Annotated in this window: 46 protein-coding genes, 2 tRNA genes and 3 pseudogenes (1 of these 51 running past the window's edge); 46 read left to right on the forward strand and 5 right to left on the reverse strand. The window is 29.1% G+C overall.

Annotation, left to right across the window (positions count from 1 at the left end):
* The first annotated feature begins 1 nt into the window (after position 1).
* Positions 2-77 (forward strand) — tRNA-Phe (locus Q0F58_RS02715).
* A gap of 252 nt (positions 78-329) precedes the next feature.
* Here Q0F58_RS02715 and Q0F58_RS02720 read toward each other — a convergent pair.
* Entirely contained in the window at positions 330-740 is a 411-nt protein-coding gene (locus tag Q0F58_RS02720; protein WP_294372253.1) for a DUF3785 family protein, read from the reverse strand.
* A gap of 325 nt (positions 741-1,065) precedes the next feature.
* Here Q0F58_RS02720 and Q0F58_RS02725 point away from each other — a divergent pair, with 325 nt between their 5' ends.
* Positions 1,066-1,266, forward strand: a complete 201-nt coding sequence (locus tag Q0F58_RS02725) for a hypothetical protein (protein WP_294372254.1) — start codon at positions 1,066-1,068, stop codon at positions 1,264-1,266.
* Positions 1,267-1,327: 61 nt separating this feature from the next.
* On the opposite strand, the gene Q0F58_RS02730 is transcribed toward Q0F58_RS02725, so the two are convergent.
* Entirely contained in the window at positions 1,328-2,005 is a 678-nt protein-coding gene (locus tag Q0F58_RS02730; protein ID WP_294372259.1) for a uracil-DNA glycosylase, read from the reverse strand.
* Positions 2,006-2,284: 279 nt separating this feature from the next.
* Here Q0F58_RS02730 and Q0F58_RS02735 point away from each other — a divergent pair, with 279 nt between their 5' ends.
* Positions 2,285-3,028, forward strand: coding sequence for a peptidylprolyl isomerase (locus tag Q0F58_RS02735; protein ID WP_294372263.1), 744 nt, complete (start codon positions 2,285-2,287; stop codon positions 3,026-3,028).
* A gap of 59 nt (positions 3,029-3,087) precedes the next feature.
* Here Q0F58_RS02735 and Q0F58_RS02740 read toward each other — a convergent pair whose 3' ends face one another.
* Complete coding sequence (locus tag Q0F58_RS02740) at positions 3,088-3,732, reverse strand: HAD family phosphatase (protein WP_294372265.1); 645 nt, start codon at positions 3,730-3,732, stop codon at positions 3,088-3,090.
* A 93-nt stretch (positions 3,733-3,825) separates the two neighbouring features.
* Positions 3,826-3,901: transfer RNA gene (locus tag Q0F58_RS02745), tRNA-Pro, on the reverse strand.
* Between the two features lie 392 nt (positions 3,902-4,293).
* On the opposite strand from Q0F58_RS02745, the gene Q0F58_RS02750 reads away from it, so the two are divergent.
* From Q0F58_RS02750 to rsmI, 3 genes are all read left to right on the forward strand, one after another.
* On the forward strand, positions 4,294-5,571 hold the full coding sequence (locus tag Q0F58_RS02750; RefSeq protein WP_294372267.1) for an NlpC/P60 family protein: 1,278 nt from the start codon (positions 4,294-4,296) through the stop codon (positions 5,569-5,571).
* A 393-nt stretch (positions 5,572-5,964) separates the two neighbouring features.
* Complete coding sequence (locus tag Q0F58_RS02755; RefSeq protein WP_294372270.1) at positions 5,965-6,717, forward strand: tRNA1(Val) (adenine(37)-N6)-methyltransferase; 753 nt, start codon at positions 5,965-5,967, stop codon at positions 6,715-6,717.
* Positions 6,718-6,720: 3 nt separating this feature from the next.
* On the forward strand, positions 6,721-7,566 hold the full coding sequence (gene rsmI / locus Q0F58_RS02760) for a 16S rRNA (cytidine(1402)-2'-O)-methyltransferase (protein WP_294372273.1): 846 nt from the start codon (positions 6,721-6,723) through the stop codon (positions 7,564-7,566).
* Positions 7,567-8,024: 458 nt separating this feature from the next.
* On the opposite strand, the gene Q0F58_RS02765 is transcribed toward rsmI, so the two are convergent.
* The gene (locus tag Q0F58_RS02765) at positions 8,025-8,267 is read right to left on the reverse strand and encodes an AbrB/MazE/SpoVT family DNA-binding domain-containing protein (protein WP_002582537.1); all 243 of its coding nucleotides are present in this window, start codon (positions 8,265-8,267) and stop codon (positions 8,025-8,027) included.
* Between the two features lie 600 nt (positions 8,268-8,867).
* Here Q0F58_RS02765 and Q0F58_RS02770 point away from each other — a divergent pair.
* The 40 genes and pseudogenes from Q0F58_RS02770 to pyk form a co-directional block, all read left to right on the forward strand.
* On the forward strand, positions 8,868-9,458 hold the full coding sequence (locus tag Q0F58_RS02770; RefSeq protein ID WP_294372276.1) for a DUF1836 domain-containing protein: 591 nt from the start codon (positions 8,868-8,870) through the stop codon (positions 9,456-9,458).
* Between the two features lie 230 nt (positions 9,459-9,688).
* The gene (locus Q0F58_RS02775; RefSeq protein WP_294372278.1) at positions 9,689-11,980 is read left to right on the forward strand and encodes an ATP-dependent DNA helicase; all 2,292 of its coding nucleotides are present in this window, start codon (positions 9,689-9,691) and stop codon (positions 11,978-11,980) included.
* 140 nt (positions 11,981-12,120) lie between these two features.
* Complete coding sequence (locus Q0F58_RS02780; RefSeq protein ID WP_294372281.1) at positions 12,121-13,302, forward strand: DegT/DnrJ/EryC1/StrS aminotransferase family protein; 1,182 nt, start codon at positions 12,121-12,123, stop codon at positions 13,300-13,302.
* A 12-nt stretch (positions 13,303-13,314) separates the two neighbouring features.
* On the forward strand, positions 13,315-13,893 hold the full coding sequence (locus Q0F58_RS02785) for an acyltransferase (protein ID WP_294372283.1): 579 nt from the start codon (positions 13,315-13,317) through the stop codon (positions 13,891-13,893).
* Positions 13,894-14,059: 166 nt separating this feature from the next.
* Positions 14,060-15,376: a nucleotide sugar dehydrogenase gene (locus tag Q0F58_RS02790; protein WP_294372285.1), complete on the forward strand. Its 1,317-nt coding sequence runs from the start codon at positions 14,060-14,062 to the stop codon at positions 15,374-15,376.
* Between the two features lie 193 nt (positions 15,377-15,569).
* Positions 15,570-16,751: a D-alanyl-lipoteichoic acid biosynthesis protein DltD gene (gene dltD, locus Q0F58_RS02795; RefSeq protein ID WP_294372287.1), complete on the forward strand. Its 1,182-nt coding sequence runs from the start codon at positions 15,570-15,572 to the stop codon at positions 16,749-16,751.
* 296 nt (positions 16,752-17,047) lie between these two features.
* Positions 17,048-18,265, forward strand: coding sequence for a D-alanyl-lipoteichoic acid biosynthesis protein DltB (dltB, locus tag Q0F58_RS02800; RefSeq protein WP_294372291.1), 1,218 nt, complete (start codon positions 17,048-17,050; stop codon positions 18,263-18,265).
* Between the two features lie 435 nt (positions 18,266-18,700).
* Positions 18,701-19,549, forward strand: a complete 849-nt coding sequence (locus Q0F58_RS02805) for a YihY/virulence factor BrkB family protein (RefSeq protein WP_294372294.1) — start codon at positions 18,701-18,703, stop codon at positions 19,547-19,549.
* A gap of 89 nt (positions 19,550-19,638) precedes the next feature.
* Positions 19,639-19,992 (forward strand): single-stranded DNA-binding protein, encoded by a 354-nt coding sequence (locus tag Q0F58_RS02810; RefSeq protein WP_294372296.1) that lies wholly within the window; start codon positions 19,639-19,641, stop codon positions 19,990-19,992.
* Positions 19,993-20,504: 512 nt separating this feature from the next.
* Complete coding sequence (locus Q0F58_RS02815; protein ID WP_294372301.1) at positions 20,505-20,810, forward strand: DUF6514 family protein; 306 nt, start codon at positions 20,505-20,507, stop codon at positions 20,808-20,810.
* Positions 20,811-20,904: 94 nt separating this feature from the next.
* Complete coding sequence (gene acpS, locus Q0F58_RS02820) at positions 20,905-21,279, forward strand: holo-ACP synthase (protein WP_294372303.1); 375 nt, start codon at positions 20,905-20,907, stop codon at positions 21,277-21,279.
* Positions 21,276-22,790: an NAD(P)H-hydrate dehydratase gene (locus Q0F58_RS02825; RefSeq protein ID WP_294372306.1), complete on the forward strand. Its 1,515-nt coding sequence runs from the start codon at positions 21,276-21,278 to the stop codon at positions 22,788-22,790. Before acpS ends, Q0F58_RS02825 begins: the two co-directional genes overlap by 4 nt.
* A 54-nt stretch (positions 22,791-22,844) precedes the next feature.
* The gene (locus tag Q0F58_RS02830) at positions 22,845-23,471 is read left to right on the forward strand and encodes a germination lipoprotein GerS-related protein (protein ID WP_294372309.1); all 627 of its coding nucleotides are present in this window, start codon (positions 22,845-22,847) and stop codon (positions 23,469-23,471) included.
* 283 nt (positions 23,472-23,754) lie between these two features.
* Positions 23,755-24,000: a hypothetical protein gene (locus Q0F58_RS02835; RefSeq protein ID WP_367118146.1), complete on the forward strand. Its 246-nt coding sequence runs from the start codon at positions 23,755-23,757 to the stop codon at positions 23,998-24,000.
* Between the two features lie 9 nt (positions 24,001-24,009).
* On the forward strand, positions 24,010-24,363 hold the full coding sequence (locus Q0F58_RS02840) for a type II toxin-antitoxin system PemK/MazF family toxin (RefSeq protein WP_146868436.1): 354 nt from the start codon (positions 24,010-24,012) through the stop codon (positions 24,361-24,363).
* A 222-nt stretch (positions 24,364-24,585) separates the two neighbouring features.
* Positions 24,586-25,407: a transketolase gene (locus tag Q0F58_RS02845; RefSeq protein WP_294372322.1), complete on the forward strand. Its 822-nt coding sequence runs from the start codon at positions 24,586-24,588 to the stop codon at positions 25,405-25,407.
* A complete protein-coding gene (locus Q0F58_RS02850; RefSeq protein ID WP_294372324.1) occupies positions 25,407-26,351 on the forward strand; it encodes a transketolase family protein in 945 nt (314 codons plus the stop codon). The genes Q0F58_RS02845 and Q0F58_RS02850 overlap by 1 nt, the downstream gene beginning before the upstream one ends.
* A 176-nt stretch (positions 26,352-26,527) precedes the next feature.
* Positions 26,528-27,382, forward strand: a complete 855-nt coding sequence (locus Q0F58_RS02855; RefSeq protein WP_294372325.1) for a YitT family protein — start codon at positions 26,528-26,530, stop codon at positions 27,380-27,382.
* A gap of 373 nt (positions 27,383-27,755) precedes the next feature.
* A complete protein-coding gene (gene ftsE / locus Q0F58_RS02860; RefSeq protein ID WP_294372329.1) occupies positions 27,756-28,442 on the forward strand; it encodes a cell division ATP-binding protein FtsE in 687 nt (228 codons plus the stop codon).
* Positions 28,432-29,322, forward strand: coding sequence for a permease-like cell division protein FtsX (gene ftsX, locus Q0F58_RS02865; protein WP_294372332.1), 891 nt, complete (start codon positions 28,432-28,434; stop codon positions 29,320-29,322). The genes ftsE and ftsX overlap by 11 nt, the downstream gene beginning before the upstream one ends.
* Positions 29,323-29,515: 193 nt before the next feature.
* Positions 29,516-30,781: a S41 family peptidase gene (locus Q0F58_RS02870; protein ID WP_294372335.1), complete on the forward strand. Its 1,266-nt coding sequence runs from the start codon at positions 29,516-29,518 to the stop codon at positions 30,779-30,781.
* An 18-nt stretch (positions 30,782-30,799) separates the two neighbouring features.
* Complete coding sequence (locus tag Q0F58_RS02875; protein WP_294372338.1) at positions 30,800-32,107, forward strand: signal protein PDZ; 1,308 nt, start codon at positions 30,800-30,802, stop codon at positions 32,105-32,107.
* A gap of 149 nt (positions 32,108-32,256) precedes the next feature.
* Complete coding sequence (gene uvrB / locus Q0F58_RS02880) at positions 32,257-34,227, forward strand: excinuclease ABC subunit UvrB (RefSeq protein ID WP_294372340.1); 1,971 nt, start codon at positions 32,257-32,259, stop codon at positions 34,225-34,227.
* Positions 34,228-34,234: 7 nt separating this feature from the next.
* Positions 34,235-37,057 (forward strand): excinuclease ABC subunit UvrA, encoded by a 2,823-nt coding sequence (gene uvrA / locus Q0F58_RS02885; protein WP_294372342.1) that lies wholly within the window; start codon positions 34,235-34,237, stop codon positions 37,055-37,057.
* Positions 37,058-37,157: 100 nt separating this feature from the next.
* Entirely contained in the window at positions 37,158-37,601 is a 444-nt protein-coding gene (locus Q0F58_RS02890) for an FHA domain-containing protein (protein ID WP_294372343.1), read from the forward strand.
* Positions 37,602-37,698: 97 nt separating this feature from the next.
* Positions 37,699-38,919: an FtsW/RodA/SpoVE family cell cycle protein gene (locus Q0F58_RS02895; RefSeq protein WP_294372345.1), complete on the forward strand. Its 1,221-nt coding sequence runs from the start codon at positions 37,699-37,701 to the stop codon at positions 38,917-38,919.
* Between the two features lie 3 nt (positions 38,920-38,922).
* Complete coding sequence (locus tag Q0F58_RS02900; protein ID WP_294372347.1) at positions 38,923-40,398, forward strand: penicillin-binding protein 2; 1,476 nt, start codon at positions 38,923-38,925, stop codon at positions 40,396-40,398.
* Between the two features lie 472 nt (positions 40,399-40,870).
* A complete protein-coding gene (gene uvrC, locus Q0F58_RS02905; RefSeq protein ID WP_294372349.1) occupies positions 40,871-42,751 on the forward strand; it encodes an excinuclease ABC subunit UvrC in 1,881 nt (626 codons plus the stop codon).
* Between the two features lie 256 nt (positions 42,752-43,007).
* Positions 43,008-43,922 carry a UDP-N-acetylmuramate dehydrogenase gene (gene murB, locus Q0F58_RS02910; protein WP_294372352.1) on the forward strand — a complete coding sequence of 305 codons (915 nt, stop codon included), beginning with the start codon at positions 43,008-43,010 and terminating at the stop codon, positions 43,920-43,922.
* A 384-nt stretch (positions 43,923-44,306) separates the two neighbouring features.
* On the forward strand, positions 44,307-45,191 hold the full coding sequence (gene rapZ / locus Q0F58_RS02915; RefSeq protein WP_294372354.1) for an RNase adapter RapZ: 885 nt from the start codon (positions 44,307-44,309) through the stop codon (positions 45,189-45,191).
* Positions 45,188-46,543, forward strand: a complete 1,356-nt coding sequence (yvcK, locus tag Q0F58_RS02920; protein WP_294372356.1) for a YvcK family protein — start codon at positions 45,188-45,190, stop codon at positions 46,541-46,543. The genes rapZ and yvcK overlap by 4 nt, the downstream gene beginning before the upstream one ends.
* Positions 46,544-46,565: 22 nt before the next feature.
* A complete protein-coding gene (gene whiA, locus Q0F58_RS02925) occupies positions 46,566-47,510 on the forward strand; it encodes a DNA-binding protein WhiA (protein ID WP_294372359.1) in 945 nt (314 codons plus the stop codon).
* A gap of 72 nt (positions 47,511-47,582) precedes the next feature.
* Positions 47,583-47,870, forward strand: coding sequence for a Dabb family protein (locus tag Q0F58_RS02930; RefSeq protein ID WP_294372362.1), 288 nt, complete (start codon positions 47,583-47,585; stop codon positions 47,868-47,870).
* 488 nt (positions 47,871-48,358) lie between these two features.
* Positions 48,359-49,510: pseudogene (dnaE, locus tag Q0F58_RS02935) on the forward strand (DNA polymerase III subunit alpha); the annotation flags it as partial.
* A gap of 282 nt (positions 49,511-49,792) precedes the next feature.
* Positions 49,793-50,884, forward strand: coding sequence for an LAGLIDADG family homing endonuclease (locus Q0F58_RS02940; protein ID WP_294372380.1), 1,092 nt, complete (start codon positions 49,793-49,795; stop codon positions 50,882-50,884).
* 296 nt (positions 50,885-51,180) lie between these two features.
* Positions 51,181-52,272 (forward strand): annotated as a pseudogene (dnaE, locus tag Q0F58_RS02945) (DNA polymerase III subunit alpha); the annotation flags it as partial.
* A gap of 150 nt (positions 52,273-52,422) precedes the next feature.
* Complete coding sequence (locus Q0F58_RS02950) at positions 52,423-53,211, forward strand: hypothetical protein (protein ID WP_294372364.1); 789 nt, start codon at positions 52,423-52,425, stop codon at positions 53,209-53,211.
* Between the two features lie 300 nt (positions 53,212-53,511).
* Positions 53,512-54,771 (forward strand): annotated as a pseudogene (locus tag Q0F58_RS02955) (OB-fold nucleic acid binding domain-containing protein); the annotation flags it as partial.
* A 713-nt stretch (positions 54,772-55,484) separates the two neighbouring features.
* The gene (gene pfkA, locus Q0F58_RS02960; protein ID WP_294372367.1) at positions 55,485-56,441 is read left to right on the forward strand and encodes a 6-phosphofructokinase; all 957 of its coding nucleotides are present in this window, start codon (positions 55,485-55,487) and stop codon (positions 56,439-56,441) included.
* A 100-nt stretch (positions 56,442-56,541) separates the two neighbouring features.
* Positions 56,542-57,671, forward strand: the 5' portion of a protein-coding gene (pyk, locus tag Q0F58_RS02965) for a pyruvate kinase (RefSeq protein WP_294372370.1). It continues 292 nt past the right edge of the window; only the first 1,130 of its 1,422 coding nucleotides appear in the window; its start codon is at positions 56,542-56,544; its stop codon lies beyond the right edge, outside the window.

Below are 57,671 nucleotides of genomic sequence, written 5' to 3' on the forward strand. Positions count from 1 at the left end.
TGGCTCGATAGCTCAGTCGGTAGAGCAGAGGACTGAAAATCCTCGTGTCACTGGTTCGATTCCAGTTCGAGCCACCAAGAACACTAACTTATGTTAGTGTTTTTTTATTACATAAAATATTTTTATGTAATAAAAACAGGTCTTTATGCAGTTAATTTATTTATAAAAAATTGGTGCCACACTAAAAGTAGTGAGGCACCTTTTTCTTTCAATTGCTGACTTATTAATATGCATCCAAATAGCAATTAAAAATGAATGGCGAAATCTTTTTAAGATTCTTTTAATTGTTGTGTAGTCTTATTATTGGAATATATATATACAAAATAAAATTAAACTTCGCATTCGTCAATTTCAATTGAATATGTTCCACAACAAGGACATACAGTTACATTGACTATATAACTTTTATCTACTTTTCCTGCTCTGAAGAGTTTGTTAAAGGATGTATCTTTATAATCTTTGCAAATGGTGTTTATAACATATTTATTATTTAGTGTATAAATGTAAAAATGATATTCAAGATAACGATAGGATTTTCCTATGCTTTCTTGTGCATCACATATGCATTTTCCTCCATAATATTCATTTGTAAAAACAACATCTTCGCTTTCGTTTAATGCATTTAAAATAATATCTAAATTTAATCCATCAATTTTTTCATCATTCTCGAAGAATATACCTTCACAATTGTTTTTACTTAATATGTATTCTTTTTCATTTGAAATAAATTTATACTCCATAAAAAATCTCCTTTACATTTATATTTAAGTTCAGATATTTCATGTTTCATAATTAATAGCTTAAATTAATATATGGAATTAAATCTATTTGTCATATATTTTATGATTATATGATAAAAATAGACTGATATATTGCAATATATATTATATACATTAAAAAAAGTTCTGTATATAAATTATTTGCTTTTACTGTGCTTAGATATGAGTTTATGAAAAATCATAAAAATAGTGAATTTATTGAAACAAGAAATTGTACAAAAGAGTGCTTTTTGAAAAAAATAATCATATATTATATTTAGAAGATAAATTTAGTATGAGGGAAATTATGTTTACATTTATAACTATTGATTTTATAGTCATGGCTATTGGGTGTATTGTAGTTGATAAAATTGAAGAGTTTTTTGAAGATAAAAGTAAAGAAAAACGGTTTGTAGATATAATCAATAAGGATAAGGATGTAGATATAGATACTTTGAATATACTGAAAAATTATGGACTGGTAAATATTGAACAATTAGAAATATAAGGTTTTGCGGAAAAATAAAAGCTGTCTCAATATTATTTTTTTATTTAGACAGCTTTTAGAATTAGATATTTTCAATCTGCCAGTCAATAGGCTTCTGATTAGTTGATATGAGAAATTCATTTGTTCTGGAAAAGGGTCTGCTTCCAAAAAATCCTCTTGAAGCTGAAAGTGGACTTGGATGAACTGATTCTATTGTCATATGTTTGGGATTTGTAATTAAGCTTTTCTTTGCAATTGCATTGTTTCCCCATAAAATAAATACAACGGGAGTTTCTTTTTCGTTTAATACTTTAATCACTTTTGTGGTAAATTCCTCCCATCCCTTATTTTTATGAGAGTTTGCATTTCCGGCACGAACTGTAAGAACTGTATTTAAAAGTAATACTCCTTGGTCAGCCCATTTTTTTAAATAGCCGTTATTAGGTATGTAACAATTTAAATCTGTATGAAGTTCTTTGTATATGTTTACTAGTGAAGGAGGAGTTTTTACTCCTGGGTTAACAGAAAAACTCAATCCGTGAGCCTGCTTTGGACCATGATATGGATCTTGGCCTAAAATGACAACTTTTGTATCTTTGTATGAAGTAAAATGTAAAGCATTGAATATATCATACATATTTGGATAAATTACTGTAGAACGATACTCATTTATTAAGAATTTTCTTAGTTTTTTATAATAGTCTTTTTCAAATTCTGAAGATAGATAGTCTTTCCAATCATTCTTTAATATTTCAGACATAAAATCACCTCGCTTTATTATAGCACTATATAGCAATATTATACATTAAGTGAATAAATGATTATATATGTGTGTTTTAATAATAAAACTAAATAATAATTAAAAAAATCTTAAAAAGATTTCGTCCTTCATTGTCAATTGTCCATTGTACATTGTTAATTTGAATTATATATATATTGTCAATTACAACACATATAATATAAATCTTATTGTTACCAGAGACATATACTGTTAAAATGAATAGGTATAAATAATTTTTATGACAAAAGGAGATAGAAAATGGAAAATAAAGTTTTAGCTATTGCAGCAGGAAATGAAATAACAGAAAACGACTTAAATGCATTAATTTCAAGATATCCAGAACAACAAAGAGCAGCATTTGGTTCAGAAGAAGCAAAAAAAGGATTATTAGAACAATTAATTTCTTTTGAGTTATTTAATAAATTTGGTCAAGAAATGGGATTAGATAAAACTGAAGAATTTAAGAAGACAGTTGAAAGCATAACTAAAGAAGTTTTAACATCTATGGCTATGAATAAAGCATTATCTGATGTTACTGTTACAGATGAAGATGCTCAAAAATATTATGATGAAAATAAGGATGCTTTTGCAGTTCCTCCAACTGTTTCAGCAAGACATATATTAGTTGGAACTGAAGAAGAAGCTAATAAGGTTAAAGAAGAAATAAATAATGGATTATCGTTTGCAGATGCAGCAAAAAAATATTCTCAATGTCCATCAAAAGAACAAGGCGGAAATTTAGGAGAATTCTCAAGAGGAATGATGGTTCCTGAATTTGAAAAAGCATCTTTTGAAAGTGAAATAGGAGTTCTTAGTGAACCAGTTAAGACTCAATTTGGATATCATTTAATAATAGTTGATTCAAAGAAAGAAGGTTCTTCTAAGAGTTTTGAGGAAGTTAAGAATAACATTGTAAATGAATTAATTAAGCAAAATCAACATAAAAAATATGAAGATTTATTGAAACAATTAGAAGGAAAATATGGCGTAGAAAGAAAGTAATTTCTATGAATAATGAGGATAGTGCAACCTTTAAAGGTGCAACATCCTCATTTTAATTTTTACATGAGTTCAAAGTAGGAACTTATGTATTTATCTGAAATTTTGATGATTTCAGGAGCGTCGTTTAGAGAATGTTCATCTTTCATGGCTACAACTTTCATATTTGCAGATTTTGCACTTTTTATTGCTGGAAGTATGTCTTCAAATACTACACAATTTTCAGGTTTGACATTGATTCTTTGGGCAGCAAGAAGATAAATGTCGGGGCAATCTTTTCCGTTAGATACTTCATCTGTGGTTGTTATTGAATCAAAATAAGCATAAATATTATTGTTTTTAAGACAGGCTTCTATAAGAGGTGTTGAATTACTTGTAGCTAAAGCTATTTTTATATTATTTTTTTTCAATTGATCTAAAAATTCTTTTGCACCATCTTTCAATTTTACATTTTTTGAGTAATGTAAATATGATAGATTGTACCAGTCATTTAAAATTGATTCTACTGAATCTTTAATATCAAATCTTTCTTTAAAATAATGTGCAGTTTGAGTAAAACTCATATGACATATTTCTGAATTTAAATTTTCTGGTTCCTCATGTCCTTTTGATTTTAAATAATCTTTGTCGATTTGTCTCCATACCCATATGGAATCCACAAGAGTTCCATCTAAATCAAAGATGGCACCTTCTATATTTTGTAACATAATAACCTCCACTTTAATTTTTATATAGCAAAAAAGGGCTGCCGTATTATTTATTGCATTTAAGTGCAATTTATACGATAGTCCCTAAAAAATTGGTCGGGGTGACAGGGATCGAACCTGCGACCTCATGCTCCCAAAGCACGCGCGCTCCCATCTGCGCCACACCCCGACGACAAGTAACATTATATATTTATATTATAAGTGTGTCAATACTTATAAATAAATATATATACACTTACATTCCAATAAAACTACATAATAATTAAAGAAATCTTGAAAAGATTTTATCCTTAATTGGTTAATTGTCCATTGTTAATTGGAATATATATGCGAATAAAAAATTGAAATAATATATAACATAATGTGTTAAATCAAGCTAAAATGACTATTTGGGAGAATGAACTAGGATAAAGGGGGAAACGGGAAGAATTTTAGATATCCTAAACATAAATTAAAATCTCGAAGAATGAGCTTGTTGTCCATATTTATGGAAAGTGTTATAATAGTGTAAGAAATTATGATATTAAAAGGAGGGAAGGTTCAAGGGGGGACCGAATATTAATGAAGAAAAGAATTCTGGCAGTTATGTTAGCGACTGCTGTTGTTATAGGTACTACTATACCAGCGTATGCAACACCAGATAATGCAAAACTTAATGAAACTAGAAGTAAATATGCTGAAATAGAAGCAAAAATAGCAGATATTGAAGATAAGATATATAATTTAAATGAGCAAATAGAACCATTACAAGTAACAGTAGAAAAAAATAAGAAGGAAATTACTAATATTAACAATGTAATAGATAATACTACTAAGGAAATTGAACAATGCAAAGAAGAAGTTAATAAATTAGATTTAGCTTTAGGTGAAAGAGTTAGTGGAATGTACAAATCTGGTAACTTAGAATTCAATTACTTAAATGTATTGTTGGAATCAGAATCTACAAGCGATTTCTTTACTAGACTTCAAGCTGTTTCACAAATAATTGGAAAAGATAAAGAAGCAATTGAAGAAGTAACAACTAAAAAAGAGGAATTAGATACTAAAATTAAATCATTAGAAGATAAGAAAAACGAAATCGATGCACTTAATAAAGAAGTTCAAGCAAGTTTAAGTGAATTAGATGGAAAGAAGAAAGAACAAGAAAGTCTTGTAAATGAGGCTAAAGAAGAAAAGAGCAAATTTGATAGTGAATATTTATCAGAATTAGAAAGAGAAGTTGTTAAATCACAATATGATGTGATAAACAACTCTAATAGTACGTCTTCAGACCTTCAAAGTGCAATTGACCAATTAAGAAATATTAGAGATAATCAGCTTAAGAGTGAAATTGTGAAGAATGAAGTAAATGATATGATAGAAAAAGCTAAGGTTTCATATAGTAATAAGAAATCAGCTGAAGAAGCAGCGGCAAGAGCAGCAGCTGCAGCTAGTACTCCAAATAGAGGATCTTCTTCAAAGAAAAATAACAGTTCATCAGTTAATGTTCCAGCAGCTTCAGGAAATGCATCTTCAATATTGAATGAAGCATATAAACATTTAGGAAAGGCTTATGTATGGGGAGCAACTGGTGCAGATAATTTTGACTGTTCAGGATTTACTCAATATGTATATAGTCATGCAGCAGGAGTTGATATAAGCAGAACAACATATTCACAGATTAATGTTGGTACTCCAGTAAGCCAAGATCAACTTCAACCAGGAGATTTAGTATTCCCACATGCAGGACATGTTGGAATATATGTTGGAAATGGCCAATACATTCATGCGCCACAAACAGGTGATGTTGTAAAAGTTTCTCCAGTAACTAGATTTTATGCAGCAAGAAGAATACTTTAAGTTTACATAAGATTATAGTTAATGGTAAAAGTTAAATATGAAAATTCAGCCTCTGTGCCATATTGGCAAGAGGCTTTTTAATTATGCAGAAAAGTATAGAATTTTTTAAACTAAAATATATTAATATCAATGACAATGGATTAAGAATTGTGAAGCTGCTAAAATGATATCCATGAAGTAGGGGCGGATTCAGTTAATTTGTTCTTATACAGAAAATTATAGGAAATTATATTTTGGGATAAATTTTGAGACGATTTTTTAAAATAGTGAAGACATACAGTCTGTGAAGTAGCTTTTTTGAGAAAATTTTAGTATTATTTTAGTATTAAAAATTTTATATTGAATAAAACTATAAATTAAAAGGCATAGATTAATAAAAAGGATGATATTGAAATGAGCAATAATAATTTATTACTTGTCAACGAAGATGAAAATTTAGATGACTTACAGCTAAATGGACTGAATTTAATACAGAAAAAGGAAGGGTTTAAATTTGGAATAGATGCAGTAATTTTATCTGATTTTGCTAATGTAAAAACTAAACATAGGGTTATTGATTTATGTACTGGAACAGGAATAATTCCTTTTTTATTATATGGAAAATACAATCCAGTGGAAGTGATTGGTCTTGAAATTCAAGAGGACATGGTTGAGATGGCTCAAAGAAGTGCTAAACTTAATTGCGTTGAAGATAAGGTGTCATTTGTAAATTTAGACTTGAAGGATATTGAAGATTTAAAAAAACTTGGTAGATTTGATGTTCTTACTGTAAATCCTCCTTATAAACTTAATAATTCAGGTATATTAAATCCTCTTGATAAATTAGCTATAGCAAGACATGAAATTATGTGTAATTTAGAAGATGTAATTTATGCAGCAAGAGTATTGCTAAAGGACAATGGAAGGATGTTTATTGTGCATAGGCCGGAAAGGCTTGCAGATATATTTACATTGATGAGGAAGTATAAAATTGAACCTAAAAGGGTGAAAATGATACATCCAAAAGTAAATAAGGCTCCTAATATAGTGCTTGTTGAAGGACAGAGAGATGGAGGAGCTTACTTGAAATGGGATGAGCCACTATATGTGTATGATGACAATGGGAAATATACAGAAGAAATAGATAAAATATATGGGAGGAAATAAGAAATGGACAATGGAAAATTGTATTTGGTACCTACACCAATAGGAAATTTAAAAGATATAACTCTGCGAGCATTAGAGGTTTTGAAAAGCAGTGATATAATTGCAGCAGAAGATACTAGACAGACGCTAAAACTTTTAAATCACTTCGAAATAAAAAAGCAGCTAATCAGCTATCATAAATTTAATGAGCAGTCAAAAGGAAATGAGATAATAGACCTTCTTAAGGAAGGAAAAAATATTGCAATAGTATCGGATGCTGGAACACCAGGAATATCTGATCCAGGGAGTGTAATAGTTGAGAAGTGCATAGCTGAAAATATTGATTTTGAAGTATTGCCAGGAGCGACAGCTATAACAACAGCCCTTGTCTATTCTGGACTTGATACTACTAAATTTTTATTTAGAGGATTTCTGCCAAGGGAAAACAAAGAAAGAAAAGTTATTACAGATGAACTTTTGAATAGTCAAGAAACTTTGATTTTTTATGAAGCTCCACATAGATTATTGGATACATTATCATATTTATTAGATACATTTGGTGATAGAAATATAGCTGTATGTAGAGAACTTACAAAATTATATCAAGAGATTTTTAGAGGAAAATTAAGTGAAGCTGTTAATCATTTTGCAGATAACAAACCAAGAGGTGAATTTGTACTTGTTTTGGAAGGCAAGAAGCTTGAAGATATAAAAGAAGAGAAAAAACAGGAGTGGGTAAATTTATCCATTGAAGAACATATTTTAAAATATATGAATGAAGGAATAAATAAAAAAGAAGCTATAAAACTTGTAGCTAAAGATAGGGAACTTCCTAAAAATGAAGTTTATAAATTTTCAACTAATATATAAAATTACTGATTTTTGAGCAAATCAGATTTTTATATGATTTTTTAAAAGCTTGAAACGTAATATTTTTAATTTAATTAAGATATATGTTTTAATTATAAATATACAGTTGACAATGAAGAAAGAAATCTTACACGATTTTATATTTATCAAAGAAAAATTGAATATAATTTTAATTTTATAACATATATGAAGGTTTTTTGTATAAGTATAAATACTAAAGTTAATTTAATATATAGTATGTCACAGGCGAGAGTAAATACTATATATTGATTAGGGATATATAAAATTATAATTATCAAATATCTACATACAATAAAAGTGGGACTGTCGCATTAAGAAATTCAAATGCTATATATAGTATATTAAATAAGTCGTTTAATACTATATATTGTATAACTTGATTTTTGTGCAACGGCCCCACTTTTAATTTGTTACATGATATTAAATTATATTATGTATTATCTGTTTTTCATTTCTTCAAAACATTTTTGACAGATGTTTTTACCTTTGTAGTTAATAACATCTCTAGCATCGCCACAGAATATACATGCTGGTTCATATTTCTTTAAGATTATTTGTTCACCATCTACATATATTTCTAAAGCATCTTTTTCTGCTATATCTAAAGTTCTTCTTAATTCTATAGGAATTACTATTCTTCCTAATTCGTCTACTCTTCTTACTACACCTGTTGATTTCATAATAAAAAAATTCCTCCTAATTACACAATTCGACATTCTACAATGCTATATTACCAAGTATGTAATATAAAGTCAATAAATATTTCGATTTCTATATAAGAAATTACAAATTTCAACTTTAATAAACATCATAAATAAAATATACTACCATATTTTAGAAAAGTCAATAGTGTTTTTTATAAAAATTTGAGATATTAAAAAACTTGTATAGTGGCTTAAATAGTATATTTAGAGCAAAATCATGAATAGTACTAGGTGATATTTTTATAAAAATTGATAAAAAATTTACAAATACAAGTATAAAAGTAATTAATATATTTTCAAAGAGAAAAAAATAGAAAACTCAAAACAAAATGTCGACATATTACAAAAAATAGATATTTTTTTGAAAAAAATATAAAAATAAAAATAAAAAAGATTGTAATAATAAAAAGGTAAAAATAGAATAATAAGGAAAATAATTGTGATATAATTAAAATGTTATTGGTATACTTTGAAGTTTATGCATCTTAAAGTATGATGTTAAAATTAACTTGTAATAAGTTCATGTATACTATATAATAAATAATAAATATAGTATAAGGAAGTGTAGGCGCAAGTATGAAAAGAAAGTTTGATTCTGAATATATAAAAAAGTTAGTAGAAGAGATGTCAAAAAATAGTTCAATTTCATATGATGATCTACCAAAATATGATCTATTTCTATCCCAGGTTATAGATTACTTAAATGATAAGTTTGATAATGAAAAATTTACTAATAATATAGTTCAAAATTATACTAAGAGTGAAGTTATTACAAAACCGGAAGATGGGAAAAAAAGAGGGTATACTAAGATGCATCTTATACAGTTGGTACTTCTTAGCTATATGAGACCTGTATTAACAACAGAAGAAATAAAAAAAGTTTTTAGTTTAGCATTTAATCAAATAAATGATAGAAGTGATGATATATTATCGTGGGAAGAAGCATATAAAGCCTTTGTAAAAATACAAGAAGAAAGTTTAGATGATTATTTGGTAACTTCAGTAGAAAGTGAAGAAAAACTGGAACAATTGATAAAAGAGTTTAATCTTCAAGAAAAAGATGAAGAAAGAATAAAAATATTTTTATTAGTATTGTCTCTTATATCACAGGCAAGTATTATCAAAAAGCTAGTTCAAAGGTTGGTTAATGACTATCATACTGAATAAAATATTTAATATAAATGATGATTTTAAGAAATTACTATACACTTAATTTAATGAATTTAGAATTAAAATATATTTTAATAATACAACTAAGTATTTCATAAAAAATGTTGTAAGGATTTTATGCTGTAGTTGTTTTTATGTACTTACAGGGTATATAAACCGAAAAATGCATAATATATTTTAGAAGGATTCATTAAGGTAAGTGTTTTTTTATTTAAAGAGGTATTTTCATGGATAAAATTTTTATAAAGGAATCTGTAAGAAATTTAGTTGAATTTGTTCTTTTAAAAGGAGATATAGATAACCGTTTTTCAGGAACTTCAGCAAGGGCTTTAGAAGGAACTAAAGCACATCAGAAACTTCAAAAAGATAATTCTAACAGATATTCTTCATATGAAAAGGAAGTTTTTTTGAGTCATGAATTTGAAATGGAAAACAGTATTATAAAAATTGAAGGAAGAGCTGATGGAATAATAATTGAAAGTGGAAAAACAATAATAGAAGAAATAAAATCTACATACAGGAGTTTTTCTCAGATTGATGATTCTAATGAAGTACATTGGGCACAGGCAAAAGTGTATGCTCTAATTTATTCATTAGATAATGATTTGAATAAAATTTCTATAAGGTTATCTTATGTTCAGCTTGAAACAGATGAAGTAAAAAGTTTTGAACGTGTTTATACTACAGAAGAACTGAGAAAATTTACATCAGAAGTATTAATAAAATATGAAAAGTTTAAACTTTTTATATGGAATTTACAGAAAATAAGAAATAAATCAATAAAGAAAACTATGTTTCCATTTGAAGCATATAGAAATGGACAGAAAAGACTTATAAATGTTGTATATTCTACAATTAAAGAAAAGGGAATATTATTTGCACAGGCACCTACAGGAATCGGAAAAACCATATCAACTATTTTTCCAGCAGTTAAGGCTTTGGGAGAAGGCATGGGTGGAAGAATAATATATCTTACATCAAAGACAATAAACAGAGAAGTTGCAAAAGAAACTTTTGACAAATTGAGAAATAAAGGATTGAAATTTAAAAGTATAGCATTGACAGCTAAAGAAAAATCATGTATCAATGATGAGTTTGATTGCAATCCTGAAAGATGCATATATGCAAAGGGATATTATGACAAAGTAAATGATGTTATCTCAAAAATATTAAATGAACAAGAAGGCATTTCTATGGAAGTGATTCACAAATATGCTTATGAATATGAGATGTGTCCCTTTGAATTATCTTTAGATATAAGTATGTATTGTGATTGTGTAATATGTGATTACAATTATATGTTTGATCCAAGAGTATCATTGACCAGAATGACAGAAAATAGTGATAATATTGTTCTTATAGATGAGACGCATAATCTGGTTGATAGAGCAAAGATGATGTATTCATCGGTTTTAAGTAAAAATCAGATTTTAAGCTGTAAAAAGATAACAAAGGGTAAACTTAGAAAACTTCATTCTATATTGGGAAAGATAAACAGCTATTTTATAGAACTAAGAAATGAGTGTGTTCATAGAGAATTGACTTGGTTTTATGAAAAAGACTCACCCAAAGAACTTTCTAAGTATTTAAACTTATATCTAAAGGAAAGTGAAGCGATATTAGTTAAGGGAAGTAGATTTGAAGGGTATGATGAAATTCTTCAATTATATTTTGATATAAATTCTTTTAATACAATTCTTCAGTTATATGATTCAAATTATGTAACCTGTGTGGAAAAAGATTCACAGGAAGTAAAATTGACCTTATACTGCATAAATCCAGCTGAAAATTTGAAAAAATATTTAGAAAAGAATTATTCAACGATTTTATTTTCAGCAACATTATCTCCAATAAAATATTATATAGATATGCTTGGTGGTACTGAAGAAAGTTATAGATTAAAACTTCCATCACCTTTTAAAAAAGAAAATCTTCAAGTTTTTTTAAGTCCTATAAATATAAGGTATAAATATAGAACTAAGACTGTTTCAAGTGTAATAAATAAGATAATCAGTTTTGTAAATGAAAATATGGGAAATTATATAATTTTTTCTCCATCTTATGCATATATGGATATGCTTTGGAGTGAAATTGAAAAGATATCAGGATTAGAAAAATTTGAATTAATTAAACAAGAAATAAACATGAATGAAGATAATAAAAGTGAATTCCTTCAGAAATTTAAAGAAAATAGTAATCTTCTTGGTTTTTGTGTATTGGGAGGTATGTTTTCAGAAGGGATTGATCTTCCTGGGGAGCAGCTTATAGGAAGTATTATAATAGGTGTGGGATATCCTAAAATAGCAATGGAAAATGAAATAAGCAGAGAATTTTTTGATGAAAATGGATATGATTATGCATATGTTTATCCTGGTATAAATAAAGTTCAACAGGCAGCAGGAAGGGTAATAAGAACAGAAACAGATAAAGGAAGGGTTCTTCTGATTGATGATAGATATATTTCTTCCAAGTATAGTTCTCTTTTGCCTTTGGAATGGTATCCTATTAAAAAATATTAATTTTTACAAAAAGTTTATTTATCTAATTAAGTATGTTAAAATATTCATGTTAGTTTAGGATGCCTTAATAATGAAGAATTTAAAGACATCTGGAGTTTATCGTGAAGACATATAAAAAGTTAACATAAGGAGCGAGGAAAATGAATATTCCATTAATTGATTTAAAAGCTCAATATAAATCTATTTCTGAAGATATAGATAGAGTAACTAAGGAAGTTTTATCTTCTGCAGGTTACATAATGGGTAAAAATATTACAGAATTTGAAAAAGAATTTGCAGAATATATAGGAGTTAAACATGCAATATCAGTTGGAAATGGAACTGATGCTTTGGTTATAGCTCTTAAATCTTTAGGAATAGGACCTGGTGATGAAGTAATAACTGCTACATTTACTTATTTTGCTTCAGCAGAATGTATTTCAGCAGTAGGAGCTACACCAGTTTTTGTGGATGTTGAAAAAGATACATTTAATATGGACCCATCTAAATTAGAAGAAAAGATTACAGACAAAACAAAAGCTATCATACCTGTACATATTTTTGGACAAAGTGCAGATATGGATCCAATAAATGAAATTGCTAAAAAACATAATTTGAAAGTTATAGAAGATGCATGTCAGGCTGTAGGAGCTAAATACAAAGGAAAGATGATAGGAACATTAGGAGATGCTGCATGTTTTTCATTCTTTCCAACAAAAAATCTTTCATGTGCCGGAGATGGAGGCATGATAGTAACAGATGATGATGATATAGCTACTATTGCAAGAGCTTTAAGAACTCATGGAAGTGGAGAGACAGGACAGAAAGCATATAATCTTTTAAATAATATTACAGAAGAAGTGGAAACATCAAAAGATGGAGATGACACAGTTTATAATCCATTGAAGTATTATAATTATTTGATTGGATTTAATTCAAGATTAGATGCTATACAAGGTGCTATATTAAGAGTTAAACTTCCACATTTGGATTCCTGGAATAATGGAAGAAGAAGAGTGGCTAAAATATACAATGAAGCATTTAAAGAATCAAATGTAGTTGCTCCATCAGTAAGAGAGGAAAATGAACCTATTTATCATCAATATGTATTGCAATGTGATGACAGAGAAGCTATGTTGAATAAATTAAAAGAAAAGGGAGTTGCAACTGGAGTTTATTATCCAATTCCTTTACATTTACAAAAGGTATATGCTGACTTAGGATACAAAGAAGGAGATATGCCTGTTGCAGAATATTTATCACATAGAACTTTTGCAATACCAGTATATCCAGAATTAACAGAAGAACAAATAAATTATATAATTGATTCAATAAAGGCATAAGGAGAGTTAATTATGGGAAAAAACTATTTTGTACATGAGTCAAGTTATGTAGATGATAATGTCAAAATTGGAGATGGAACAAAGATATGGCACTTTTCTCATATAATGAGTAATTCAGAAATGGGTGAAAGATGCAATATAGGACAGAATGTAGTTATATCTCCTGGCGTAAAACTTGGAAATGGTGTGAAAATTCAAAACAATGTTTCTGTTTATACAGGCGTTATATGTGAAGATGATGTATTTTTAGGACCATCTTGTGTATTTACTAATGTAATAAATCCTAGAAGTTTTATTGAAAGAAAAACTGAATATAGAGATACTATAATTGGTAAGGGAGCTTCTATTGGAGCAAATGTAACAATTGTATGTGGTCATAATATAGGTAAATATGCATTAATTGGAGCTGGTGCAGTTGTTACTAAAAACATACCTGATTATGCTTTGGTTATGGGGAATCCAGGAAGAGTAAAAGGCTATGTATGTAAGTGTGGAGAAAAACTTAACTTTGATAAAAATAATAAAGCCGTATGTCCAGCTTGTAGCTTAAAATATACTAAAGATAATGATAATGTTAAATGTGAAGAGTAATTAAAGATATATTTAATTAACAAGGTACAATTAATAATTTACAATGAATGATGAAATCTTTATGAAATTTCATTGATTGTTGTATGGTTTTATTATTAGAACATATATATTGAATTCATAATATAAATTATAATTATTTCAATTACATGATTGCAGGAGGTATAACATGTCAGTGTTAAAGCAACAATTATTAGACAAAATAAATAATAAGACTGCTAAAGTTGGGGTAGTTGGACTTGGATATGTAGGATTACCATTAGCAGTAGAAAAAGCTCATGCTGGATATCAAACTATAGGATTTGATGTTCAAGATAAGAAAGTAAATATGGTTAATGAAGGAAAAAACTACATAGGAGACGTAGTTGATGAAACTTTAAAGAAATTAGTTAAAGATGGTTCATTAAAAGCAACTACAGATTTCAGTTTTGTAAAAGATGTAGATACAATATGTATATGTGTTCCTACACCATTAGATTTATATAAGCAGCCAGATTTATCATATGTAGTTTCATCTACAAAGAGTGTAGCACAATATCTACATAAAGGTATGCTTGTAATACTTGAAAGTACAACTTATCCAGGAACTACAGAAGAAGTTCTTAAGCCAATATTAGAAGAAAGCGGATTAAAATGTGGAGAGGATTTCTTCTTAGCTTTCTCACCAGAAAGAGTAGATCCAGGTAACAAGCAATATAACACTAAAAACACACCAAAAGTTGTAGGTGGATGTACACCTGAATGTACAGAAGTTGCAGCAGCATTATATAGAAACATATTAGAAGGGGATATACACACTGTATCATCACCAGCTGTAGCTGAAATGGAAAAAATATTAGAAAATACATTCAGAAATATAAACATAGGTTTAGCTAATGAGATGGCTATACTTTGTAATAGAATGGGAATAGATGTATGGGAAGTTATAGATGCAGCTAAGACTAAGCCATATGGATTTATGCCATTTTATCCAGGTCCAGGTTTAGGAGGTCATTGTATTCCATTAGATCCTTTCTACTTAGAATGGAAAGCTAAAGAATATGACTATCACACAAGATTGATAGAAACTTCAGGAGAAATTAATGATTCAATGCCTGAATTTGTATTAGATAATGTTATGAAAATATTAAATAAGCACAAGAAAGCATTAAATGGGGCAAAGGTTCTATTAATGGGTGTTGCTTATAAAAATGATATAGATGATTATAGAGAATCACCAGCTTTTAAAGTAATTGAATTATTAGAAAAGAATGGTGCTGATCTTAAGATTAATGATCCATATTGTCCAGTTTCTAAGTATAAAGATAAGACTTATCATTCAGTAGATTGGACAGAAGTTATAGATGATTCTGATATTGTAGTTATCACTACTAATCATAGCTGTTATGACTATGAAGAAATAGTTAGAAGAGCTAAGGTTGTTTATGATACAAGAAATGCTACTAAAAATGTAGTTAATAACAGAGATAAGATCTATAAGCTATAATATAATAACAACTATGATAGCAGAAAGATTGTAATATAGACAATTTTTCTGCTGTTTTTGTACATTGTACATTTTAAAGAATATTTTTTTCTGCTGTCATATTTCTGACATATGACAGTAGCATAATATTTCTTGAAAAGGAAATTAAATTATTTACAATAGCCATAAATATTTACGGGGAGAAGAGTTTAATATGAAGAGAAAAACGAGTTTTCTTATTGTAATATCTATAGTTGTTGGAGTAGTAATTGCTATTGACCAATTTTTAAATGCGCAGATAAGTTATTTAAAAACAACCAAGGATCTTTCACAATATGGAAAGGAATATGGTGATTACATTAAGGACAGCAGCATAATTGCAAAAGATATTCTTGATGATGAAAATAATTTGTTTTTGTTTGGATCATCAGAAATGTCAATCAATGTTGAACAGAATAGCATAAATTTATTTCCTGTAAAAGGGGCTGAATATAATGTGAGTTGCTTTGGAAGGGGGTATGTTCAAAATTTACAACAGACAGCTTATATAGGCGGAGGAAATTTGAAAGATGATCAAAAAATAGCATATATAATTTCACTTCAATGGTTTGATAATTCGGATGGTGTAAAAGCTGATAAATTTGCAGCAAATTTTTCAGAAATGCAGTTTTATAATTTTCTAAACAATCCTAATATTAGTGAAAAAAATAAACAGTATTATGCAAAGAGAGTTTATTCGCTTTTAGAACAGACCGATAAATATCAGCCAGAAGCCCTTTATGCATATCTATATTCTGATTCAAATTGTATGAAAAAGTTACTTATGTTTGTTATGAGTCCATACTATAAGATAAGTAACTGGCTTTCAAAAATTAAGGATAAGGCACTTATTTATGAAGAAATGAAGAAATTGCCAGAAAAGAAACAAGATACAGAATTACAAGAAGTTGATTGGAATGAAGAAGAAAGTAAGTTAAATAAAGAAGAGGAAGAACTTGAGTCTACTAATGAATTTCATTTAAAAGATGAATATTACAATAAAAACATAAAAGATCACTTAGATTATCTTAATGGGTATTTGAAAGATTCTGATTTGCTGTCATCAGTGGAAATGGAGGACTTTAAATTCTTTTTAAGTGTATGTGATGATTTAAATATAAAACCATATATAATAATGCCTCCAGTTAACGGATGGTACTATGATTATCTTGGATTAAATAAGAATGAAAGAAATAGTTATTATAACGAGATTGACAAGCTGTGTAGAGAGCATGGTCTTGATGTTCTTGATTTAAGAGAACATGATTATGAACAGGGATTTTTAGTTGATACTATGCATCTTGGAAAAGAAGGGTGGCTGAAAGTAAGTGAAGGAATTTATAATCACTTTAATTAAAAATAGAGATTTTAAAAGGACTGTTTTATTATCAGTGACAATTTCATTAGCATTGTTTGTATACTTTTTTTATTCAGCTTCAGATATACCTTTTGTTTATAGCCAGTTTTAATTAATTCAATATATGTATATGTTGCAATTGACAATATACAATGAACAATTGCTAATGAAGGATGAAATCTTTCCAAGATTTCTTTGATATTTTTTGTTAGATAAGTTTTAGATATAATTTTAATCTTGCAACATATATAATGATGGATTGACACATATAAATAATGAATTTTGGAGCGAGTAATATGGCGTTAGAAGAGTATGGAAGCTATTTTTATCTGTATATATTAATGTTGATGTTAATACCAGCTGTTATTTTAGGCTTTAGAGGGAAATCAATAAAAAATTATGGAATATTCTTTTCTATAGTTATGGTTCTATTAATTATGGGATGGAATGTAAATGATGCATTTGAATGTATTTCTAAGGGAGATTTTTTAGGAGCGATAAAATCCTCGCAAGCTGGATTATTACTATTTGGTATCTTCTTAATAGGAGAAATTTTTATTGCAAAGATATATTTTATAATAAGGAAACATACAGAAAATAAATATATATATTTTCTGGCTCTCATATTATGTATGATGCCTGTAATAATTTTAAAAATAACACCATTGACTAAAATTGGTGCTGTTGGTTTTATAGGATTATCATATCTTAATTTTAAAATTATTCAAATAGTTATTGAAATATATGATGGCAGTATTGATAAACTTAATTTGGGTGATTTAATATATTTTATTATTTTTGCACCAACATTAAGCTGTGGTCCTATAGATAGATTTAGAAGATTTACTAAGGATTCAAAAAATAAAATTGATAAAGAAGAATATGTTCAAGTATATTTTTATGGAGGAATTGAACATATTTTAAAAGGTATTTTATATAAGTTCTGTATAGCAGCATTAGTAAGCAACTTGTGGATGGACAAAATACCTAAAGATATAACTTTATATCATTCCATAAATTATATGTATGCATATAGTATGTATTTATTTTTTGATTTTGCAGGATATAGTGCTTTTGCTGTTGGGACAAGTTATTTATTAGGAATAAAGACACCTGAAAATTTTAATATGCCATTTTTAAGCAAAAGCATGAAAGAATTCTGGAATAGATGGCATATTTCTTTATCGAAATGGTTTGGAGATTATATTTATTCTAGATTAGTTTTAAATTTTATAAGAAAAAAAATATTCAAAAATAGAATACATGCATCTCATGTAGCACAAATGGTAACTATGCTTGTAATGGGATTCTGGCATGGAATAACATCATATTATATAATTTATGGATTATATCAAGGAATAGTATTGGTTTTGACAGATATTTATGAAAGAAAGTCAAAATTTTATAAAAAACATAAAAAAGAAAAGTGGTTTCAATGTGTTCAGATAATAATAACTTTTAATATAGCTTGTGCAGGTTTGCTGATTTTTTCTGGATATTTATTTGAAAATTAAAATGAACTATCATAAATTTAAAGTTAAGCTTTATTTTTATGATAGTTTTTATTATATATTGCAATTGATAATGATAAAATAATTGAAAGATTTTTAAATTATTATGTAGTGTTATGATTAGAACATATATATATATTTCTATTAAAGACAATTGGCTGCTTCAGATAAGTGACTTTGGAATATTATGCTTGAAATAAGAGTAGCATATAGTATATGATGTATTCTGAGATTTAAATATAAAAATGTTATATGTGTATTTATATTTAAATTACATTGTATTTGGATATAAATCAGAAATTATATAGATATGTATGTTACAATTATTAATTAAAGAAATCCTTAAAAGATTTCACTCTCCATTGTCAATTATTAATTGTACAATTGATAATTGGAATATACACTTACTAATTGCAATTATAGAAATATGGTGATTAAATGAAAAGGTTAAAAGTTCAAATAAGACGTCAGATAAACCTGCTTATACATCTTATAATAAAAATAAAGAGAGATGATGTTTTTGCGTTATCATCTCAGCTTGCATATTATTTAATATTATCATTTTTTCCATTTATGATATTTTTAGTGACGCTTATTGGATTTAGTCCTTTAAGTTCAGTGGAAGTATTGGAAAATTTAAACGCACTTCTGCCTAAAAGCATAGTTGATTTGACAAAATCAATTATTTCAGAAGTTGTAGATAGTCAGCGTACTGGATTATTAGGAGTATCAGTGCTGTTGATGATATGGACATCATCTTCTGCATTTAGGGCAATAATTAAAGGAATAAATAAAGCATATGGATTAAAAGAAAGCAGGTCTCTTATAAAAAGATCTATAGTATCGATGATTGGAATACTAGCTCTTGCAATAATTATAATTTTAGCGTTATCAATGCTTGTATTTGGAAATGTAATAGGTTCATATGTAATAACACGGATACCTTTTTATAAAATTATAATATTTATATGGAATATGTTCAGGTACGCTTTTGCATTTATTGTAATGATATTTATTTTTGCATTTATATATATGTTTGCACCAGCAAAAAAATTAAGGTTAAAAGAAGTCATACCAGGAGCTGTTTTTAGTACAATAGGATGGATTGTGGTGTCTTTTGCTTTTTCTTTTTATATAAATAATTTTAGTAATTATTCAAGATTTTATGGCAGTCTTGGTGCTGTATTTATATTAATGACATGGCTGTTTTTAGTATCAATGATATTTATTTTAGGAGTAGAGATTAATTGTGTTATGGCTCAGATAAAACAAAAAAGATTGGAGTGATGAGAATTAATTATTTATATATCTCATGTATAATATTCCTTTTTATGGATATAAATTAAAAAGAATAAAATTACTGTGGAGGTATGTAAATGAATAAAATAATCTTGTTAGGATATTTAATAAAAGATCCAGAGTTAAGACAGAATGAAAATAAGGATAAGGTATACACACGCTTTACTATAGCGGTTCAAAGAAATTTTAAAATGCCTGATGGAACAAGAGAAGCTGATTTTATTAATATAGTTGTATGGGGGAAAAAAGCTGAAGTTATATGCAAATATACTCAAAAAGGAAGTATTATAACTATAAGTGGAAGGTTAAGGACAGGAAGCTATGAAGGGAAAGATGGAATAAAGAGATACATAGCTGAAGTAGTGGCAGAGGATTTCAAATTTATAAGTACAAAAAGAAAAAACCAAGATTATGTAAATGAAAGTTGTTAAATGTATTACAAAAAATATTATATTGCAGTGTTTTTTTAATTATTTTAAATAAACATTGCATAAATATAAAAAACAATGTAATATGGTAATCACAAGGAAAATATTACATTTAATGTATAAAAGAGAAAAAATAAATAAAATATGAAAAAAGCTTGCAAATTTCAAAAAATATGATATAATAAAAATGTAAACGATATCTAAAACGTTTTTCAATTATGGTTTAATAAAAAAAGAGATTATGAGGTAAAAAAAGAGTTCGTGTGAACTCTTTTTTTATTTGTGTGAATTAAAAAAAAATGTAGATTATATTTGATTAATAATTTATGAATTCGACAATAAAAATATAATACTTTAATAGGCAAAGAAGAAATAATGTTGTAAAACAAAACGGAAAAGGCTTTATTGTCAATAAAGAAAGTACGATTTTTTTTGATGATGTACATTCTTTGACATATTCTAATTTATATGTGTGGTAAGATTTTATTATAAGATTTTTTTAGGGGTTGAGAATTATGAATATTGTAGAAGAATACCAATGTAAAAATGGTGCTGAAGGAATAGAATTTGATTATTTCTACAGGTTAATAAAATCCGATTATAGGGGAATGACTGTATATGGAATAGAAATAGAAAGAAAAGATTATGTTGGTGTGAAAAATATAAATATAGAGAGAGATAAGATTAGAATGATTTCATATAAAAAGTATAAAGTTATAAAAATACTTGAAAAATTGTACAGAAATAAACTATCACCAATTCATTTGATAGATGTTATAGGATGTTATGCAGATGAATTTTCCTATAAGGCGGCTTTTTAGAAGTTTAATGGGCAATTAATAATATATATTGATATAAAAGATAATTATTTTTATTCTTCATGTGGTAATATATTACTAAAGTGAGGCGATAAATTTGATTATTGGAATTGGAACAGACATTATAGAAATTGAAAGAATAGAAAGAGCAGTTGAAAGAACAGAAAGCTTTATTAATAAAGTATTTACAGATAATGAAATAAAAATGTTTAAAGAAAGAAACTTCAAAAGTGAAGTGATAGCGGGAAATTTTGCAGCAAAAGAAGCTGTAAGCAAAGCTGTTGGAACAGGATTTAGAAGTTTTGGAGTGAAGGATATTGAAATATTGAGAGACGATTTAGGTAAACCAATAGTGAATTTAAGTGATAAAGTATATGAAGTATTAAATACAAGAGATATTAGTATTTACATAAGCATTTCACATAATAAGACAGATGCAATAGCTTATGCAGTTATGGAGGAATTAAAATGATAGAAGTATTAAGCAGGGATAAATGTAGAAGTATGGATGCAGAAGCTATAAATCAATATGGAATACCAAGCATTGTTTTAATGGAAAATGCATCACGAGGGATTTTTGAAGATATATGCAATAGAGGTGAAACATTTCTGATATTATGTGGAAAGGGTAATAATGGAGGAGATGGTTTAGCTTTAGCAAGACATCTTGCTGTTTATGGGAAAAAAGTTAAAGTGATAATTATAAGCAAAGATGATAATTATAGTGGAGATTTTAAGATTAACTTCAATATACTTACTAAAATTATTGGCAATCAAAATATATCATATATAAGAGGAATAGAAGATATTTCAGATAAGTTCGTTGAGGAACTTAAGAGGTATGATATTACAGTTGATAGTATTTTTGGAGTTGGATTGAATAGAAAACTTGAGTCGTGGATTCAAAAAATAATAGAACTGATCAATGAAAACAGTAAATTCACAGTTTCAATAGATGTACCATCTGGTCTTGACTGTAATTTAGGAATTGAAATAGACAGAGCTGTCAGAGCTGATATAACATATACATTTGAATCAATAAAAAAAGGATTTTTGAATTATAGTGCATTTGATTTGATTGGTGATTTGAAAGTAATATCTATAGGAATTCCATCAGAGGTGAAAAGACATAATAGTGATAATATATATATATTAAATAGTTCTGAATATAGAAAACTTATTCCTTTAAGAAAATTATATGGTCATAAAGGTGATTATGGAAGAGCATTGATTGTTGCTGGAAGTGTAGGATTTACAGGTGCTGCATATATCACAACAGAATGTACAATAAGATCAGGAGCAGGACTTGTAACTTTGGCATGTAATAAAGGAATACAAAATATATTGTCTGAAAAGCTTATAGAAGCAATGACTATTTCATGTGATGATAATAAATTTGATGAAATTATAAAAAAATCAGATTCAATTGCTTTGGGACCAGGATTTGGAACTGGACCTTATGAAGAAAATATACTAAAGAAAGTTATTGATAACAGTAAATGTCCATTAGTCATTGATGCTGATGGAATAACAATTCTCGCTAATAATAAAAATATGTTAGAAAAAATTAGAGGCAGAGCTGTTCTAACTCCTCATCCTGGAGAAATGGCAAGACTTTTAGGAATAACTATTAAGGAAGTTGAGGAAGACAGAATAAGGACAGCTGTTAAATTCGCTCAAAAGTATGGAGTAATAATATTGTTAAAGGGATATAATACAATAATAACTGATGGTAGTAATACTTATATAAATACTACTGGAAATAGCAAGATGGCATCTGGAGGAATGGGAGATGCTTTAACAGGAATAATAAATTCGTTTATTGCACAAAAAACAAGTATTTTAAATGCTGCTCTTATTGGAGCGTATATTCATGGATATATAGCAGATAAATTAAGTCAGCAACATTACATATTGAATGCTAGAGATATTATTGCAGAAATGCCAAGGATTATTAATGATATTTGTTTAGATGAAGAATAAAAGCATTTTGAGTTTCATAATAATAATAAGGTAGTAATAAATCTTGGAGGACCCATGGATTTAAGGAATAAGTTTAAAGGTTTGTTATGGGTGTGGATTTTAATACCTATATGTATTGTTGCATTTATCATTATCACCAGGAAAGCAGTAATACCATCCAATGAGGATATTGTTAAATATCTGCAAACAACAAAAGAATACAGCAGTGATGTTGAGTACACTTTTATAAACTCAAAGGGAGAATACAAGGAAAACACGATACAATATTATAACAAAGATGATGGTATGAGAGTAGAGTTTAAGGATGAAGATGGACGAGTAAAAATTTACACAGGGTCAGATATACTGATGATAAAAAAAGAAGGACAAGATTACACAATTGATAAAAATATAGATGAAATATACCCATTGGCCTTTATAGAAAATATTCTATGCAGAGAAGATTACATATGTAGTCATCTTGAGGTAATAAAGCCTGAATGGTCAGACAATGAATATATAAAAATGACAATAGATTATCCAAAGGGAAATAGACATATTGATAAGGGTGAGTTTTATATTGATAAGAAAAATAAGTGTCCAGTATTATTAAGGATATTTGATGATAATGACAAGGAAAGAATTATTATATCATATAAAAACTTTAAAACAGATAAGCACTCTGATGAAAAAATATTTTAATATTTATTGAGAAAATTTGAGGTTACATGCAGATTAATTTAGGGATAAACTAAAGATGTTTAATAAAAATAATAAATTAAATGTCTTAAATTATTAACATTGAAGAATTTATAAGAGTGTTTAATACATAATATATGCACGTTTTTTGGAGGTACTTACAAAATTCAATAAAATTGTACATTAAATTTGTATAAAATATTATAGGATTTTTGACAAATTGACATAAATTGTAATATAATCATAGATAGAGAATGGGTAAAAAATTTCGTCTGTGGAGGCAATGATGTCAATTATGAATTTTAAGAAAATAAAGCAGTTAAAAATAAATGATAAAATTGAAAAAAGTAGTAGAGTTAATAAGAAATCATTAATACAATATATTGATGAAGATATTTCAGAAGAATTTGAAGAAATAATGAAAAAAGGTTACATTGAAATGGCTGAAATAAATCTAGAGTACTCTATGATGGGCTCTGAATATATGTTAGACGATGTTAATGAGTATGAGGCATGGATTTGCGGAGTGTGATTATTAAAGATGGCAAACATTGTGGTAAAAAGAGGGGAAATTTTTTATGCGGATTTAAGTCCGGTTATTGGATCAGAACAGGGAGGTATAAGACCTGTAATTATAATACAAAATGATATAGGAAATAGATATAGTCCAACTGTCATTGTGGCAGCAATAACATCTCAGATAAATAAAGCTAAGCTGCCTATACACGTAGAAATATCTTCTGAAGAATATGGATTGAACAGAGATTCAGTAGTTTTATTGGAACAGATAAGGACTTTAGATAAAAGAAGACTTAAAGAAAAAATAGGACATATGACCGAAGCTGATATGAAAAAAGTTAATAAAGCTCTTTCTATTAGTCTGAATTTATCTTAAATTGAGAAGATTTTTATTAAAGCTTAAATATTAAATGAATAAATAAGAAAAAGAGTTATATAGTATACTATATAACTCTTTTTGTGTTATTCTTTAGAGACGAAGTTTAATAAAAGTATATCACAATTATAAATAGTATATACAAAATAAAAATATTATGTTACAATGTAGAAAGCAAAAAACAATTCAAAGAAGTTTAATTTTTTACTAGGGGGTTCAGCAATGAAAAATAAACAAGAGCTAGAAAACATTTCTAAGCTAATAAGAAAAGATATCGTAACAATGCTTACAGAATCAGCATCAGGACATCCAGGTGGATCATTATCAATAGCAGACATAATGTCAGTTCTATTTTTTGATGAAATGAACATAGATCCAAAGAATCCTAAAAATCCAGAAAGAGACAGATTTGTATTATCAAAAGGTCATGCAGCACCTGCATTATATAGTGCATTAGCAAGAAGAGGATATTTTGATGTAGAAGAATTAAATACATTAAGAAAAATTAATTCAAGACTACAAGGGCATCCTAATATGAATGATCTTCCAGGAATAGATATGTCAACTGGATCATTAGGTCAAGGTATTTCAGCAGCTGTAGGTATGGCTTTAGCTGGAAAGCTTGATAATAAGTCATATAGAGTATTTACAATTTTAGGTGATGGAGAACTTGAAGAAGGTCAGGTTTGGGAAGCATCTATGTCAGCTGCCCACTATAAATTAGACAATTTAACTGCATTTATAGATAACAATGGATTACAAATAGACGGAAATATAGAAAATGTAATGAACCCAGGTCCTATAGATAAAAAGTTTGAAGCATTTGGATGGAATGTTTTAAAGATTAATGGACATGATTATTATGAAATAAGAGAAGCTATAAAAAAAGCAAAAGAAACAAAAGGTCAGCCAACTGCTATAGTATGTAGCACTATAAAAGGAAAAGGTGTTTCATTTATGGAAAACCAAGCTGGATGGCATGGAACTGCTCCTAATAAAGAACAATGTGAGCAAGCACTTAAGGAAATTGGAGGGGAAAACTAATGGGAAATAAAATAGCAACTAGAGAGGCTTATGGTAAAGCGTTAGTAAAACTTTCAAATATAAATGACAAGGTTGTTGTATTAGATGCAGACCTTTCAAAATCAACTAAAACAGCAGAATTTAAAGCTGTTGCTCCTGAAAGATTCATAAATATGGGTATAGCAGAAGGAAATATGATGGGTGTTGCAGCAGGTCTTGCAACTTGTGGTAAAATACCATTTGCAAGTTCATTTGCAATGTTTGCAGCAGGAAGAGCATTTGAACAAATCAGAAATTCTATATGTTATCCTAAATTAAATGTTAAAATCTGTGCAACACATGCAGGATTAACTGTTGGAGAAGATGGTGCAACTCATCAATCTGTTGAAGATATTTCATTAATGAGATCTATACCAAATATGACTGTTATAAATCCAGCTGATGCAGTGGAAACAGAAGCTGCAATATTAGCTGTTGCAGAATATGATGGACCATGTTATGTAAGATTGGGAAGATTAGCTGTTGAAACTATAAATGATGCAGAAAATTATAAATTTGAAATCGGAAAAGGAGTTACACTAGCAGAAGGAAGCGATGTGACAATAGTTGCAACAGGTATGATGGTTCAATTAGCATTAGAAGCTAAGAAAGAATTGTCAAAAGAAGGGATAAATGCTAGAATAATAAATATACATACAATAAAACCAATAGATAGTGAACTATTAGTTAAAGCTGCAAAAGAAACTGGTGCTATAGTTACTGCTGAAGAACATAGTATAATCGGAGGATTAGGATCAGCTGTTGCAGAAGCTGTTACTGAAGAATATCCAGTTCCAGTTGTAAAAGTTGGTATTAAAGATACATTCGGTGAAAGTGGAAAACCAGATCAATTATTAGAAAAGTATGGTTTAACTGTTGAGGCTATTGTAAATAGTGCAAAGAGAGCTATATCATTAAAGAAATAAAATTAAATTAATATATATGCATCGATTATAAAATTAACTACAGAGAAAGAATTTTTATAAATTCAGTCTCTGTAGTTTTTTGCATTATTAACTGCATAAACTTCTTTTGTATGAGAAAAAACTAATTAAGAGCACTATAAATTGAAAAACATTTATACACGAAAGGAAATAATAATATGAGTACAAAAGATTTAAAGAGTTATTTTACAATTACATTTGGAATTATTCTTGTTGCCATTTCAGTAGAATATTTTTTTGCTCCAAATAATTTAGCAGCAGGAGGAGTAACAGGTGCTGCAATTGTAGTAAATGCTGTTTTCCCTAAATTATCTGTAGGGCTAATCACATTAATAATGAATGTTCTTTTATTTTTAGTAGCATTTGTATTTATTGATGGAAATTTTGGTCTTAAGACGATTTACGCGAGTTTAGGATTATCAGTAATTTTATGGGGAATTGAAAAGTTTTTAAATCCAGCAGCCATAACAAAAGATATTATTATGGCAACTATTTTTGGAACTATAATTTCAGCTGTTGGAATGGCTATAGTATTTAATGAAAATGCATCCACTGGAGGAACAGATATTTTAGCAAAAATATTAAATAAATTTTTTCATCTAGATATAGGAAAGTCACTTTTGGTTGTTGATTTTATAATAACATTTGCAAGTGCTGTTGTTTTTGGCGTTGATTTAGGTTTATATGCAATATTGAGTGTTATTTTACTTGGGATACTTGTAGATAGGTTTATTGAAGGATTTAATTCATGTAAAAGTATTTTCATAATAAGCAGAGAAAATAAAAAAATAAGTCGTTTTATAATGGATGAACTTGATAGGGGATGTACTTTTTTAAAAGGAGAAGGAGCATATACTAATATAGAAAATGATGTTTTATATGCTGTTGTAAGCAGAAATCAATTTATAAAACTTAAGAAATATATAAAAGATATTGATCAAAGAGCATTTATTGCAGTTGGAGAAGTACATGAAGTTTTAGGAGAAGGATTTAAAGATATAAAACAGGATTAAAATTATGATTATACGTTGAACATTCACATAATATATATTTTTTGAAATAAATTACATCAAATACAAGACTAAAATTTTGTTGATATATGCAAAATATCAAAGAAATCTTGTTAATATTTTATTAATGTTAATTGAAACATATATAGAATTATTATGAAAATTTATATTTTAATTGTCAATTATCAAAGAACTAATTGTAAATTAGAAGATTTATAGTAAAAAAATACAATAATAAAATTGTAAAAAAATACGATGAGAAATATATATTTAATAAAATTGTATAACATATGAAACTATTCTTATGTTATAATTGATTTTGTAGGTTTTGCAATGAATTTGCAAGATATACAAATCAAAAAGGAGTGTTCGAGCTATGATTGAATTTAGAGGAGTATCTAAAATATATGATAAAAATGTAAAAGCATTGTCAGATGTTAATGTTGAAATAGAAGCTGGTGAATTTGTATTCTTAGTTGGTCCTAGTGGAGCAGGTAAGTCTACATTTATAAAAATGTTATTGAAGGAAGTAGAACCTACTAATGGAAAGGTAATTGTTGCTGATAAGGATTTGTCAAAAATTACTAGAAAACAGGTTCCTTATTATAGAAGAAAAATCGGAATGGTGTTTCAGGATTTTAGATTAATACCAAGCCTTAATGTATATGAAAATGTTGCATTTGCAATGAGAGTTGTAGAAGCATCACCAAAAGAAATAAGAAGAAGAGTACCAATGGTTCTTTCATTAGTTGGATTATCACATAAATATAAAATGTTTCCTAATGAGTTATCAGGAGGGGAACAGCAAAGGGTTTCTCTTGCAAGAGCATTAGTTAATAATCCTTCAGTATTAATTGCGGACGAACCTACAGGTAACCTTGATCCAGATACATCAATGGAAATTATGGAGTTACTTGACGATATAAATAAATCTGGAACTACTGTTTTAATGGCTACTCATGCTAAAGAAATTGTTGACTACATGAAAAAAAGAGTTATAGCTATTGAAAAGGGAGAAATAGTCAGAGACGAGAAAAGAGGTAAGTACGGAGATGAAAATTAATACTATAACCTATTATATTAAAGATGCTTTTATAAGTTTAAAAAGAAATAAAACAATAAGTATTGCATCTATAGTTACAGTTCTTATAACATTCTTTGTTTTGGGTATATTTTTACTTGTTGCAAGCAATATAAATAAAGGAATTGAAAGTGTTCAAAATAAAGTTGAAATTAAAGTGTTCTTAAAAGACGATATTAAACTAATAGATCAGAGAGAAATTGAAATCAAATTAAGAGAAATTGAAGGAGTAAAGGATGTTTCTTATACTTCAAAAGAAGAAGAATATACAAACTTCCAAGAGACTACTAATGAAGGAGAAGGATTATTAAAGGGATATACTTTTGATAATAATCCATTCCAAGCAGCATTTACAGTTAAACTAGATGCACCAGAATACGCATCTAATGTAAGTGAAGGAATAAAAGATTTTGAAGGTGTAGATTCTATACAGGATCAACAGGAATTAGTTGATAAGGTTGTTGGAATAGTAAAAGGTATAAAAGTTGTTGGTGGTATATTGTTTGCAATATTGGTTGGAGTCTCAATATTCTTAATAATGAATACAACAAAGTTAACTGTTTATTCAAGAAGAAGAGAAGTTGGAATTATGAAATTTGTAGGGGCTACTGACTGGTTTATAAGATGGCCATTTGTTATTGAAGGAATGGTAATTGGACTTGTTGGTTCAATCCTTTCATGTGTTGCTTTATTCTTTGCATATAGAGGTATATTTACATGGATAGCATCTCAATTATCATTTGTAAGTATAGTAGATCCTGTATATGTTATAAGCAGTTTACTATGGAAATTTATAATTGGTGGTATTGTAGTTGGTGGAACTGCAAGTGTAATTGCTTTAAGAAAATTCTTGGTAGTATAATTAAAAAAAAACTGCATAAAATAATTAATGTTAGTAAACCTCTATGAAAATGTAAATTTTCATAGAGGCTTTTAACAATTGAAAATAATATCTTTCTATTATTAAAGCAGATATGTTAGAAAAGTAATGGTTTTACATAGTAATAGGATATTTATATTTTGGTGAACAGTTCTGAAGGAGGCAGTTTTTGTATATGAAAGAATCAGAATTTAATTTATTTACAAAAAAATCAAAGAGAACTTCAAAAAAGACAATAATATTCATAATTATATTAATGCTAATTTTAAGTAGTTCATCACTTATGCTTGGAAACTATATGGCTACTAAGGGAGTATTTTTTGTAAATACATCAGATAATGTAAAAAGTACAGCATCACAGTTAAATGATGTGGATAAATACTCAGCTTTATTTACTGTAAGGCAGACCCTTCTTGAAAAGTACGATGGGGAAATAGATGATAATGTCCTGTTGGAAGGTGCAATAAAGGGAATGACCAATTCATTAGATGATCCTTATACTGTATTTATGAATAGCAATGAGTTTGAAAAACTTATGAATCAGACAAATGGTTCTATGACTGGAATAGGTATTAATGTGACTGATTCTAATGGTGAGATAATGATTGTATCAACAATGAAGGGATCACCAGCTGAACAGGCTGGAATTAAAGAATCTGATATACTGAAAAAGATAAATGATGTAGAGTATACTTATGATCAAATGTCAGATGTAGTTAAGGCAATGAGTGATAATGAAGGCAATGAAGTGAAACTTACAATTGAAAGACAAGGAGAAGAAGATTTTGATATTATGATTACACCACAAAAAGTAAAAATAAGTGTTATTGATGGTGAAATGTTGAATTCTTCTATGGGCTACATAAGGATAAAATCATTTATGAATGAAAATGTTACAGAAGATTTTAAAAATGAAATTCAAGAACTTCAAAGTCAAGGAATGAAAGGTCTTATAGTCGATTTAAGAGAAAATCCGGGAGGCCTTTTAAATGAAGCTGTAGGGGTAGCATCACAGTTTATTCCTAAAGATAAAATAATAACATATACTATTGATAAATACGATAATAGGAATGAATCATTATCAATAGGGGGAATTGCTGAAGGAATGCCGTTGGTAATTCTTGTGAATGAAAACAGTGCAAGTGCTTCAGAAGTTGTAACAGGAGCTTTGAGAGACTATAACGCAGCAATAATAGTTGGAAATACAACTTTTGGAAAAGGAATAGTACAGCAGACTTTAAGATTTAATAATGGAATTGGTGGCTTAAAGGTGACAATTTCAAAGTATTATACTCCTAATGGAGAGAATATCCATAAAATAGGTATAAAGCCTGACGTTGAAGTAAATACAGAAAAAAGTATTGATTCAAATGAATACAATAGAAATGAAGATGCTCAACTAAAAACAGCTATTGATGAATTGACTAAAAAAATGAGCTGATAAAAGGGGAGGTATTGTATGGACTTAATTATTTATACGTTAAGAAGTATAGGAAATGCAATATTATTCCCCCCATTAGTATTTATACTACTTATAATGCTTGGAGTTTTTTATTTTAAAAATAGAAAAAGAGCAGTAATGCAGAAAATGATGGTTGGAGCTGATGTAGAAAGTGCTATAGAGCTTACATTATCACAATTTGTATTTGGGGTACTTGGGGGGATTATTGGAAGTGTGATTTTAAATCTGCTTGGAGTTGTGTTTAATGAAAATTGTAGAATAGAAATTTTATTTTTAACATCAATGATATTAATGGCCATAAAGCCGTCACTTGTTTGTTTTTCTTATTCAGCAGCTGTATTAGGAATTATAAGTATTATTTTTAAAATAATATCAAATATAGTTCCTGATTCAAATTTTTCATATATTTTAAGTATAGACATATTACATATAATGATGTTTGTTGGAGTAATGCATATTGTTGAAGGAATATTGGTATTTCTAGATGGACATAGAGGGGCATTTCCTATTTTAATTAGGAAGGAAGATGAAATATTAGGGGGATATTCGTTAAGAAGATATTGGATTCTTCCTGTTGCAATAATGATTATAGGAAATTTAAGTAATTCATATAATACATATGAATCTATAATTTTATCAGATATTCCAAGTTATTGGGCGTTATTTAAACCAGATAGTGAAATTGAATTACTAAAAGTTCTAGCATTATCTATGTTTTCTTTTTATGCAGTAATAGGGTATTCATCAGTTACATATACAAAAACAAAAGTAGAAAAGGCCAGATCATCTGGATTACATATTTTTTCTTATGGAATTGTACTTTTAGCTGTAGCTCAATTATCTAGATTAGGAATTGCCGGGGAAATATTTGTCGTAATATTTGCACCAGTTGCTCATGAATTTATGCTTAGAATTCAAAGAAACAAAGAAATTAATGGCAAACCTAAATTTGTTAGTGATAAAGATGGATTGATTATATTGGAAATTGGAAGTGAATCTAAGTTAAAGGAATTCAATATGGATGTAAATAGCCGAATAATATCGGTAAATGATGAAGATATAAAATGTGAGAAAGATATATATTCTATATTGAAGAAAAACTTGTACAAGTCTGTAATCAAAATAAAAGATTGTAATGGTATAATAAAAGAGATAAATTATGCACATGATAATAATAGAATTGGAGCACTTTTAGTTCCATTAAGTGAAAAGAACAAAGAACAGAAAATAGAAGATAAGAAATCCATTAAAAATTTTAAAGAAGTTTTAGATGAGGTTACTAATAAAACAACTGAAAATAAGTAAGTATTTATAAAATTCAAGCAATTATATGAAATTGCTTGAATTTTTTGCACATAATAATAGTATGGATATTGACTTAAAGAATTAGGAAAAGTAAAATAAATATATAGTGCGAATGTTTGTTCGAAAAATGTCATATAGGAGGAGTTAAAGTGGGAGAATTTAAGATACATTCAAAGTTTAAACCTACAGGAGATCAACCTCAGGCTATAGAGAAGCTTGTACAATCAATAAATGATAATCATAGAGGACAGACCCTTTTGGGAGTTACTGGATCAGGTAAGACATTTACTATGGCAAATATTATTGAAAGACTTCAAAGGCCTACCATAATACTTGCCCATAATAAGACACTTGCAGCTCAGCTTTGCTCAGAATTCAAGGAGTTTTTTCCTGATAATATAGTTGAGTATTTTGTATCTTATTATGATTATTATCAACCTGAAGCTTATGTTCCACAGACTGACACATTTATTGAAAAAGATGCCTCAATTAATGATGAAATAGATAAGCTTCGTCACTCGGCAACATCGGCTTTATTTGAGAGAAGAGATGTAATAATAGTTGCATCAGTCTCATGTATATATGGACTTGGTAATCCGGAAGAATACAAGAAACTTACATTGAGCTTGAGAACTGGAATGGAAAAAGAACGTGATGAAATAATAAAGAAGCTTGTAGAAATACAATATGAAAGAAATGATATTGATTTTTCCAGAGGAACTTTCAGAGTAAGAGGGGATTCATTAGATATTATTCCTGCATCATATTCAAATAAAGGAATCAGAATTGAATTTTTTGGAGATGAAATAGATAGAATAAGGGAATTTGATGTTTTGACAGGAAGTATAATCGGGGATAGAAATCATGTTGCAATAACTCCTGCTTCTCACTTTGCCACTTCTAAAGAAACCATAGATAAAGCCATAGGCAAAATAGAGGATGAACTAGAAGAAAGATTAAGAGAACTTAATTCTCAAGATAAACTTTTAGAAGCTCAAAGATTAAGACAGCGAACAAATTACGATATTGAAATGATAAAAGAAATGGGATACTGTAGTGGAATAGAAAACTATTCAAGGATATTAGATGGAAGGGATTCTGGAACTCCTCCTAAGACTCTTCTTGATTATTTTCCTGAAGATTTTTTAATGTTTATAGATGAAAGTCATGTAACACTTCCACAGGTAAGAGCAATGTATGCGGGAGACAGGTCTAGAAAAAATACATTGGTTGATTATGGATTCAGACTTCCATGTGCATATGATAACAGACCATTGAAGTTTGAAGAATTTGAAAAGAAGATAAATCAGGTTGTATTTGTAAGTGCAACACCATCACAATATGAAATTGATCATTCAGAAGAAATTGCAGAACAGATTATAAGACCAACAGGGCTTCTTGACCCTGAAATAGTTATAAGACCTGTTACAGGGCAGATTGATGATTTATATGGAGAGATTAATAAGACAACAGCAAAGGGATTCAGAACTCTTGTAACAACATTAACAAAGAGAATGGCAGAAGACCTTACAAAGTACTTAACTGAACTTGGTGTTAAAACTACATATATGCATTCTGAAATTGATACTATAGAGAGAATGAAAATAATAAAGGATTTAAGAAATGGTGAATTTGATGTTCTAGTAGGAATAAATCTTTTAAGAGAAGGTCTTGATATACCAGAAGTTGCTCTTGTTGCAATATTGGATGCAGATAAAGAAGGATTTTTAAGATCAGAAACATCATTAATTCAAACTATTGGAAGAGCTGCAAGAAATGCAGAGAGCAGAGTTATAATGTATGCTGATAATATAACTAAATCAATGGACAAAGCAATAAAAGAAACTGAAAGAAGAAGGGAAATCCAAAAGAAATATAATGAGGAAAATGGAATAACACCTACAACAATAATTAAAGAAGTAAGGGATGTTATTGAAGCTACTAAGGTGGCTGAGGAAGTTGAAGAATATAAGACTGATGATAAGAAGAAACTCAATAAGAAGGAAAAAGATAAGCTAATAAAGGAATATACAGAAGAAATGATGCTTGCAGCAAAGAATTTGCAGTTTGAGAGAGCAGCAGAACTTAGAGACATCATAAATGAGTTGAAAAAGGAGTAGTGGGTCAGTGAACAATAAGATAGTTATTAAAGGTGCAAAAGTTAATAATTTAAAGAATGTCAGTTTAGAAATTCCAAGGGATAAGTTAGTTGTTTTTACGGGATTATCAGGTTCGGGAAAATCATCTCTTGCATTTGATACACTATATGCAGAAGGACAAAGAAGATATGTTGAATCATTATCTTCATATGCAAGAATGTTTTTAGGTCAGATGGATAAACCAGATGTTGAGCATATTGAGGGATTGTCTCCTGCAATATCTATAGATCAGAAAACAACAAGCAAAAACCCAAGATCTACAGTTGGGACAATAACAGAAATATATGATTATTTAAGATTATTATATGCAAGAGTAGGAATACCACATTGTCCTAAATGCGGAAAAGAAATAGAAAAACAATCTGTGGATCAAATTGTGGATAAAGTAATGAGTTATGGGGATAGAACAAAAATTCAGATATTATCTCCTATGATAAGAGGCAGAAAGGGAACTCATGAAAAATTATTGGAAAACGTGAAGAAAAAGGGCTTTATCAGAGCAAGAATTGATGGGGAAGTTTATGATTTAACTGAAGAAGAAGTAAAACTGGATAAAAATAAAAAGCATAATATTGAAGCAGTTATTGACAGAATAATAATCAAGGAAGGTATTGAAGGAAGACTTGCTGAATCTATAGAAACAGCACTAAAGATGGGTGAAGGTTTAGTAATTGTAAGTATAATAGGCGGTGAAGAAAATCTATTCAGTGAAAATTTTGCATGTCCTGATTGTGGAATAAGTATAGATGAACTTGCACCAAGATTATTTTCTTTTAATTCTCCATTTGGTAAATGTGATTATTGTGATGGATTAGGCACTCTTATGGAGATAGATGAAAAACAGATTATTCCAGATACAAGTTTAAGTATAATGGAAGGCGCAGTTGCAACATGGGGAGCTGGAAGATTAAAAGAAGATTCATGGACATATGCAATATTACAGGCGCTTAATCGTGAATATGGACTTGATCTCAATAAACCTATAAATGAACTTGATAGAAAGCAAGTGGAATTATTATTTTATGGTACTGATGGAAAGAGAATTAAAGTAGATTATATAAAGGATGGAGTTAAGGCTACATACAATTATGCATATGATGGAGAAATAAATTCTTTAAAGAGAAGGTATAATGAAACAAATTCTGATGATATAAAAAATGAAATTGAACAATATATGAGTGATTCGCATTGCCCAAAATGTAAAGGCGCAAGATTAAAAAAAGAAGCACTTGCAGTTACTGTTGGAGGTAAAAATATATATGAATTTACTACAATGTCAATAAAAGATGAATTGGACTTTATAAATGGTATTGAATTTTCTGAAAAGGATAAAATTATAAGTGAACAGATTATAAGGGAAATTAAAAACAGACTTCAGTTTTTATTGGATGTAGGACTTGATTATTTAAGTCTTGCAAGAAGTTCAGGGACATTATCAGGTGGTGAATCTCAAAGAATAAGACTTGCAACTCAGATTGGCTCATCTCTTATGGGAGTTTTATATATACTTGACGAACCAAGTATAGGACTACATCAGAGGGACAATGACAGACTTATAAAAACTTTGCAGAATTTAAGAGATGTTGGAAATACTGTTATAGTTGTTGAACATGATGAAGATACTATGAAGGCAGCAGATTATATAGTAGATATTGGACCAGGTGCTGGCGAACATGGTGGAAAAATTGTGGCATCAGGTACTCTTGAAGAAATAAAAGCATGTGAAGAATCACTTACAGGACAGTATTTAACAGGAAAGAAATCAATTAAAGTCCCAGAATCAAGACGTAAGGGAAATGGAAAGTTTATAAAGATTATGGGGGCAAAGGAAAATAACCTTAAAAATATAAATGTATCTATTCCTTTAGGAACTTTTACAACTGTAACTGGTGTATCAGGCTCAGGAAAAAGTACTCTTGTAAATGAAATATTGTATAAAGGTTTAAACAAGTTGGTAAATAAAAGTAAAAATCCAGTAGGAAAACATAGAGAAATAAAAGGGTATGAAAATATTGATAAGATAGTAGACATAGATCAAAGTCCTATTGGAAGAACTCCTCGTTCAAATCCAGCAACATATACTGGAACTTTTGATATTATAAGAGAACTTTTTTCACAGACTAACGAAGCTAAAATGAGAGGATATAAACCAGGAAGATTCAGCTTTAATGTTAAAGGTGGAAGATGTGAAGCATGTTCAGGAGATGGAATAATCAAAATAGAAATGCAGTTCTTATCAGATGTATATGTACCTTGCGAAGTGTGTAAAGGAAAGAGATACAACAGAGAAACTCTTGAAGTAAAGTATAAGGGAAAAAGTATTGCAGATGTACTGGATATGACTGTAGAAGAAGCTCTTAAATTTTTCGAAAACATACCAAGGATAGAAAATAAACTTAAAACATTAAATGATGTAGGATTAGGTTACATAAGATTGGGTCAGCCTTCAACCCAGTTATCAGGTGGAGAAGCACAAAGAATAAAACTGGCTTATGAATTGTCAAAGAGAAGTACAGGAAAGACCCTATATATTCTTGATGAACCTACAACAGGACTTCATATTGATGATGTGAGCAGACTTGTGGAGATACTTCAAAGACTTGTTGATGGAGGAAATACAGTTGTTGTAATTGAGCACAATTTAGATATGATAAAATGTGCAGATTATTTAATTGATTTAGGACCAGAAGGTGGAGATAAAGGTGGTACTATTATTAAGTGTGGAACTCCTGAAGAAATATGTGATGAGGAGAAATCTTATACAGGAAAATACTTAAGAAATCTATTATAATTATGAATTCATTATTACAAAGTGGGATTTCTTATGTCATATTAGGCTTTTTGTTGTATAATCAATATGAGATATAGCAAATAGATATTGAGGTGAAGATATGAGTTTTTCAAAAATGGTAGGAGCAGTTTTTGGAATTGTTTTTATCATCATATTATACGTAATAATATACTATGCTTTAAAGATAATGTATAAGGATGTTAAAAATGGGGGCAGAAGAAGACGACCACAGAGGACTAATGGCAATTATGGTTTAGAGATAATAAACAGTGGAGAAGCTAGAGGACTAAAAGAAGGCTCCATAATTCCAATACGATCTGATATAAGTATTGGAAGAAAAGAAGGTAATTCAATAGTTATGGCTGATCAGCATGTTTCAGGTAAGCATGCTCAGATATTAGTGAGGAATAATGGGTTATTTTTAGAAGATTTAAATAGTACAAATGGAACATATTTAAATGGAAGAAAATTAAAAGGAAGAGCTAAACTGTCTAATAAAGATGAAATAAGGATAGGCAGCGGAGTGTTCAAAATTTTAATATAGTTTGATGAGGCTCAGCAGATATTAATAAAAGTATTTAGCTGAGCCTTAGAAGATGAATATGTTAATTTTGAATAGTCAGTGTGTGAGGTGAGATAGATTGAAAATAAAAAAAGATGAAATTGTACTGCTGATTCTGACATATATACTGTGTATGGCTCTTTTTATTAATCTTGCAGTTTTAAAGGATCCTATGGATAGTGGAGCTATAAAAATGGGATTAATAGTATGTGTATTAATAACAGCAACACAAATATTAATACATAAGTTTTATCCACAGGGTGATAAATTTTTGATTACATTTGCGTGTATTCTGTCCATTATAGGGATAGCAGTGATGTATAGGCTTGATACAAGTGTAGCAATAAAGCAGTTTATGTGGTTTACAGCTGGAATTATTGTATTTATTATTCTTGTAGTTGCTATTCCAGATATACGGAATTTTTCGAGATATAAGTATGTATATCTTGCAGCAACAGTTATTATAATGCCTTTAGCGCTTATTGCAGGTACAGATATCTATGGTGCAACTAACTGGGTTATAATTGGAGGCATGAGTTTTCAGCCTTCAGAACTTGGAAAAATAACTTTTGTTTTATATCTTGCAGCTGCATTGATGGATTATGAAGATAAGAATAATATCATTGAAGATTTTAAGCAGTTATGGCAGCCAGCTTTAGTTGCAGTATTTTGTCTGGGATGTCTTGTAATGCAGAAAGATTTGGGATCAGCATTAATATTCTTTGGTATAGCATTAACAATGTTATATGTGGCAACAGGAAAGAAGAAATATATTGTTATAACAGTTTTATTATTTGCAGTAGGCTCATTAGCAGCTTATCATTTATTCCCTCATGTTAAAGCAAGAATAGATATATGGAGAGATCCATGGAGTGACCCTGACAAAGGCGGATATCAGATTATTCAAGGACTTTATGCAATTGCATCAGGTGGAATGTTTGGAAGTGGCTTAGGCCAAGGATATCCAGGATTTGTACCAGTCAATACTTCAGACTTAATTTTTGCAGTAATATGTGAAGAACTTGGAATGGTATTTGGTCTTGGAATAATGATAATATACTTCTTGTTCTTTTATAGAGGCATGAGAGCAGCATTTAGAGTTAAAGACAGGTTTTCACAGCTTAATACAATTGGATTGAGTGCAATGATTGCATGTCAGGTACTGGTTATTATTGGAGGGGTTTTTGCTATAATTCCATTAACAGGTATTACACTGCCTTTAATAAGTTATGGTGGTTCTTCAATGTTAACAATGTTCTTTGCTCTCGCTATACTTCAAAAGATATCAGAGGAGGGCTGATAGATGAAAGATAATTCAAACAGTATAAAACAAGTTATGATAGTATTTCTATTCTGCTTTGTAGCTCTTATATCTTATATTGCATATTTTCAAACATTTTCAGCATCAAATCTGGCAGATCAGCCAGGAAATAAGAGAAGATATGCTGTATCAAATGAAGTTTTAAGAGGAACTATTTATGATAGAAATGGAAATGCATTAACAACAAGTGAAAGAGTTGATGCGTTGACTCAAAATAGAACATATGTTAATGGAGATTTATATGTTCATGCATTAGGTTATAACAGTTCTGTATATGGAGCAGTTGGTCTTGAAGCAAATTATAATAAAGAACTGTCAACATACAGTAAACTTCAGAATAATTTTTCAAGCTTATTAAATGATTTTAGCATGGATAAATTAAAATCTATGTTTGAAACAAGAAAAGAAGATGAAGTAAAAATTGGAAATGGAATTGTTACAACTTTAGATCCAGCAATTCAACAGGCAGCATATAATGCTTTGGGAAATAACAAAGGTGCTGTGGTTGCATTAAACCCTAAGACAGGAGAAGTTCTGGCAATGGTGTCAAAGCCAACATATAATCCCAATGATTTAAAAGCAGCTATGGATGCAGCAAATGCAGGAAGTGCGGAAGATTCTCCACTTATAAATAGAGCAACAGCTGGATTATATCCGCCTGGATCAACATTTAAGACAGTTACGTTGACAAGTGCCTTGAAGAATATAGGTGGAATAAAAAACAGAACTTTTAATGATGAAGGTAAAATAGTATTTAATGACAGTCATTCCTTAAGCAATGCTAATAATGCTGTTTATGGAACTCTTGATTTAAAAGAAGCATTCAAAGTTTCAAGTAATGTTGTATTTGGTACTCTTGCTATGGAATTAGGAAATGATAAACTTAAGGCAACAGCTGAAGATTATGGTTTTAATAATTCAATTGAAGCAGATGGATTTACAATAGAAAACAGCAGATTTCCAACATTAAAGTCAAGTGAAGTAGGAAATATTGCTCAGAGTGGTATTGGTCAGAGTAGTATTTTAGCTACACCAATTCAGATGGCATTGGTATCAAGTACTATAGCTAATGATGGAAAGATGATGGAGCCGACATTGGTAAGTAAAGTAATAGATAAGGATGGAAATCTGGTAAGAAAAGTTGATCCTAAAGTACTTAAGCAGGTTGTTGATGCAAATGATGCAGCAACAATTAAAGAATATATGAAATATCTTGTTGATTCAAAAGTAAATGGCTCATGGAGTTATTTCAAAGGCACAAATGCAGCTGGAAAGACAGGAACAGCAGACCACAATCTTCCTGATGGAACTCCAGCAAAGCCACATTCTTGGTTCATAGGATTTGCGCCAGCAGAAAATCCACAGATAGCTTTAGCTGTAATTGTTGAAAATGGTGGATATGGTTCTACAGCAGCAGCTCAGGTTGCTGGAAATGTAATAAATACAGCACTTAAATAAGAAGAGCTGTCGCATTGAAGATTTTAAATATACATATTTCAAACTGGCAACTGTGTTTTATACTAAATTATTGTGAAAATATATGGTATAATGCAGTCTCAGTGCTGAAATCAAGATAGGGTATTTAATTAATAGACTATTTAATTATTCTAAGACTATATATGTATATTTAGTATAAATGAATCTTTAAGCGACAGCTCTTAAATTATAATTATCTTTTTGTATTTCAAACTTTATATTTTAGATGTATTGTGCATAAATTTTAGATGCAATTTTAATCTTATAACATATATGGGGATTTTTTTAGATTAGTGTAAATATGAAAAATAAATCAACATATAGTGCAGTACAAGTAAGCATATATGCTATTGTATAAAGAGTTAAGTAAGATGAAATTGTAATTATGAAATATTTACATATATTAAAAGATACTATATAAATTTATATATCAAATGAAAAAGGGGAGACTGAAATGTTTGATTTTAAAGCACAGCTTAAAATTCTGCCAGATAAGCCAGGTGTTTATATGATGAAAAACAGCCTTGGTGAAGTAATTTATGTAGGCAAGGCAAAAATATTGAAAAATAGAGTGCGCCAGTATTTTCAAAATTCAAAAAATCATTCTGAAAAGGTAAAATCCATGGTAAAAAATATTGCTGAATTTGAATATATAGTTACTGATTCAGAAATGGAAGCATTGATACTTGAGTGCAATCTTATAAAAAAATACAGTCCCAGATATAATATTCTTTTAAAGGATGACAAATTTTATCCATTCATAAAGATAACTACAAATGAAGATTTTCCAAAAGTATTTATAACAAGAAATTTTGCAAAGGACGGAAATAAGTATTTTGGACCATATCCTAATGCTGGTGCTGTACATGAAACAATTAAGCTTATAAGAAAGATATTTCCTCTTAGAACTTGTAAAAAATTGATTCTGGAAAATGGAAAATATACAAGACCATGTTTAAATTATCATATAAAAAGATGCAATGCTCCATGTGAAGGCCATATTTCTAAAACAGAATATAGAACCATGATTGATGAGATAATAGATGTTTTAAGTGGCAGGGATAATACTTTAGTCAACAAACTTAAAAATGAAATGCAGGAAGCATCTATGAATCTTGAATTTGAAAAGGCAGCTTCTTTAAGAGATAAGATTTTAGCAATTCAAAGTATAGCTGAAAAACAAAAAGTATTTAGATCTCAAGATAATGACGAAGATTTTATAAATATATATAAAAATGAAAAAGATTGTTCAGTTCAGGTATTCTTTTTAAGAGAAGGAAAAGTTATTGGAAGAGAAAATTTTATATTGGAAAACAGTGCGGATGAAGAAGATTCTGTAATAATATCACAATTTATAATATCATTTTATGGAGGAACACCAAAAGTTCCTAAAAATATTTATGTTCCTTCATATGCTCATGAAGACCAGGAGGCTCTAGAAGAATTTTTAAGTGTGAAACGAGGGTCAAAAGTATATATAAAGATACCTGTAAAAGGAGAAAAAAAAGAAATGCTTGAATTGGTTAAAAATAATGCAAAAGTAACATTAGACCAGTTTAGAGATAAAATTTTAAAAGATAAGAAAGCTAATAGAAAGTGTCTTGAAGAAATTCAGGAATTATTAGAGCTTGATTCAATACCGATGAGGATAGAGGCTTATGATATTTCAAATATTCAAGGTGTTGATTCTGTTGGTTCAATGATTGTTTTTGAAGATGGAAAAGCTAAAAATAGTGATTATAGAAGATTTAGAATAAAAACTGTAAAAAATGCAAATGATTATGATAGTATGAGAGAAATTTTAGAAAGAAGATTTAGTCATGGCTTGAAAGAGATAAAAGAAATTCAGGAGAGACAAATAAAATTTTCAAGCGGTAAGTTTTCTAATTTTCCAGACTTGATAATGATGGACGGAGGAAAAGGGCAGGTAAATGTAGCTCTTGAAGTTTTAGAAAAACTGGGAATAAATATACCAGTCTGTGGACTTGTTAAAGATGATTATCATGCCACAAGAGGAATTATATATAACAATGAAGAACTTATAATTAATAGGACTTCCGATCTTATGCAGATGATAAGAAGAATTCAGGATGAAGTACATAGATTTGCTATAACATATCATAGAAGTCTAAGAGATAAGAGAACACTTCATTCGGTACTGGACGATATACCAAATATCGGACAGAAAAGAAGAATGGCTCTGCTTATGAAATTTGGAAGCATTGACAATATAAAAAAGGCCACTATTGAAGAATTATTGGAAACAGAATCCATTGATAAAAAAGCTGCATCTAGCATTTTCACATATTTTAAAAACAATGAACAAAACATTTAAACTATGCTATAATAATACGGAATAAAATTTTATTTGGATTAAACTAAAAGTATAAAAATTTACTTGTATTAGTTTAATATATAGATTATTCTATATGATGTAAATAAAGAGAATCTGACTGTATTTTTAAAAGTCAGATAATACATATTAAATATAAACACATTATATGCTGCTTTAAAATAAAAACAATTAGCAATATAACAAATTATATTCAGTATGGAAAATAGATTAATTTAGCGTTTGAGGAGTTTTTATCATGAATCAGTATGGAAAATATAAAGACTTATTTGTTAAAATATATGACGAGTCACAAATTCAATTAGATGCTAAAATGAGTGAACACATATATTTTAAGGTTGGAGGACCAGTTGATATACTTCTGACTCCAAATACTGTTGAACAATTAAAAGAAAGTATTGTAATTTGTAAGGAAAATAATATTCCATTTTATATTATAGGAAATGGTTCCAATATTCTTGTTAAAGATGGTGGAATAAGAGGAGTTGTAATTAAAGTATCTGAACTTAATAAGATAGAACATTTTGGAAATAAAATTAAAGCTGGAACTGGAGCTTTACTTAAGGATGTATGTACTGAAGCAACAAAAGCTTCGTTAGCAGGATTTCAATTTGCATGTGGTATTCCAGGAAGTGTAGGTGGAGCTGTGTATATGAATGCAGGTGCTTATGATGGTGAGATATCATTTGTAATAGAAAGTGCTGAAGTAATAGATGATAAACAAGAAATAAAAGTTTTATCTAAAGAAGAGTTAAATTTAGGCTACAGACAATCTGTAATAATGCAGAAAGGTTATGTAGTTTTAAGTGCTACATTTGCTTTAACACCTGGTGATCACGAAAAGATTCAGTCAAGAGTTGATGAACTGACAAAAAGAAGAGAAGAAAGACAGCCACTTGAGTATCCATCAGCTGGAAGTACATTTAAAAGACCAGAAGGTTATTTCGCTGGTAAATTAATTGAAGATGCAGGATTAAAGGGGTACACTGTAGGTGGTGCATGTGTTTCTGAAAAGCATGCAGGATTTGTAATTAATAAGAATAATGGTACTGCAAAAGATGTTTTAGGTGTAATTCATCATGTACAAGAAGAAGTAAAGAGACAGTTTGGTGTTGAACTTCATCCAGAAGTAAGAATTTTAGGTGAAGACTAATCTATCTTATAATTTTTACAGAAATTCTTGTTCAGTTAAAAGTATAGTATATTTCATGGAACTCAAAAGTTTAAACAAACTAATGAGTTCCATTTATATTTGGAGAAATTTATTGTTAATCACACATATTTAATATATGAATGTAAATATAAAATATGACTCAATACATAATTTTCTATAGTATGTTACAATAATAAAATTACATAATAATTAAAAAAATCTTGAAAAGATTTCATCCTATATTATCAATTGTTCATTGTATATTGTTAATTGGAATATAATTAATAAAAAATATATAGTAAAGTATTTTATCATTTAATAAGGATATTATGTTATAATTTTAATATTGAAAAAGTATCTTTAGCAAAAGGGGAGTGTGTAATAATGAGATTTGTTATAGTTACAGGATTATCGGGAGCAGGAAAAACACAAGCTACAAGAACTTTAGAAGATTTGGGATACTTCTGTGTAGATAATCTTCCACCTAAGTTGATTCCCAAATTTGCAGAAGCATGTATGCACAGTGGTGGAAATATAGAAAAAGTAGCGTTAGTTATAGATATTCGTGGAGGAGTTTTCTTTAATGATTTCTTTGAATCAATAAATTATCTTAAGGGAAATGAATTTGAATATGAAATATTATTTTTAGAAGCAACTGATGAAGTTTTAATAAAAAGGTTCAAAGAAACAAGAAGAGCTCATCCATTATCACCTGATGGAAGAGTTTTGACAGGTATATCTCTTGAAAGAGAAAAGCTTCGTAAAATAAAAGATGCTGCTGATATGATAATTGATACATCAAAATATGAAATAAGAGACTTAAGAGAAAAAATTAATGAATACTATGGAGACAATACATATCCTGAAAAGCAGCTTACAGTTACAGTTTTAAGTTTTGGTTTTAAATATGGAATTCCAGTTGATTCAGATCTTGTATTTGATGTAAGGTTTATACCTAATCCATTTTATATACCTGAGTTAAAGCAGTATTCAGGCAATGATGAACCTGTTAAGAAGTATGTTTTAAAACAGTCAGAAACACAAACATTTTTAGAAAAATTAATGGATATGCTTAAATATTTAATTCCAAACTATATTAAGGAAGGAAAGAGACAGCTTATCATATCCATAGGATGTACAGGAGGAAGACATCGTTCTGTTGCAATAGCAAATGAGCTCTATGAAAGATTAAATTCTGAAAATTATAAAGTTAAAATAGAACATAGGGATGTAACAGAAGATCTTCATAAGGGAGAAAAGAAACTATGAGAATACGAGACTGGCTTAAACCAGGTATTAAAGTTAAACGCTGGCTGGCATTTGGTGTATTTGGAGTGTTATTAATAGCTTTTGGCTTTACAGAGTTGGTAACACATAGATTATACGATTTTTACTATAAGATATTTTATATATTTTTAAATATAACTGGAGTTTTTGTTTTATATGTTTCAGTCACTGAAGTTATGAAATCAATAATTGCACTTGTCAACAGAGGATATTTAAAAGTTTCTTTGGACAGTGATAAAATTGAAAGTCTTATATATGAAAAAAGACTTCTTGTAAAGGGACCTAAAATAGTTGTAATTGGAGGTGGAACAGGACTCTCTACAATGCTTAGAGGGCTTAAATATTATACTTCAAATATAACAGCTATAGTTACAGTAGGAGATGATGGAGGTGGTTCTGGAGCTCTTAGAGAGGATTTAGGAATGCTTCCTCCAGGAGATATAAGAAACTGTATTCTTGCACTTGCTGATACTGAACCACTTATGGAAGATCTTCTTCAATATAGATTTAAGGATGGAAGACTTAAAAATCAAAGCTTTGGAAATCTGTTTTTAGCTGCAATGGCAGGAATTTCAGATAATTTTGAAGAAGCTGTTCAGAAAATGAGTTCAGTACTTGCTGTAACAGGTAAGGTTATTCCTGTTACACTTGATAATATGCAGCTTGTTGCAAAACTTGAAAATGGAAATATCGTTGAAGGTGAATCACAGATACCGGAAGAAGCAATAAAGCAGAATTCAAAAATAGAGGAACTTATGATAAAACCTGAAAATGCAACTGCACTTAAAGAGGCGTTAATTGCAATAAGAGAAGCTGATGCAATTGTAATGGGACCTGGAAGTTTATATACGAGTATAACATCTAATCTTCTTGTAAAAGATATAGCTAAATCTGTGAGAAGAAGCAGTGCACTAAAAATATACATCTCCAATATAATGACTCAGCCTGGTGAAACTACTGGATTTAAAGTATCTGATCATTTAAAGGTTCTTCGCAAATATGGTGGAAGAGATATTGTAGATTATGTTATTGCTAATACTGGTGAAATAACAGAAGAACTCAAGGAAAAGTACAGCAAGGAAGGTGCTGAACTTGTTAGTCTTGATACCGACGATATTAAAGGAATGGGAATAAAAATAGTTGGTGAAGATCTTGTTAAAATAAAAGATGGAACAGTCAAGCATGATGCTGATAAACTTGCAGAAGTTCTTGCAGATACTATTATGGAAAAGAAACTTCTATATGATAAGAAGAAGATTATTGAATACATGTATTTATCTCAAAGAATAAAAAATAGAGATAGAGAAGAAAAAGGTAAACAAAGCGAAAATTAGATAGGATAAGGAAGGAAAAAACATGTCATTTTCATCAAAAGTTAAAGGAGAAATATGCAGATATGTTGATATTTCAAAAGAAGAGGCATTAGCAGAAATATCAGCAATAATGAAAGTTAGCGGTACATTAGCTTTTAGTGGAAGCGGATTGAGTTTTAAGATGACTACAGAGAATCCTGCAAGTGCCAGGCTTATATTTACCCTGCTGAAGGATCACTTTGATATTCACTCAAGACTTATGGTTAAAAAAAGCAATTCTCTTAAGAAGAACAACATTTATATGGTAGTTATTACAGAAGAGATGGGAGTAAGGGGACTTCTCAATGAGACAGGAATATTAAAAGAAATAGATGGAATAATGAGTCTGGATTATAGAATAGAGCCTCATATTTTTGAAGATGACAGCATGAAGAGAGCGTATATAAGAGGTGCTTTCATTGGAGGCGGAAGCATAAGTAATCCTGAAAAGACTTATCATCTTGAATTTGTTACTCATAGTGAAGAATATGCCTGTGATTTACGTAATCTCGTAAATTCATTTAAACTCAATTCAAAGGTTATTCAGAGAAAAAATAGCTTTATTGTTTATATTAAGGAAGGCGAGCAGATTGTTGATCTTTTAAATATAATTGGTGCACATTCATCTCTCCTTGAAGTTGAAAATATAAGAATAATGAAGGAAATGAGAAATAATGTAAACAGACTTGTTAATTGTGAAACAGCTAATCTTTCAAAGACCGTAAATGCAGCAGTAAGACAGGTTGAAAGCATTAAGCTTATACAGTCTCAGATTGGACTTCAAAGGCTTCCTGAAAATCTTAGAGAAGTTGCAGAATTAAGGCTTAATTATCCTGATGAATCACTAAAAGAACTTGGAGAAATGCTGGATCCTCCAGTTGGAAAGTCAGGAATCAATCACAGACTTAGAAAAATTGAAAAGATAGCAGAGGAACTTAGAACAAACTGAAAATAATTATAGATGATTAAATAAATAGTTCGTATTAAATGATTATGTAATTCATTGAAAAGAGGGATTTTTATGTTTACACATATTGTATTGTTTAAAGTGAAAGAACCAACAAAAGAAAATCTAGAATTTTTGAAGAAGACATTTTTATCAATGGAAGGTAATATTGCTGAATTAAAGAAACTTGAAGTAGGTGTTGATGTTATAGGAAGTGACAGAAGCTACAATATAGGCATTATAACAAGATTTGATTCTAAAGAGGATTATTTATCTTATGATGTTAATGAATTCCATGTAGAGAAGGTTAAGAAGGTTATAGGGCCATACGTGGAATGTAGTAAGACATTGGATTTTGAATAATTAAATTTAACAAGAAACTATGTTTATGAAAAGTCTGGATGGAATATTATATTGGTATTCTATTCAGACTTTTGTTGTTTTAAAAGTGGGATATAATTATAATAGATATTTTAATTAACAATGGACAATTGACAATGAAGGATGAAATCCTTGCAAGATTTCTTTAATTTTATTAGAACATATAGATGATTGTTTGATTAAATATAACAAGGTTATTTTTAGAGAGTGATGTGGGAATTTGAAAGAAAGAGAGTCTATAGATAGTGTAAAAAATTAATTCAATAAAATGTATAAAATATATATTTATTGATAAGGATTAGATTATGTTATTTAATAATGAATATTTTTGATGTAGATATTTTTATGTGAAATTTAATTTAAGATTGTTATAATGGAATGGCAGATGAATGATATTTAAAAATAAATTTTCAATAAAAAAATGTATTAGTTAAAACTAAACTGATTAGTTTTTTGAAAGGAGGGGTACAATGGAGGAAAAAAAGGATTTTGTACATCTTCATTTGCATACTGAATATAGCCTTCTGGATGGATCAGGAAAAATAGATAAACTCATGAAGCAGGCAAAAGAACTTGGAATGAAAAGTATTGCCATAACAGATCATGGCGTTATGTATGGACTGGTAGACTTTTTTAAGGCAGCAGAGGAAAATGGAATAAAAGCAATACTTGGGTGTGAAGTTTATGTAGCAGCAAAATCAATGCACATAAAACAGCCTGACAAGGAAAATTCAACTCACCATCTTGTTCTGCTTGTAAAGAATGAAACTGGATATCAGAATCTGATGAAGATCGTATCAATGGCCTCTATTGAAGGATTTTATTATAAACCGAGGGTTGATCATGATTACCTGGCAAAGCATAGTGAAGGAATAATTGCCCTGAGCGCATGTCTAGGTGGAGAAGTGCAATCTGATCTGCTTAATGATAATTATGAAAAGGCAAAAAAAGATGCTCTTTTATACAAAGATATTTTTAAAGATGGATTCTATTTAGAAATTCAGAATCATGGTATGGAAGAACAGAAAAAAGTAAATGAATTAAACATAAAGCTTTCAAAAGAAACAGGAATACCTCTTGTTGCTACTAATGATGTTCACTACATAAAAAAAGAAGATTCAAAATCACATGATATTTTAATGTGTATTCAGACAGCTAAAACTGTTGATGATCCTAACAGAAGGAGATACCCGTCAGATCAGTTTTATTTAAAATCTCCAGAAGAAATGTGGGATATGTTTTCATATATACCAGAGGCTCTAGAGAATACAGTTAAAATAGCAGAGGAATGTAACTATAGATATAAGTTTCATGAATCAAAACTTCCTAAATTTCCATTGCCAGATGGCAGGGATGATCCTTATGAATATCTGAAAGAAACTTGCTATTCAGGTCTTATTGACAGATATGATGTGTTTAAGGATTTAAGAGGAAAAGAAGTAAATTATGATGAAGTGAATAAAATTGTGGAAAACTCATCGGAAGCGGAAGAATTTGTGGATAGACTTGAATATGAGCTTGGTGTAATAAAGCAGATGGGGTATGTTGATTATTTCCTCATTGTGTGGGATTTCATAAAATTTGCTTATGATAATGGTATTCCAACTGGACCTGGCAGAGGATGTTTTTTAGGTGATACACAAATCTTATTAAGCAATGGAAGTACTAAGCATATTAAGGATATAAAACAAGGTGATGAGGTTATAACAGCCTTTGGAAATAAATCTTTAGTTGAAACATTGATGAAATATGATGTAGAAGAAGAAATCACAGTTATAGAGGCAGCAAATGAAGAAGTTAAATTAACATGTGATCATAAGATGTTAGCAATAAAGACTTCAACATGCAGCAAGGACTGGAAGGATAGAAGCAAGCTGCCAGTAGTGTGTAGAAAAGAATGTTCAATGAAAAGTCAATGTGAAGAACCACCATTTAATTCATATAAAGCTGAGTGGATAGAAGCTGATAAATTGAAAGAAAATGACCTTATATTATATCCAAGAGTTAAAGAACATTCAGAAGAAATTACATATGATATGCTTGAATATGCTAATGATGATAGTAATTTAAAATATGATGATGAAAATATATGGTATGAAATCGGAACTAATAAACTTTCAACAAATAAAATTAAGAGGTTTATAAAGTTAGATCAAGATTTATGTAGATTATACGGATACTTTATTGCTGAAGGATGGACTCATATTAATTCTGAATGCAGGACTTATAAATTTGGTTTTGGATTCAATAAAAAAGAGACAGATCATATTGAAGAAGTAAAATATCTGACTGAAAAGATATTTGGATTAAAGGGAAATGTATTTATTCACAAAGTTAAGGAATCTGCATCAGTAGAATTTAATTCAAAAGTAATCTGTGAGTTTTTAAGAAGCCAGTGTAATAAAGGTGCTAATAAAAAAATAATACCATATGATGTAATCCTCAAAGCATCAAATGAAAATTTAAAATTATTAATCTCTAATATGTTTAGAGGTGATGGAAGTTTTTCAGATATAGAATGTAAATCATCTTCATTTAGAATAAAATATACAACAACATCAATTGAACTTACAAGACAGCTGAGAATGGCATTAGCTAAGCTGGGATATTGGTCTACATTTAATATTAGGAAAAAAGAAGAAGAAAAGATGAATGATGAATATTCTGTTTCAGTATCTGGAGAACAACTATTGAGATGGAATGATGATTTTAAAGATTACAAAATACCAATAAGAAAACAAAAGTTTTATAGGAATGACAGTTTCTATATGGATGATGATTATTTCTATGTAAAGATAAAAAGCACAAGAAAAGAAAAATATGAAGGAAGAGTATATGATATATCAGTACCAGGAGATACATCATATGTAGCTAATTCAATGGCAGTACATAACAGTGCTGCAGGGTCAATTGTAGCTTACACTTTAGGGATTACAAAGATAGATCCTATTAAATATAGTCTTATCTTTGAGCGTAAACTAAGATGCGCTGTTTAAATTGGGTGAATTGCTGGAAAGCTAAACTTTAAATAGCATGCTAATCAGCAGCCAAACCTAGGAATAGTATTAATATAGTACTAGGGAGGTTCAGAGACTAGAGAAATGAGTAACTAAACAATAATTTTCTCCACGAGTGCCCAACATGTTGAATAAATATAATATAAATTGGTTAATAAAGAAAAAATTTATTCGATATGATGATATAGTCCAAACTGAGATAGAAATGACTATCTGATGAAAATGAGGGAAACCTCCAGAGCATGGAATAAAAAGTCCATGGATAATAATGAATGTTCTTAAACCCGGAAAGAGTAAGTATGCCCGACATAGATTCGGACTTTTGCTACGAAAGACGTCAAGAAGTAATTGATTATGTTGTCCGTAAATATGGAAAGGATTGTGTATCTCAGATAATTACTTTTGGTACTATGGCAGCAAGATTATGTATAAGAGACGTTGGAAGAGCTATGAATTATAGTTATTCTGAAGTAGATAAAATAGCAAAAATGATTCCAACAATGCTTGGAATCACAATTGAAAAAGCCTTAGACCTTAATCCAGAGCTGAAGATGGCTTATGACAGTGATGAAAGAGTTAAAAATCTCATTGATGTTTCAATGGATTTGGAAGGACTTCCAAGGCATTCATCCACTCATGCTGCAGGTGTTGTTATTGCATCAAAGCCTTTAGTTGAGTATGTACCACTTCAAAAGAATGATGAAAGTATAGTAACTCAATTTGGCATGACTACACTTGAAGAACTTGGACTTCTTAAGATGGATTTCTTAGGTCTCAGAACTCTTACAGTAATGAATGATGCAATAAAGATGGTAAAGGCTAACAGAGGAATAGACATAGATTTAGATAAAATTGATTTTGATGATCATGAAGTATATAAAATGATTGGTGATGGAAAGACAACAGGTGTATTCCAGCTTGAATCACCAGGAATGACATCTTTCATGAAAGAATTAAAGCCAGATAATCTGGAAGATATAATTGCGGGGATTTCGCTATATAGACCAGGCCCAATGGCGGAAATACCTAGATATATAGAGTGTAAAAGAAATCCTGATAAGGTTGAGTATGAAACACCTGAATTGGAAAGTATACTAAATGTTACCTATGGGGTCATGGTTTACCAAGAACAGGTAATGGAAATTGTTAGAAAATTAGCAGGATACTCTATGGGACGTAGTGATATGGTTAGAAGAGCTATGTCAAAGAAAAAACATAAAGTAATGGAAGAGGAACGAAAAAACTTTATACATGGTATTGTAGAAAATGGAAAAGTAGTAGTTCCAGGATGTATAAGAAATGGAATAAGTGAAGAAATAGCAAACAAAATATTTGATAACATGATGGACTTTGCAAGTTACGCATTTGGAATTTGTTAGTTTATTATAAATAATTATAGCTAGAAATGAGAATTATATATTTGAGGTATTTTAATATGACTAAGAATTATAATCAATTAACTAGTGAAGATAAAGAAAATATAGTTGAATATTATTATTTAAATACAGAATATAAGCATGGATAATATAGCTAAGAATTTAAATATATCTAGACGTAGTATAAGTAGAGTATTGCAAGAAAGAGATATAAATACTAGGTTGAAAAATAGATATCTATTAAATGAAAATTATTTTGATAAAATTGATACAGAAGCAAAAGCATATATTTTAGGTTTTATATATGCAGATGGATTTGTAGGAAGTGAGAAGTTTAATAACATTGTAATTTCTATAAATGATTTAGAAATATTAGAGTTTATTGCAGAAGAATTAAAATTTACAGGTAAAATTAGAAAAACTAAAAAAGGTGGATTCTGTAATTCTAAATGTGGATATTCATTAAATTTTTCTTCTAAAATAATGGCTGATAGATTAAGAAAGATAGGATTATATCCCAATAAATCATTAACAATAGATAAAATTCCTAAAATAAAAGAAGAATTAATTAGACACTTTATACGAGGATATTTTAATGGTGATGGCAGTATATTGCTATCACATAATTCAAGTTATTATAAAAGTTATGATGGTATTATAAAATATGTAAATCCTACATATAAATTCACTATACTAGGAACTAAAAACTTTTTGAATGAAATAATAGAAAAAGCAGATTTTAAGTATGCAAAGATTAAAGATACAAAAACAGAACAAATAAAATGTTTAGATATATGTGCAAAAAAGGAATTCAAATACATATATAATTATCTATACTCAAATTCAACTATAAAATTAAAAAGAAAGTATAATAAATGGAATGAAATAAAGAGTGCCTTTGCAGCAGGAGCTGTAAAGCAAATGAGGTGAATTGCGGGAAAGACCTTAGAGCCTTAAATACTAACTTAGTATAGAAATATTATTAAGGGCCTGAAGTAATTAATCAGGATATAGTAAAAAGTTTAAGGATTGGTTAATCCGCAGCCAAGTGACCTGGAAACAGGTTAAAGGTTCAGAGACTAGATAGATTAATTTAAGTGATATTTAAATTATCATATGATGAAATATCCACGAGTGCCTCATATCCTAGCAATAGGATAATGATATAGTCCGATCTTTATAGAAATATAAAGTTTAAAGATTAAATATCTTTAAGATAACATGAATGTCAACAAGTCCCATGCAGCTGCATATGCAGTTGTTGGTTATCAAACAGCTTATTTAATGAGATATTATCCAGTAGAAATGATTGCCGCAATGCTTAACTCTATCATGGGTATAAGTGAAAAAGTTGCACATTATATTAATTTTGCTGAAAGTCTTGGAATTCAGGTTCTTCCACCAGACATAAATGAAAGTTATTCAAGATTTACAGTTAAAGGTGATACTATACGATTTGGTATGGCTGCAATAAAAAATGTAGGAGGCAATGTTGTAGACAGTATTGTAAAGGCAAGAGCAAACAAGGGAAGATTTGAATCATTAGTTGATTTTGTTAATAAGATGGATGTTTCTACAATAAATAAACGTGCAGTGGAATGCCTTATAAAAGCAGGAGCATTAGATAGTTTTAAAGTATATAGATCAAAAATGCTTGCTGTTCATGAAAAATTAATTGACAGCATTTCAAGTGATAAAAAGAGAAATATTGATGGACAGATGAGTTTATTTGGAGCAACAGAAGAATTAAAAAATCCTGAGGTGAATTATCCTAATATCAAGGAATTTGATAAGAAAAATCTCCTTGCAATGGAAAAAGAAATGACAGGATTATATATTACAGGACATCCACTTGATGATTATGCTAAAAGTTTAAAAATGCAGACTACAACAGAAATTGCTAAGATATTTTCAGTACATGAAACATTAGAAGAAAACTTAAATCAGGATGTTTCAGACACTAATATGTTTGAAAAGAATGATATTATAATGGATAATGATAGAGTAATTCTTGGAGGAATACTTTCAAGTGTGAAACAGAAAGTTACAAGAAATAACACGATCATGGCATTTCTTAATCTGGAAGATTTAACAGGAACAATTGAAGTGATTGTCTTTCCAAAAACATTAGAGAAAGTGAAAAATTTATGTGTTACAGATAGTATGGTCATAATCAAAGGCAGAATAAGTTTAAAAGAAGACGAACCACCAAAACTTTTATGTGAATCTGTTGAACCTTTAGAGAAAATAAACAGTTCAAAAATATATTTGAGGACTGAAAATGAAATTGAAGCAAAACAGATTAATCTGAAATTGAAGGAAATAATAAGAGAAGAGCAAAAAGGAGATACACCTATTTATCTTGTAGCGATGAAGGAAAGGCAAAAATTCAGAGTTCAAAGAGATAGATGGGTATCATTAGAAAGTGATATAGTAGAGGTGTTAAAGGAAATTTTAGGAGAAGAAAATATTAAAGTGGAAGATAATTAAGAATATTAATAATAAAGAATTTATATGCTGATAATTATTAACAGTGTATGCTGTTAAAATTTTTCAACAGATAGATTCTTTATTATTTTTTATATAAAATTTAATTTTACAAAATTATTAAAATTATCGATAAATTATATTTATTATAATGCATATTTATAAAAAATAATTTATCTATATTTATAAATAAATGGGAAATGTGTATGTTGCAATATTAAAATTATATTTAGAATTTGCCTGATGCATGTAAAAACATTAAAAAAATCTTGCAAAGATTTCATACTTAAATTGACAATTTTTCATTGTTGATTGTCAGTCGAAACTTCAATATTAATCTATTTAAAGAATTTAAATTATCAAATATATAAATGAAAATTATTACATAAATAAATGTAATAAAGTTTTATGTAAATTATATAAATTTCATGCCAAATGGTTATAATAAAATAGTACACATTAGTGTTTAAAATGACTGTTAAAAGTATACAACATTGAACACAGCCGCATAGGATATTTGAAAAATCATGTATTCTAGTGAAAGAAAATTTATAAAATTCCGAAAATTATTTTAGAATAATCTTAAAAGTTAGCCAAATATCATTGATAATTAATAGATTTTTATGTACAATAATTCTTGATTAATAAATTATGGTTATAATATGTACATAAGGGACAAATTTAGTCCCTGAAGGTATTTAAGGAGGAAATATACAATGAAAAAGATAGCTGTGTTAACAAGCGGTGGAGATGCACCAGGAATGAATGCCGCAATAAGAGCGGTTGTAAGAACTGCGCTTAAAAATGGAATTGAAGTTATGGGCGTTCAAAGAGGATATAGCGGACTTATAAATGGTGAATTATTCCCTATGGATAAGACTTCTGTATCTGATATAATTCAAAGAGGTGGAACAATCTTAAGAACAGCTAGATGTCCTGAATTCAAAAACGAAGAAGTAAGAAAAAAGGCTGTTAAAATTCTACAAGCCTATGGGGTTGAAGCTTTAGTAGTTATAGGTGGAGATGGATCATTCACAGGAGCAAAATTATTGTCAAAATTAGGAATAAAGACAATAGGACTTCCAGGAACAATTGATAATGATTTAGCTTATACTGATTTTACTTTAGGTTTTGATACAGCTTTAAATACTATTGTTGATGCAATAAATAAAATAAGAGATACTTCAACATCTCATGAAAGAGTTTCTATTGTTGAGGTAATGGGAAGAAATTGTGGTGATTTAGCTTTATATGCTGGCATAGCTGGTGGAGCTGAATCAGTTATAGTTCCAGAATTAGGTTTTGATAAAGCAGAGCTTTGCAAAACTATAATGGAAGGAAAAAATAAAGGAAAGATGCACAATCTAATTATCCTTGCAGAAGGAATTGGAGGAGCTTTTGAATTAGCTAAGGAAGTTGAAGAAGTTACAGGAATTGAAACAAGAGCAACTATTTTAGGACATATTCAAAGAGGTGGAAGTCCATCAGCAACAGACAGAGTACTAGCTTCAAGAATGGGAGCAAAGGCAATAGAAGTTTTATTAGAAGGAAAAACTTCTAGAGTTATTGGAATCAGAAATAATGTAATCATAGATCAAGATATAGATGAAGCTTTAGATATGGAAAGCAAATTTGATAAGGAATTATATGATATTGCTACTACATTAGCATAATTTCAGAGTAGAAATGATTTATGATAAATTTTAATTAATCAGCTTATAGTTTATTTATATAAATTTATAATTAATCCAAGAAAGAGGAGTGTTAGTTTAAATGAGAAAGACTAAAATGATTTGTACTATAGGTCCAGCAAGTGAAGACAGAGAAACATTAAAAAAAGTAATGTTAGCAGGAATGAATGCTTCAAGACATAACTTTTCACATGGTGATCATGAAGAACATAAAGGAAGAATTTTAAAAGTAAGAGAAATAGCTAAAGAACTTGGAAGAGAAGTTGCTGTTATTCTTGATACTAAAGGACCAGAAATAAGAACTGGTAAATTCGATCCAAAGAAAATAGAATTACAAAAAGGTTCTGAATTCACAGTATATGCTGGAGACATGGATTTAGTTGGAGATGCAACTAAATGTGGTGTTACATATGCTGGATTAGCAAATGATGTTGTGCCAGGAAACACAATATTAATCGATGATGGTTTAGTAGGATTAACTGTTAAATCTGTTGAAGGAAATGCTATCAAGTGTGAAGTTCAAAACACTGGTTTTGTTGGAACTTATAAAGGAGTTAATGTACCAGGTGTATCAATTAAATTACCAGCATTAACTGAAAAAGACGAATCAGATTTAATATTTGGATGTGAAATGGGCGTTAACATGATTGCAGCTTCATTCATAAGAAAAGCTGATGACGTTAGAGCTATAAGAAAATTATTAAATGCACACGGTGGAGAAAGAATCTTAATCTGTTCTAAAATAGAAAACCAAGAAGGTGTTGATAACATCGATGAAATCTTAGCAGAATCAGATTTAATCATGGTTGCTAGAGGAGACCTTGGTGTTGAAATCCCAGTACAAAACGTACCTGCAGTACAAAAGATGATCATTAAGAAGTGTAATCAAGCTGGTAAGCCAGTAGTAACTGCTACACAAATGTTAGACTCAATGATCAGAAACCCAAGACCTACAAGAGCAGAAGTTTCAGACGTAGCTAACGCTATCTTAGACGGAACTGATTGTATCATGTTATCTGGTGAAAGTGCAAACGGAGATTATCCAGTAGAAGCTGTAAGCACAATGGCTAAAATTGCTGAAGAAACTGAAAAGACTTTAGAATACAGAGTTGCTGTTTCTCAAGCTAAATCTCATATACCAGCTGTAGCAGGAGTTATTTCAAGAGCAGCAGCTAATGCAGCTAATGAATTAGAAGCAACTGCTATAATATC

Source organism: uncultured Clostridium sp. (assembly GCF_934754915.1).
Classification (GTDB): domain Bacteria; phylum Bacillota; class Clostridia; order Clostridiales; family Clostridiaceae; genus Clostridium.

Bases quoted from the DNA above. Each gene is read 5' to 3' on its own strand.
- Q0F58_RS02720 (WP_294372253.1), bottom strand. From the start codon at position 740: ATGGAGTATAAATTTATTTCAAATGAAAAAGAATACATATTAAGTAAA.
- Q0F58_RS02725 (WP_294372254.1), top strand. From the start codon at position 1,066: ATGTTTACATTTATAACTATTGATTTTATAGTCATGGCTATTGGGTGT.
- Q0F58_RS02730 (WP_294372259.1), bottom strand. From the start codon at position 2,005: ATGTCTGAAATATTAAAGAATGATTGGAAAGACTATCTATCTTCAGAA.
- Q0F58_RS02735 (WP_294372263.1), top strand. From the start codon at position 2,285: ATGGAAAATAAAGTTTTAGCTATTGCAGCAGGAAATGAAATAACAGAA.
- Q0F58_RS02740 (WP_294372265.1), bottom strand. From the start codon at position 3,732: ATGTTACAAAATATAGAAGGTGCCATCTTTGATTTAGATGGAACTCTT.
- Q0F58_RS02750 (WP_294372267.1), top strand. From the start codon at position 4,294: ATGAAGAAAAGAATTCTGGCAGTTATGTTAGCGACTGCTGTTGTTATA.
- Q0F58_RS02755 (WP_294372270.1), top strand. From the start codon at position 5,965: ATGAGCAATAATAATTTATTACTTGTCAACGAAGATGAAAATTTAGAT.
- rsmI (WP_294372273.1), top strand. From the start codon at position 6,721: ATGGACAATGGAAAATTGTATTTGGTACCTACACCAATAGGAAATTTA.
- Q0F58_RS02765 (WP_002582537.1), bottom strand. From the start codon at position 8,267: ATGAAATCAACAGGTGTAGTAAGAAGAGTAGACGAATTAGGAAGAATA.
- Q0F58_RS02770 (WP_294372276.1), top strand. From the start codon at position 8,868: ATGAAAAGAAAGTTTGATTCTGAATATATAAAAAAGTTAGTAGAAGAG.
- Q0F58_RS02775 (WP_294372278.1), top strand. From the start codon at position 9,689: ATGGATAAAATTTTTATAAAGGAATCTGTAAGAAATTTAGTTGAATTT.
- Q0F58_RS02780 (WP_294372281.1), top strand. From the start codon at position 12,121: ATGAATATTCCATTAATTGATTTAAAAGCTCAATATAAATCTATTTCT.
- Q0F58_RS02785 (WP_294372283.1), top strand. From the start codon at position 13,315: ATGGGAAAAAACTATTTTGTACATGAGTCAAGTTATGTAGATGATAAT.
- Q0F58_RS02790 (WP_294372285.1), top strand. From the start codon at position 14,060: ATGTCAGTGTTAAAGCAACAATTATTAGACAAAATAAATAATAAGACT.
- dltD (WP_294372287.1), top strand. From the start codon at position 15,570: ATGAAGAGAAAAACGAGTTTTCTTATTGTAATATCTATAGTTGTTGGA.
- dltB (WP_294372291.1), top strand. From the start codon at position 17,048: ATGGCGTTAGAAGAGTATGGAAGCTATTTTTATCTGTATATATTAATG.
- Q0F58_RS02805 (WP_294372294.1), top strand. From the start codon at position 18,701: ATGAAAAGGTTAAAAGTTCAAATAAGACGTCAGATAAACCTGCTTATA.
- Q0F58_RS02810 (WP_294372296.1), top strand. From the start codon at position 19,639: ATGAATAAAATAATCTTGTTAGGATATTTAATAAAAGATCCAGAGTTA.
- Q0F58_RS02815 (WP_294372301.1), top strand. From the start codon at position 20,505: ATGAATATTGTAGAAGAATACCAATGTAAAAATGGTGCTGAAGGAATA.
- Q0F58_RS02825 (WP_294372306.1), top strand. From the start codon at position 21,276: ATGATAGAAGTATTAAGCAGGGATAAATGTAGAAGTATGGATGCAGAA.
- Q0F58_RS02830 (WP_294372309.1), top strand. From the start codon at position 22,845: ATGGATTTAAGGAATAAGTTTAAAGGTTTGTTATGGGTGTGGATTTTA.
- Q0F58_RS02835 (WP_367118146.1), top strand. From the start codon at position 23,755: ATGTCAATTATGAATTTTAAGAAAATAAAGCAGTTAAAAATAAATGAT.
- Q0F58_RS02840 (WP_146868436.1), top strand. From the start codon at position 24,010: ATGGCAAACATTGTGGTAAAAAGAGGGGAAATTTTTTATGCGGATTTA.
- Q0F58_RS02845 (WP_294372322.1), top strand. From the start codon at position 24,586: ATGAAAAATAAACAAGAGCTAGAAAACATTTCTAAGCTAATAAGAAAA.
- Q0F58_RS02850 (WP_294372324.1), top strand. From the start codon at position 25,407: ATGGGAAATAAAATAGCAACTAGAGAGGCTTATGGTAAAGCGTTAGTA.
- Q0F58_RS02855 (WP_294372325.1), top strand. From the start codon at position 26,528: ATGAGTACAAAAGATTTAAAGAGTTATTTTACAATTACATTTGGAATT.
- ftsE (WP_294372329.1), top strand. From the start codon at position 27,756: ATGATTGAATTTAGAGGAGTATCTAAAATATATGATAAAAATGTAAAA.
- ftsX (WP_294372332.1), top strand. From the start codon at position 28,432: ATGAAAATTAATACTATAACCTATTATATTAAAGATGCTTTTATAAGT.
- Q0F58_RS02870 (WP_294372335.1), top strand. From the start codon at position 29,516: ATGAAAGAATCAGAATTTAATTTATTTACAAAAAAATCAAAGAGAACT.
- Q0F58_RS02875 (WP_294372338.1), top strand. From the start codon at position 30,800: ATGGACTTAATTATTTATACGTTAAGAAGTATAGGAAATGCAATATTA.
- Q0F58_RS02890 (WP_294372343.1), top strand. From the start codon at position 37,158: ATGAGTTTTTCAAAAATGGTAGGAGCAGTTTTTGGAATTGTTTTTATC.
- Q0F58_RS02900 (WP_294372347.1), top strand. From the start codon at position 38,923: ATGAAAGATAATTCAAACAGTATAAAACAAGTTATGATAGTATTTCTA.
- uvrC (WP_294372349.1), top strand. From the start codon at position 40,871: ATGTTTGATTTTAAAGCACAGCTTAAAATTCTGCCAGATAAGCCAGGT.
- murB (WP_294372352.1), top strand. From the start codon at position 43,008: ATGAATCAGTATGGAAAATATAAAGACTTATTTGTTAAAATATATGAC.
- rapZ (WP_294372354.1), top strand. From the start codon at position 44,307: ATGAGATTTGTTATAGTTACAGGATTATCGGGAGCAGGAAAAACACAA.
- yvcK (WP_294372356.1), top strand. From the start codon at position 45,188: ATGAGAATACGAGACTGGCTTAAACCAGGTATTAAAGTTAAACGCTGG.
- whiA (WP_294372359.1), top strand. From the start codon at position 46,566: ATGTCATTTTCATCAAAAGTTAAAGGAGAAATATGCAGATATGTTGAT.
- Q0F58_RS02930 (WP_294372362.1), top strand. From the start codon at position 47,583: ATGTTTACACATATTGTATTGTTTAAAGTGAAAGAACCAACAAAAGAA.
- Q0F58_RS02940 (WP_294372380.1), top strand. From the start codon at position 49,793: ATGAAAAGTCAATGTGAAGAACCACCATTTAATTCATATAAAGCTGAG.
- Q0F58_RS02950 (WP_294372364.1), top strand. From the start codon at position 52,423: ATGGATAATATAGCTAAGAATTTAAATATATCTAGACGTAGTATAAGT.
- pfkA (WP_294372367.1), top strand. From the start codon at position 55,485: ATGAAAAAGATAGCTGTGTTAACAAGCGGTGGAGATGCACCAGGAATG.